Source organism: Pseudomonas sp. MF6767, from assembly GCF_016405475.1.
Taxonomy (GTDB): domain Bacteria; phylum Pseudomonadota; class Gammaproteobacteria; order Pseudomonadales; family Pseudomonadaceae; genus Aquipseudomonas; species Aquipseudomonas paracarnis.
The window spans coordinates 57,672-104,048 of record NZ_JAEKCY010000020.1 but is presented as its reverse complement, the minus strand read 5'-3'; the positions used below and the strand labels follow the sequence as shown (position 1 = coordinate 104,048).

21 protein-coding genes and 2 rRNA genes (1 of these 23 cut by a window edge) are annotated in these 46,377 nt (G+C 59.3%); 16 read left to right on the top strand and 7 right to left on the bottom strand.

The window, feature by feature from the left end; genetic code table 11:
- From rrf (JFT58_RS24775) to JFT58_RS24765, 3 genes are all read left to right on the top strand, one after another.
- Positions 1-110, top strand: a 5S ribosomal RNA gene (gene rrf / locus JFT58_RS24775); the annotation flags it as partial.
- A 109-nt stretch (positions 111-219) separates the two neighbouring features.
- Positions 220-335: ribosomal RNA gene (gene rrf, locus JFT58_RS24770) — 5S ribosomal RNA — on the top strand.
- Positions 336-609: 274 nt separating this feature from the next.
- Positions 610-2,490, top strand: coding sequence for a methyl-accepting chemotaxis protein (locus JFT58_RS24765; protein ID WP_034125396.1), 1,881 nt, complete (start codon positions 610-612; stop codon positions 2,488-2,490).
- Positions 2,491-2,553: 63 nt separating this feature from the next.
- Here the strand turns inward: JFT58_RS24765 and JFT58_RS24760 are convergent, their stop codons facing one another.
- The 4 genes from JFT58_RS24760 to JFT58_RS24745 form a co-directional block, all read right to left on the bottom strand.
- A complete protein-coding gene (locus JFT58_RS24760) occupies positions 2,554-5,931 on the bottom strand; it encodes an amino acid adenylation domain-containing protein (RefSeq protein ID WP_054899076.1) in 3,378 nt (1,125 codons plus the stop codon).
- The gene (locus JFT58_RS24755) at positions 5,928-6,875 is read right to left on the bottom strand and encodes a diiron oxygenase (protein WP_034125398.1); all 948 of its coding nucleotides are present in this window, start codon (positions 6,873-6,875) and stop codon (positions 5,928-5,930) included. The genes JFT58_RS24760 and JFT58_RS24755 overlap by 4 nt, the downstream gene beginning before the upstream one ends.
- Complete coding sequence (locus JFT58_RS24750) at positions 6,872-7,630, bottom strand: DUF3050 domain-containing protein (protein WP_054899075.1); 759 nt, start codon at positions 7,628-7,630, stop codon at positions 6,872-6,874. The genes JFT58_RS24755 and JFT58_RS24750 overlap by 4 nt, the downstream gene beginning before the upstream one ends.
- Before the next feature lie 373 nt (positions 7,631-8,003).
- Complete coding sequence (locus JFT58_RS24745) at positions 8,004-8,714, bottom strand: GntR family transcriptional regulator (RefSeq protein WP_096143747.1); 711 nt, start codon at positions 8,712-8,714, stop codon at positions 8,004-8,006.
- A gap of 318 nt (positions 8,715-9,032) precedes the next feature.
- Between JFT58_RS24745 and lapG the strand changes: the two genes are divergently transcribed.
- Positions 9,033-9,656, top strand: coding sequence for a cysteine protease LapG (lapG, locus tag JFT58_RS24740; protein ID WP_371264164.1), 624 nt, complete (start codon positions 9,033-9,035; stop codon positions 9,654-9,656).
- A 14-nt stretch (positions 9,657-9,670) separates the two neighbouring features.
- The gene (gene lapD / locus JFT58_RS24735) at positions 9,671-11,617 is read left to right on the top strand and encodes a cyclic di-GMP receptor LapD (protein WP_034125402.1); all 1,947 of its coding nucleotides are present in this window, start codon (positions 9,671-9,673) and stop codon (positions 11,615-11,617) included.
- A gap of 123 nt (positions 11,618-11,740) precedes the next feature.
- Here lapD and JFT58_RS24730 read toward each other — a convergent pair whose 3' ends face one another.
- Together JFT58_RS24730 and JFT58_RS24725 are read right to left on the bottom strand one after the other, a co-directional pair.
- Positions 11,741-12,079, bottom strand: coding sequence for a hypothetical protein (locus JFT58_RS24730; protein WP_054896857.1), 339 nt, complete (start codon positions 12,077-12,079; stop codon positions 11,741-11,743).
- A gap of 150 nt (positions 12,080-12,229) precedes the next feature.
- Positions 12,230-30,547: a retention module-containing protein gene (locus tag JFT58_RS24725; RefSeq protein WP_054896856.1), complete on the bottom strand. Its 18,318-nt coding sequence runs from the start codon at positions 30,545-30,547 to the stop codon at positions 12,230-12,232.
- 339 nt (positions 30,548-30,886) lie between these two features.
- Between JFT58_RS24725 and JFT58_RS24720 the strand changes: the two genes are divergently transcribed.
- The 11 genes from JFT58_RS24720 to JFT58_RS24670 all read left to right on the top strand — a co-directional run bounded on the left by JFT58_RS24720 (position 30,887) and on the right by JFT58_RS24670 (position 46,217).
- Positions 30,887-32,242 (top strand): TolC family outer membrane protein, encoded by a 1,356-nt coding sequence (locus JFT58_RS24720; protein WP_034125411.1) that lies wholly within the window; start codon positions 30,887-30,889, stop codon positions 32,240-32,242.
- A 41-nt stretch (positions 32,243-32,283) separates the two neighbouring features.
- Positions 32,284-34,440: a type I secretion system permease/ATPase gene (locus JFT58_RS24715; RefSeq protein ID WP_034125412.1), complete on the top strand. Its 2,157-nt coding sequence runs from the start codon at positions 32,284-32,286 to the stop codon at positions 34,438-34,440.
- Positions 34,430-35,794: an HlyD family type I secretion periplasmic adaptor subunit gene (locus tag JFT58_RS24710; protein WP_014716369.1), complete on the top strand. Its 1,365-nt coding sequence runs from the start codon at positions 34,430-34,432 to the stop codon at positions 35,792-35,794. Before JFT58_RS24715 ends, JFT58_RS24710 begins: the two co-directional genes overlap by 11 nt.
- Before the next feature lie 213 nt (positions 35,795-36,007).
- Positions 36,008-36,880 (top strand): TauD/TfdA dioxygenase family protein, encoded by an 873-nt coding sequence (locus JFT58_RS24705; RefSeq protein ID WP_103299353.1) that lies wholly within the window; start codon positions 36,008-36,010, stop codon positions 36,878-36,880.
- Positions 36,881-36,940: 60 nt separating this feature from the next.
- On the top strand, positions 36,941-37,861 hold the full coding sequence (locus JFT58_RS24700; protein ID WP_003187445.1) for a LysR family transcriptional regulator: 921 nt from the start codon (positions 36,941-36,943) through the stop codon (positions 37,859-37,861).
- 227 nt (positions 37,862-38,088) lie between these two features.
- The gene (locus JFT58_RS24695) at positions 38,089-39,624 is read left to right on the top strand and encodes an MFS transporter (protein WP_054896854.1); all 1,536 of its coding nucleotides are present in this window, start codon (positions 38,089-38,091) and stop codon (positions 39,622-39,624) included.
- A gap of 15 nt (positions 39,625-39,639) precedes the next feature.
- Positions 39,640-40,698 (top strand): HlyD family secretion protein, encoded by a 1,059-nt coding sequence (locus tag JFT58_RS24690; protein ID WP_032878511.1) that lies wholly within the window; start codon positions 39,640-39,642, stop codon positions 40,696-40,698.
- Positions 40,695-42,140: an efflux transporter outer membrane subunit gene (locus JFT58_RS24685; RefSeq protein ID WP_054896853.1), complete on the top strand. Its 1,446-nt coding sequence runs from the start codon at positions 40,695-40,697 to the stop codon at positions 42,138-42,140. The genes JFT58_RS24690 and JFT58_RS24685 overlap by 4 nt, the downstream gene beginning before the upstream one ends.
- Before the next feature lie 74 nt (positions 42,141-42,214).
- The gene (locus JFT58_RS24680; RefSeq protein ID WP_019819531.1) at positions 42,215-42,724 is read left to right on the top strand and encodes a sigma-70 family RNA polymerase sigma factor; all 510 of its coding nucleotides are present in this window, start codon (positions 42,215-42,217) and stop codon (positions 42,722-42,724) included.
- A complete protein-coding gene (locus tag JFT58_RS24675) occupies positions 42,721-43,671 on the top strand; it encodes a FecR domain-containing protein (protein ID WP_054896852.1) in 951 nt (316 codons plus the stop codon). The genes JFT58_RS24680 and JFT58_RS24675 overlap by 4 nt, the downstream gene beginning before the upstream one ends.
- Before the next feature lie 92 nt (positions 43,672-43,763).
- The gene (locus tag JFT58_RS24670) at positions 43,764-46,217 is read left to right on the top strand and encodes a TonB-dependent siderophore receptor (protein WP_054896851.1); all 2,454 of its coding nucleotides are present in this window, start codon (positions 43,764-43,766) and stop codon (positions 46,215-46,217) included.
- A gap of 62 nt (positions 46,218-46,279) precedes the next feature.
- Here JFT58_RS24670 and JFT58_RS24665 read toward each other — a convergent pair whose 3' ends face one another.
- On the bottom strand, positions 46,280-46,377 hold the 3' end of the coding sequence (locus tag JFT58_RS24665; RefSeq protein ID WP_332875136.1) for a type II toxin-antitoxin system HipA family toxin. Its footprint extends 1,159 nt past the window's final position; 98 of the gene's 1,257 nt are visible here — the last part of the coding sequence; the start codon falls outside the window, past its right edge; it ends in the stop codon at positions 46,280-46,282.

Sequence of the window (46,377 nt, the reverse complement as noted above, 5' to 3'; positions counted from 1 at the left end):
GACCATAGAGCATTGGAACCACCTGATCCCATCCCGAACTCAGCAGTGAAACGATGCATCGCCGATGGTAGTGTGGGGTTTCCCCATGTGAGAGTAGGTCATCGTCAAGATTAAATTCCAAAACCCCTGTCTGCTAACGCAGACAGGGGTTTTGTTTATGTAGAAGCTCATGAATTTCACCGGCACGTTGCCAACGCAACGGTCTGGTACACAGAATTTCTTGACGACCATAGAGCATTGGAACCACCTGATCCCATCCCGAACTCAGCAGTGAAACGATGCATCGCCGATGGTAGTGTGGGGTTTCCCCATGTGAGAGTAGGTCATCGTCAAGATTGAATTCCGAAACCCCTGTCTGCTAACGCAGACAGGGGTTTTGTCGTTTAGGGCGGCCCACCGCAGCAAATCTGCCTTACGGCTACCGCCTGTCGGTTTCCTACGTTAAAAGAAGATGCTTCTCACAAATTCCTAAGATTTGTCGAAGTTTGGCCGAAAGCCTGACGAGCCATGCGTGCACCGAAATAGAGCGACCGCAGAGTCCGCCTATCCCGATACATGGAATGTTCCACTCGGCACGCTCACCCCCCTTTGGCAAAAGAAGTCGATGAAATGAATCTCAAGTTCAGTCATAAAATTCTGTTGGCCGCGTCAGGCGTCGTGGTTTTAGCCTTCGCGTTATTTACCCTCTACAACGACTACCTGCAGCGCAGCACCATCAGGCAAAACCTTACGTCGTCCATCCAGCAATCCGGCGAGCTCACCGCCAGCAGTGTGCAGAACTGGCTCAGTGGTCGCATCCTGGTCCTCGAGAACCTGGCGCAGAACGTTGCCCACCAGGGCAGCGCCGCCGACCTCCCAGGTTTGGTCGATCAGCCAGCATTCACCACCAATTTCCAGTTCACCTATGTAGGTCAAACCAATGGGGTATTCACACAGCGCCCTGACGCGAAGATGCCTGACGACTACGACCCCCGTCAGCGCCCTTGGTACAAGCAAGCAGTAGTGGCGGACAAAACCATGCTTACTCCGCCTTATATGGCGGCTGTGGGCGGTCAGATCGTGACAATTGCCATGCCGGTGAAAAAGAATGGCGAGTTGTTGGGTGTTGTCGGTGGTGACCTGAGCCTGCAGACACTGGTGAAGATCATCAACTCGGTAGACTTCGGTGGTATCGGCCATGCGTTCCTGGTCAGCGGTGATGGCCAGGTCATCGTCAGTCCGGACCAGGACCAAGTGATGAAGAATCTCAAGGACATCTATCCCGGCACCAACGTGCGCATTGAGAAGCTCAATCAGGACGTTGTCCTCAACGGTCAGGATCGCATCCTTTCCTTCACGCCTATCAGCGGCTTGCCTGGCGCTGACTGGTACATCGGCCTTTCGATCGACAAAGAAAAAGCCTATGCCCCGCTGGGCAAATTCCGTACTTCGGCCTTGATTGCGATGTTGATTGCCGTTGTGGCTATTGCGGTGCTCCTGAGCCTGTTGATTCAAGTACTGTTGCGCCCGTTGACCACCATGGGCGTGGCCATGCAGGACATTGCCCAAGGCGAAGGTGATTTGACCCGACGTCTCGACGTGACCAGCAAAGACGAGTTCGGCGAGGTCGGCAGCGCATTCAACCAGTTCGTCGAGCGAATTCACGCGTCGATTTCCGAGGTGTCTTCGGCAACGCGCCAGGTGCACGATTTGTCCCAGCGTGTGATGGCTTCATCCAATGCGTCGATCATCGGTTCTGACGAACAGAGCGCGCGTACCAACAGCGTGGCCGCAGCCATCAACGAGCTAGGGGCCGCCACCCAGGAAATCGCGCGCAACGCTGCTGACGCGTCCCAGCATGCCAGTGGTGCCAGCGAACAAGCTGACGATGGTCGTAAAGTGGTGGAGCAAACCATTCAGGCGATGTCGGAGCTTTCGCAAAAGATCAGCCTGTCCTGCACTCAGATCGAAACCCTTAATGCCAGTACCGATAACATCGGACACATCCTGGATGTGATCAAAGGCATTTCCCAGCAAACCAACTTGCTCGCCCTAAACGCGGCGATCGAAGCGGCCCGTGCTGGCGAAGCAGGGCGTGGTTTTGCCGTCGTGGCGGATGAAGTGCGCAATTTGGCGCACCGTACCCAGGAGTCGGCAGAAGAAATCCACAAGATGATCACTTCGCTGCAAGTGGGTTCGCGCGAAGCCGTGACCACCATGAACGCCAGCCAGGCTTCCAGCGAAGAAAGCGTCGAAGTCGCCAACCAGGCAGGTGAGCGTCTGGTCAGCGTGACGCAACGTATCGTTGAGATCGATGGCATGAACCAATCCGTCGCGGCCGCCACTGAAGAGCAGACCGCCGTGGTTGAAACCCTCAACGTCGATATCAACCAGATCAACTTGCTGAACCAGCAGGGTGTGGCCAACCTCAACGAGACGCTCAAGGACTGCGATGCGCTGTCCCAGCAGGCCAGCCGACTGAAGCAATTGGTCGATAGCTTCAAGATCTGATCCTGACCGCATCGGAGCGAGGCCTCTCGCTCCGATCGCTTGGTCTCACGTCCAGGGTGCTATTCAGAGGAAACTGATAGCGCTCAGATAGTCGCAGCCTTTGCGTAACAGCGCCTGGCTCTTGGGTGGATAGCACATGCCCATTTTTTCCACGCCCCACCGGGCATTGTCGTAACGGATCATCGATGTGTCACCGATGTCCTCGCCCAGTCCGTCCAGGTAAAAGCCCAGCACTCCGAACAACGCGTTATTGCGGCTCACTTTGCGCAGCGCCCGTTGCCAGTGTTCAATGCTTACTCGGTCAAAAGCGTGCCCAGCCTCGCTGAAGGCGTCGAGATACTGGTCCCAACTCAAGGGCAGTGGGTTGTGCAGGTTGAACACGTTTCGCCCAGGGTCAAAGCGCACGCTGTGGTAGGCGATGAAACGCGCCAGGAAGTCCACCGGCATCAGATCGAAATTGACGTCCAGTCGCGGGACCATCCCTAATTGCAGAGACCCCTTGAGCATCAACATCAAGCGGTTTTTCTGTGGCTGGCAAACGCCGTTCTGGCTGTTGAAGCTGATATTTCCCGGCCGATGAATATTGACCCAGGCCCCTTGCTCGACTGCCCGTCCTAATAGCCGCTCGGCTACCCACTTGGAGAGGTTGTAGCCATTTTTCACATAGAGCGGCAGTGCGCGTCGGGCAGGCGCTTCAAGCACGGACCCGTCGACGTCCACGCTGCTGCAGGCTGACAGCGTCGAGATGAAATTGAGGACCTTCTTGCAATGGGTCTCGCAAAGGCGCAGGCATTCCAGCACCGGCTCGACGTTGTCCTTGGCGAGTGAGGCGTAATCCATCACATGATTGACCTGCGCGGCGTTATGCACCACCACGCCGTAATGACGGGCGAGGTGCTCGTACACGTCGTCGGCCAAGCCCAGGCGAGGTTTACGAATATCGGCGGCGTATACCTGTACTCGGCTCAGGTCCAGATGTTCCAAGCGGTATTCACGCAATGCCTGGGCGAACCTTGTCGCTGCCGAATGGCCGGGCAACTCGCGCACCAGGCACGCCACGTCCTGCGCCCCGCCAGTCAGCAGTGCCTGGACAATATGAACCCCGACAAAGCTGTTCGCGCCGGTGACGATGGCTTTGCGCGAGTCTCCCGCAAGGGTCTCGGGCAGCATCTCGACCTCCAGTGCTCGCGTCGCATCTTGTTCCATCTGGTTGGATGGTGTATCCGGCAGTGCACTGCCATCCATGAGTGCGGCCAATGTGCGGATGGTCGGCGTCTCAAAAAAGGGGCTCAGGCAGAAGCTGCGGCCAAACTGCTCGCGCAGGCGTAGCAACAGGGTCGACAACAGGATGGAGTGGCCACCGAGGTTGAAAAAACTCTCATCAATCGAGAGTTCGCCTGCGGGTAATCCCAGCAGCTCACCCCACACGTCAGCCAGTTGTGCCTGCAAAGGGTCTTGTATGCGACAGCGATCCATCCCGATGGGTATGGGTATTGGCATGGCCAGCAAGGCCTTGCGATCGATCTTGCCGTTATTCGAACGGGGCATGCATGCCAGTTCGCTCCAAGCGCTGGGCTGCATATGCACCGGCAACCACTGTCGAGCATGTTCCTTCAGGCTTGCCAGCGTAGCGCCAGATTCCGGCTGGGCGGCAAAGCCGATGACTCTGTGTGCCGTATCGATCACCACTGCCACTTGGCGAAACAAGCGACTATCGCGCAAGCACTGTTCAATATCCTGAGGCTGAACTCGAAACCCGCGGATCTTGACTTGCTCATCCCTGCGGCCGCCCAGTTCGATGCCCTCTTGCGTCCATTTTGCCAAGTCGCCGCTGCGATAAGCCTGTAGCACTTGGCCATTTGGCAGTGTCAGCGCCACGAACGGATTGTCGGCCCGCGAGAGTGTATTCGAATAACCCAGGCTTACTCCGGGACCGACAATGTACAAGTCGCCCATTACCTGTTCATCCACGGGCTGCAGGTTCTCGTCGAGAATCAGCACCTGGCTGTTAGCGATGGGGAGGCCGATATTGCGATGGCTGTCACCTCGTTGGAATACCCGATGGGTCGCCAACACAGTGGCCTCGGTCGGCCCATAGAGGTTATGCAACTGGCATTGACCGGCCAGTTGTTCGATCACGCAGGGCTCGCAGAAATCACCTCCGGTCAGTAAATGAGTCATGCCCAACGGCTGATCCAGCGGCAGGATGCTGAGCAGTGCCGGTGGCACAAACCCATGAGTGACGCGTTGCTTGCGAATCAGTTCTACCAGTTGCTGAGGGTCGTGACGCTGGTCTGGGCTGGGCACAATCAACTCGGCGCCGGCGATCAATGCAGGGAAAATATCGATCAGTGAAGAATCGAAGCCCAGTGGCGAAAATTGCAGGACGCGACTGTGTTGATCCAACGCCACGCAACTGACGAGCCAGGCCGTGAAATGCGCCAGGTTGTATTGGCTCAGCAGTACCCCCTTGGGCTGGCCCGTCGTACCCGAGGTGAACAGTGCCACGCACGGCTCGTCGGCACGGGGGTGACGGTGCATCAGCGGTTGCGTCATGTCGGCGCTGTGCGCGGCCACCTGGCTCACATCAAGTGAAACGAAACGCTCTCGCAATGGGTGCTGGCCATTCTCCAGCAGCACACAGGCCTTGAGGCTGGTCAGCATGCAGTGCTGGCGTTGCTCCGGGTGGTCAGGCACCAGCGGCAAATACACGGCGCCACAGCCAAGCACCGCGAGAATACTGGCGTACAACTCGGCAGATTTCTCCAGGCATACGCCGACCACTTGTGGAGCCTCGGCATCCTCCAGCAAGGGAAGCAGGCGTTGTTGAATAGCCATGGCTTGTTGCTGGAGCTGCCGATAAGTCAGCGCATGACCGGCGATGTTCAGCACTGTTCGATGCGCGAAGGTATTGAGGCTGGCCTGCAGCCGTTCGATCATGGGCGTTCGGGCCGCGTGCAGTAAGGCAGGGGCCGCCGTGTGGTTGAACCGGTGCATGAAAGCCAAGGCATCCAGCTCTTGCAGGCCCTGTTCAGGCCAGGCGTTAGCAGCGGCCGTTGCCGAGAAATAAGCGGGGTCTCTTGAAAAACCGCAGACCAACAAAGCAGCCCACTCCACCACTGCATTCGTTGCCTGCTGACGCAACCGCTGCCCATTACCGCTGGGCTCCCGGGCAACGTCGTGCACCGTCAGCAGGCGCCGCTCCCGGTCGTAGCAGCGTAACTGTAATGAGGGCAGCCCGTGTTCGCAGAGCGGGCCGATACCCACGCGCAAGCTTAACCATGGCGCACTGGCGGGCGAGGGCGGCAGCGGCTGACTCCCGTCTTCAATAACCAGATCCACAGACCCCGTTCCTGCCACATGCCCATATTGCTCCAGCTCCTGCCTGAGCGCCGCCAGAGCGTTACCGGTACCACGCCACTCGATCTGCAAGCGCCTCATGCCAACCTCCTCGATACGGGCAGGTAGTCGCGCAGGGCTCGTGCCACGCTGGGGGTTTGCAGTACGCCGCTGTGGTGCAGGAGGCCCATGATATTGGCCAGCAGCGGATGTTGGGGGGTGATGGGAAAGTCCAGCGCCTGGATTTCGTCGCGCAGTGCTCGGCGCGTATCGGCACTGATAGCCAAGTGTTCGATCAGTTGCAGATCGAAGTCTTTCTGTAGGTCGTTGGTCAGGTAGTGCGTCAGGAACACGGGCAGGGCTTGAGCAATGTGGTCGCGATCTTCAGAGCTTGCCGATTGCCAGTAGAGGCGCACCAACTGTGTCCAGAACCGCGCATGCCGCCCTTCATCAAACAGATGATCGGCCATCAGGCCGCGGACAGAGGATTTGACGCTGCCATCTTTGGAAAACGCTGCGACGTCATGGGTGACGGTGTTCTCAGCGATGGCGACGCCGATCAACTCTACGGCATCGTGCAAGTATGCCGGTACCTGTGCCTGGGCTGCCGGCAGCGCGCGGCCCAATTCAATTTGCCCGGGTAGATCGAGCGGTTGGATTCCGGTCATCTGCACGGCTTGCTGCAGGAAATCCAGCGCGACCAGCGCGTGGTAATCCTCGTCGACAACGACCGTCATCGCATCGTAGCGGCAGGCGAGCGGGAAGGGCAGGGAGAAGCGATTTTTAGCGATGCTGCGCGCGGTTTTGTCGACGATCTCGGTTTCGAAAATCACCACGTCATTGATGAATTTATAGAAGCTTTGCACCAGCACGAAGTCGCGCCATTGCGGGCAGTGCTTGAGAAAGGTTGCACTCAGCACCAGAGGCTGACGGCACAGGGGGAAGATGAGTTTGTCGTCGTCTTCCAACATCCGCCGGGGGCGTGTGCGGATGGTTGCGCGACGCTCCCAGTCGTCGGCAAAGGATTGGTAATGAGCGGCGTTCACGGACGTACCTCTTGCATCGAGGCCAGTACGTCGTCCCAGAAGGTAATACGACTCTGCACGGCGCCCAGGGCGGCGTTATCGGCCTGTTGCTGACGGCTGGGGTCTGCGTCGACCAGGCGCTGTAGCAACTGTTGCGCCGCGGGCTCGTGATCATCGCTGTCTATTTCGATATGGCGGCTGAGGTAGTGACATAGCGTAGGGGCCTGCCGACCTATGAAAGCATGGCTATGCAAAAGCCTTTCGAACATTGACGGAATCACACACTCTCGGCCATGCAGGAACGCCGCCGCCACACAGTGGGTCGGAGCGCTCAGGGCAATTTGTAAGGTGCTGTCGACGAAGCGGACTACGCCCTGGGGCGCATCGATCATCTGCAAGGCTGCGCTTACCTCCACTCCCTGGCTTTGCAGGTCGATAAAGCGAGTGATTGCGACCGTGCTGGCGCCCACTTCCGTCATTGCGTCCAAGTACAGCTCGAAGTGGCTGCAATAGCCCCGCGTCGGGTGCTCGTCCGACTCTTCCGCCAGCACGATTTCGTTAATCAGGCGGGCAGCGTGCGGGTCAGTGGAGGGGAGCCAGGGCAACTGCATGCAAGTGAGGTCCTGTTGCAGGCGTTTGGTCAGGCTCATGAAATCCCAGACAGCAAATACATGGTGTTTCATGAAGTGTTGTAACTTGCCGAGGCTGGTTATTTCTATAAATAACGGATGATCAAAAAGTTGTCGTTTTTTTTGCGCGAGTGAATGTGGGTACATGGTTGACGCCTATGAGTTGTTGCGAGTGCTCTAAAAGCAGTGTTGAAATATTATAGTTGTGAGTGCGAGAGTAACTTGAGCGCGCCCACGCGCACGGCGAGGCCCTTGCACTAGGCAGACGCAGTGGATGGAAAGGTGTGTCTTGCTGGGAAAAGATAATAAGCTGGTTGAATGTTTGAACCGGTATACAAATGTATTAGATGTTTTTCCCGATATTTATGTGTGTGGTGATTCCCCAGCTATACGTGGGATTTTGCTGCGCGCTGAGTCGGCTCTAATTATGATTTGGTTCTTTGTTTTTTCTGATGGAGCAACAATCCCTGATAAGAAAGTTGCTACATCACCTAAGGATCAAGGGCAAAAGCGAAAAAACCTACTGAGTGGGGTTTTTTTCGGCGCTCTCAAGGCCGCTGAGGTAGGTCGCGATCACCTCCATGCCTCGCATCAAGTGGTTACGCAGCGTCAGGATGCTCTCCTCGACCTTCCTCTGCGCTACCAGGCTCAGCAGTTCGCGGTGATCCTCCTGGGAAGTCTCCCCCAGCCCCATCGCCTCAAGGTTGAAGCGCAGGAAGCGCTCCTCCTCATTCAATCCGTGCTCGACCAAAGTGAGCAGCCGCTGGTTGGGCGCCTTGCCGTACAACACCATGTGAAACAGGCGATTGAGCCGACCAATCTCGGTGTAGTCTTTCTCGCTTTCCAGTGCGTTGATACAGGCCTCAGCTTGAGCAAGGTCCGCGTCGGTGAGCAACGGAATCGACAGGCGCAGGGCCTCGGACTCCAGCAACATGCGCAGGGCATAGGTCTCGGCCGAATTGTCCTCGATCAAGGGAGCAACGACGGCACCCTTGTGAGTCACCACATGCAACAAGGATTGCGCCTCCAGCTGGCGCAACGCTTCGCGTACCGGCATGCGACTGACGCCGAACAGGCTGGCCAGTTCTTGCTGGCGCATGGCGGTGCCACAGGGCAATCGCCCATCAAGGATGGCATTACGCAACGTTTCTTCGATAACGGAGCGCGCAAGATGGGCGGGAATAGGCCCGCTGATTTTGATGCTGCTTAATGGGTTCGGCTTCTGCGTCACGGTTGCGCTATCCTCCTTTCTTGAATAATAGTCTGGCTAATTGGATCCAAAGAACACTAAAGATGGGCCAGGTGCTTGTCAAATAGCCAAAGTTTCCGTTTGTAAGTGCTTACACAGCATACTTTGTGTCTCTCACAAGGGCGGTTATAAAAACGCCGCCTCCTGCGATGATTGCACTGTGCCATTGTTTTTTGTAGGGCCAGGCTTCACCATCCCTGGAAATTCCGTCTCTTTCACGGACTGAACATTTTGGCGGTAAGTTTTAATCCCTATCGACTGCTTTGCTGGCTTTTATCAGCAACTTTACTGGCCGGCCTGATGCTCGGCGGGCTGCGTGCCGATTGGGATTTCTCGCAAATCAGCCGCAAGGCTACCGCCGTCTACGGGCCTTTGGGTCAAGGCCAGCAGCGTATCGACGCCTGGCAGCGGTTATTGGTGAGCGAAAAACAGGTCAGCGAGCAGGAGCAGCTCAAGGTCGTCAATTTGTTCTTCAACAAGCAAATGACCTACGTGGAAGACATCGATCTCTGGCACGTTGTGGATTACTGGGAGACGCCCGTCGAGGCACTCTGGAAAGGTGCTGGTGACTGTGAAGACTACGCCATCGCAAAATATTTCAGTTTGCGTCACCTGGGCGTGTCCAGCGACAAGTTGCGCATTACCTACGTCAAGGCCCTGCGGCAGAATCGGGCGCACATGGTCCTGACTTATTATTCGAGCCCCGACGCCGTCCCACTGGTGCTCGACAGCCTGATGGATGAGATCCTGCCGGCTACCCGTCGCACCGACCTGGTCCCGGTGTACTCATTCAACGCCGAGGGGTTGTACTTGCCTGGTGCCAAAGGCAACAAAAAAGTCGGTGATACCAAACGCTTGTCGCGCTGGCAGGATGTGTTGAGAAAAATGCGTGCGGAAGGCTTCCCAGCCGAGCCTGCCAACTAGGAGTAACTGATCGGATGTCTCTGTTCAAACAGCTATTGATCGCAATCTGTCTGTTCCTGGTGGTCGCCTTCAGCGGCAGCTTCATGGTCAGCCTGGAAAGCTCGCGCACCCAATACGTCAACCAATTGCGCTCCCACGCCCAGGATGCCGCGACGGCATTGGCGCTGTCGCTCACCCCGAATATCGATGACCCAGCCATGGTGGAGCTGTTGGTCAGCTCGATCTTCGACAGCGGTTACTATGCCAGCATCCGCGTCGTGGACCTGGCCACCGACAAAACCATCGTCGAGCGCAGCGGTATTCCCGACAACAACGGCGTGCCCAACTGGTTCGTCAAGCTGATCGGACTGGAGCCGGCGGGCGGTGATGCCCTGGTCAGCCGTGGCTGGGAACAGGCCGCACGGGTAGAAGTGGTCAGCCATCCGATGTTCGCCCTGGCCAAGCTCTGGCAAAGCGCCCTGGGTAGCCTGGGCTGGTTGCTCTTGTGCGGTGCGGTCAGCGTGGTGCTCGGTGGGCTGCTGCTGCGCCGGCAATTGAAGCCGTTGGACTATATGGTCAAACAGTCCCACGCCATTGCCCGCCGCGAGTTCCTCAGCCTGCCTGACTTGCCCCGCACGCCTGAACTGCGGCGGGTGGTGCAGGCCATGAACCAGATGGTGGAAAAGCTCAAGGCGCTGTTCCAGGAACAGGCCGAGCGTAGCGAAAAACTGCGCACCGAATCCTATCAGGACAACCTCACCGGCCTCGCCAACCGCCGTTATTTCGAGATGCAGCTCAACGCCCGCGTCAGTAACCCGGAAGAGACCAACTCCGGCTACCTTCTGCTGCTGCGGGTCAAGGACCTGGCCGGCCTCAACCAGCGCCTGGGTGGCCAGCGCACCGACCAGTTACTGCAAGCGGTTGGCGAACAACTACTGCGCCAGTGCGCGCCGTACCCGGAAACCCATAACCTCGTCACCCGTATTCGTGGCGGTGAGTTCGCCGTGCTGGCGCCGGGGTTGATGCGTGAAGAAGCGATGCAGCTGGCGCAAAACCTGGAAAGCACTTTGCTCAGCCTGCAAGCGACCGGCGCCAGTGACGTTACGCCGGTCGCCTATATCGGCCTGGCGCCGTTCAGCCATGGCGACGCGCCCCAAGCCCTGCTGACCCTGGCCGACCAGGCCCTGGCCCAGGCCCAAGCGCAGGGCGACACCAGTTGGGTGTGCCTGGACCGCAGCGCCGCCGCCAGCGTGGGAGACGATCACCATGCCTGGCACACCTTGTTGGACCAGGCCCTGACCCAGCAGCGCTTCCAGCTGTACTTCCAGCCGGTTGTCGCCAGCCAGGACCCACAATTGGTCTTGCATTACAAGGTACTGTCGCGCTTGCAGGACGAAGACGGCCACACCATACCGGCCGGGCGCTTCCTGCCGTGGCTTGAGCGCTTTGGTTGGTCCGCCCGCCTGGACCGCCTGATGCTGGAGCAGGTGCTCAAGCAGATGGCCAGCCACACCGAGAACCTGGCGCTGAATCTTTCGGCCGCAACCTTGCAAGATACCCAGGCCCTGAACCGCGTTTATGACCTGCTACGCCAGCACAGCAACCTGGGCCCGCGCCTCACCCTGGAGATTGGTGAGGAGCAACTGCCTGAGCAGCCCGTGCTGGAACAGATGACCCAGCGCCTGCGCGAACTGGGCTTCTCCCTCAGCCTGCAACGTTTCGGTGGGCGGTTCAGCATCATCGGCAACCTGGCGCGCCTGGGCTTGGCGTACCTGAAGATCGACGGCAGCTACATTCGCGCCATCGACCAGGAAAGCGACAAGCGCCTGTTTATCGAGGCCATCCAGCGAGCGGCCCATAGCATCGACCTGCCGTTGATTGCCGAACGTGTAGAGACCGAGGGCGAACTGAAGGTGATTCGTGAGATGGGGATTTTCGGCGTGCAGGGCCAACTGTTTGGCGAGCCCGCGCCCTGGAAATAATTCACCTGTAGGAGCGAGCTTGCTCGCGAAGATCGCCAACAATAACGCGCAAAACCTGATGCCCCGTGGCGATTTCAGTTTTTCGCGAGCAAGCTCGCTCCTACAGGGGTAGGAGCGGTTGGATTAAATCAATCCTTTCTCGTCATCATCGATCAACTGGCTCAACCCACCCAACGCTTCCCTCGCCTGGTTACGGTCCATCAACTTGGCCTGGGCTGCCGGCGGCAGGTCGGTCACGCTGATCACCCCCTTGCGGGTCAGCACCTGGATCAAGTCATCCAGCACCCGGATCATCTCAAAGTCGCTCTGCTTGAGCTGGGCCAGGCTGGTTTCCACCACTTCGTTGGCGTACCAGGCCTGTATCTCATGGTGATCGGCCGGCAGGGTTTCAGTGGATTCGGTAAAGGCAGCGGCCTCTACGCGAACCAGCGCGCCCTGTGCATCACGTTGCACGTAAAACATAACAACCCCTCGAAAATGCGCCACAGGCGTTCAACAGCATAGGTCAACGCTGCGTGTATGGGCGTGAGTATGCGATGCGCCGTCCGCCAGGGCCAGCGACCCGTAGGCCAAAAAATCGGCCGCCTGGAAGGGCGGCCGATCAATCGCGTCTTAGGTGTGATCGATCTTGATGGTCGGGTCGGCACCACTGATCAGCGAGTTGATGCTGGTGTGGGACCAATCGTTGCCTTCCAGTTTGATCGTCACATCAGCATTGGCCAGGCCACCGGCGGCGTTGAGCTTGCCTTCACTGCTCACTTGCAGGGTCGACACACCTTCTACCGTGGTGATCTTGAGGTAATTGTCGATGGTGCTGTCGGTTTCACCTTTCAACAAATCGCGCAGGTCAATGCGGTCGCCTTCGGACGCCTTGAAGTCCTTGATCACATCGTTGCCGATGTCGCCCGCCTTCCACACGAAGGTGTCGGCCCCCGAGCCACCGATCAGGATGTCGTTGCCCTGGCCGCCAATCAACGTGTCGTTACCCGTGCCACCCAGCAGGATGTCATTGCCTTTGCCGCCGTCCAGAAGGTCGTTGCCGCCCTGGCCGAACAGGATGTCATCGCCAGCCCCGCCCAACAGTGTATCGCCGGCATCTTTGGCGCCGGAGACGTCGAAGTCCACATAGTGCTCGGTGACGTACTGGTGAACGTTAGAGGCAGTCACTGCCGAGACAGCCACGCCGGTCTTCTGTGCGACAAAGGCCTGCAGCGCGTTGTAACCCTCGCCATTGATCCCGCTGAAGCTCACCAGGTCGCCGAAGAGGATGTCGTTGCCGTCGCCACCGCTGACGGTGTCCGCGCCCGGCAACGTCGCCTCTGTGTGGCCGAGGATAGCGTTGGCCAGGTCCTTCGGATCGATGTTGGCCTGTGGCTTGCCATCGCTGTCGTACGGTGCCAACTGATTCAGGCTGACCCCACTGTTGAGGCCGATGGCTTCTACGCCACCTGTGGACAGACCTTTAAGCAGTGCGAACGCGCTGTTGGAGTTGAGGGTGGTGGAGTAGTCGGTATCGTAGCCGAGGCCGCCTTGCACCGATATTTCATAGGTGCCATCCCCTTGGGCGTGGATGATTCCCTTGTTGTACCCCCAGCCGTAAGACCAGAGGGTTACCTTGCCGGCAGAGTTGATATCAAGGTAGTTATTCGAATCGATGTTGATCCGGGTGGCGGTACCTATGGTGTAGTTGTTCATGGTGACGACATCATCGAGCCTGACGTTGCCGTACAAGTATGGGTTGGTCTGCTCGGACGCTTGGTAAAACGTCGGCTGACCATCGGTGATGAAGTACGTTGTATTGATAGCGCCAGTGTTGCCAGTCGCCTGGGCACTCTTGAAGAAGTTGGCCGCGGCCTTGAACACGTCTTCGTAGTTGGTCCCGCCGGTAGACACCATGGAATCCAGGACTTTCTGCAGCGAGTCCAATGCACCTGGGTCTTTCAGGTTGACTGTCACCGTGCGATTGACCTGGTCGCTGAAATCCGCCAGGAAGATATTCACAGTGCCAGAAGTGCTGGCGCCGATACTGTTTTTCAGCGAGTTGAACGTGGTGGTCAGCGAGGTTTTTGCCGCTGCTATCGAGTCCGCACCCATACTGCCCGATGTATCGATCATGAACGCGATGTTGTAGTTCTTGCCCTGCACCACGTTCAAGCCGGCGACGTCGGCCACGACAATGTCGTTGCCATCGCTGCCATTGATGGTGTCGCTGCCCGAGGTGCCGGTGACCGAATTGTAGGTCGCTGGGTGCACCGTGACGGGCAATTGCGCGGTGGTGGTCGCTGAACCGCCGATGCTCTCGGTGGACGTCGAAGTGACCGTCAGGTTGAACTGACCGCTGTAGTAGGTCGGCGGCTTGATGGTCAGGGTGTTCAGGTCCCAGCCCGTGACATTCACTTCGCCCACGGTTTTACCCGCAGTAAAGGTGTGCCCAGACGCGTCGGTCAGTACCGAGCCTGCCGGAATGCCGCTGATCTTCACGCTCAGGGTTTCGGAGCCGTCGGTGTCGGTCAGCGCGGTGGTGACCTTGGACAATTTGACCGTGCCGTTTTCCTGGCCTTCGTTGAGCTTGTAGCCCACGTAGTAACCGTCACCGTTGCTGCCATGCAGGTCGGATACGGTGACGCCGGCGTTGGTCAGGTCGGTAAGGCCGGTGTACAGCGGCACGGTGCTGGTGCTCAGGTTCTGCACCGCCCCGCCGTTGACCGACAGGTTGACGTCAAAGCTGCCAGGCCCCGCTTGGTTGGCCTGGTAGATCTCAAGGCTGTAGTAACCAGTGGTCGTTGGCGTGAACGAGCCGCTGAACTTGCCGCTGTTGGTACCCCACAAACCGCTCGCAACGTCTTTACCGCCAACGTTGACCACCACGCTGTCATCCGCGATACCGCTGAAGGTGTAGCTCTTGCCCGCTTCCATGTAGATCAGGCCGGAGATCTTGGAACCAGAGCCAGCGGCCACGTTGTCGACGGACTCGACGTTGGTCACCACAGAGGTGCTGTTGGGTGTGCCCGCGTTATCGATGGCTTTTTTCAGCACGTCCGGTGCAGCACCGTTGCCGTTGTTGCCGAGGCCGGCGATGCTGTTCCAGCCCTGTTTGACCAGGCCGGTCGAGGCAACGTTGTTGTCGGCCACGCTCAGGGTCGGTGCGTCGGCCACTGGGGTGATATCGACTTTCACCGTAGCGCTGGTGCCCAGGTCCTTGCCATCGGTTGGCTGGAACTTGAACTGCGCGTAATCCGCCTGCTTGTTACCCACGCCAGTGCCGCCGTAACCGTCGGCGCCGGACTCGTTGGCGTTCGGCATAAAGCGCAGTTGGCCGCCATCGATCTGGGCCTTGGTAAAGGTCTGGCCGCTGGTCACGTTGGTCCAGGTGCTGCCGTCCGCCGCAAGGTATTGCAGCTTGCCGGCTACTGGCAGGTCGGTGATTTTCACCCCGAGGCTGGCTTGTGGCGAGTCCACATCGCTCACGCCGAAGTTGGCCCAGGTCAGGGCCAGCGCCGTGTCTTCCGTACCGGTCACAGCACCGCCAGTGGCCACTGGTGCATCGTTGACCGCTACCACGTTGACGGTGGTGGTGGCCACGTTGGAGTAGTTGCCGCCATCGGTCACCGTCACGGTGATGGTGCGCGGTGTGGTGCTCGGGTCGTGGCTGTTGTTGGTGAACGTGATGTTCTGGATACGTTGCATGTAGTCAGCCAGCGTTGCGCTGCCGGACAACGTCAGGGTAATAGTGCCCGTCTGGTTGTTGGTGCTGACGCTGATGCCATTCACGCTATTGCCCAGGTTCAGGGCATCACCGGCCTGTGCGTTGGTCAGCGTGACCGTCGCGCCCGTCAGCAGTGTGCTGTCTGGGTCAGTGATCTTGATATCCGTATCGGCGATCGACACGCCCGGCCCGGCGGTACCCTCGGTAAATGTCGTCTTGTAATCGGCACCCGTGGCGCCGCTGGAGTTGTTGGCATCCAGGTCGATCACCGGCGGCGCATCGTTGTCGAGGATGTTGGTGGTGACGGTGCCTTTGTCGATCACCAGGTTCTCGAAGTTGCCTCCGGTGACCTTGTCGATGGTGATAACGATCTGTTCCGTAGGCTCGGTGATCTTGTCGTCGAGCGTGCGGATATCAAACGGCACGCTGCTGGAGCCTGCCGGGATCTTCACGGTGTACACGCCGGTGAAGTCCGAACCGTCAGTGGCGGTGCCGCTGTATTTGAGCGTCACGGTTACGTCGGTTTGCGGCGGGTTGGTCAAGGTCAGGGTGTAGTGGGCTGTGCCACCTTCAGTGACCGAGCCATCGCCCGTTATGCTGATTTTGGTATCCGTCACTACATCCGTGACCTTGGTGACCGCGGGGCTGGCGTCAACAATCAGATGCTCGTACTTGTCGCCACCGCTGACCACGCCGGTGATCTTGGCGCTGACATCATTGGCGCCGACATAGGCATCGTTCGGTGCGGTAGCTGTCGTGAAGCTGGTGGACTTGCCACTGCCGATGGTGATGGTCGAGCCGTTATCCAGCCTTACCACCAAGTCGGAGCCCACGTTGTTCACGGCCGCGCCGTTCTTGTCGACCAGGGACGCGGTGTAGACGATCTGCCCGCCTTCGCTGACCGAACCGGTGGCCTTGAGTACCACGGTCACGTCGTCGATGGTGTCGTTGATGGTGGTCGTGGCGCCCGCAGGTGTGATGGTCACACCCTCGAAATTGCCGCCGGTGGTGCCGGTGATCTTGACGGTCTGGGTGCTCTTGTCGATGAACACGTCATCGGTAGGCGCCGGGACGGTCACCGTGCCCATGGTCTCACCTTGCTTGATGGTGATGCTCGAACCGTTGTCGAGCTGGACCAGCATGTCGCTGCCGGCCTTGTTGCTCAAGGTGGCGGTGTAGGTGATCTGGCCGCCTTCGTTGACCGCGGTCGGGGCAGTCAAGGTGACGGTGGTCAGGTCGGTGGAGCCTGGTGTGTCGGTGACGGTGGTGTTCACCGCCGTCGTGCCCGGCACGAGGTTCTCGAAATGCTCGCCACCGGTCACGCCTTTGATGGCGGTGGTGACGGTTTGGTCGCCTTTGTAGACGTCGTTTGGCGCTACGGTGGTGATGGAACCGCTCGACTGATTCACACCGATGGTGATGGTTTTGCCATTGTCCAAGGTGACGGTCAGCGGATTGGTGATGTTGGTCACCGCTGCGCCGTTTTTATCCACAAGGCTGGCGGTGTAGACGATGTTGCCGCCTTCGCCAACGGTGGTGGTGGCGGTCAGAACTACATCCACCTTGTCGATGGTGTCGTTGATCGTGGTGGTTGCGCCGTTGCCTGCCACTTCCAGTTTTTCGAAGTTGCCGCCGGAAGCGTCGGTGATCTTGACGGTCTGAGTGCTCTTGTCGATGAACACGTCATCGGTAGGCGCAGGCACAGTTACGGTGCCCACGGTCTCGCCAGCCTTGATTGTGATCGACGAGCCGTTGTCCAACTTCAGCGTGACGTCGGTCCCCGCCTTGTTGGACAGCGTGGCGGTGTACGTAATCTGGCCACCTTCGTTAACAGCGTTAGGCGCTGTCAGCGTCACAGTAGTGGTGTTGTCGGTACCCGGAGTGTCCGTAACGGTGGTGTTCACCGCGGTAGTGCCAGGGACCAGATTCTCGAAATGCTCGCCGCCGGTCACGCCTTTGATAGCAGTGGTGACGGTCTGGTCGCCCTTGTACACGTCATCAGGAGCAAGAACCGAAACGCTACCGCTCGATTGGTTTACGCCGATGGTGATGGTTTTGCCGTTATCCAGGGTCACGGTCAGCGGATTGGTGATGTTGGTCACCGGCGCGCCGTTCTTATCCACAAGGCTGGCGGTGTAAACGATGTTGCCGCCTTCGCCAACGGTGGTGGTGGCGGTCAGGACCACATCGACTTTGTCGATGGTGTCGTTGATCGTGGTGGTGGCGCCGTTGCCTGCAACTTCCAGTTTTTCGAAGTTGCCGCCGGAAGCGTCAGTGATTTTGACGGTCTGCGTGCTCTTATCGATAAACACGTCATCGGTCGGCGCAGGCACGGTTACGGTACCAACAGTTTCGCCAGCCTTGATGGTGATGCTTGAACCGTTGTCGAGTTTCAGCGTGACGTCAGTGCCCGCTTTGTTGGACAGCGTGGCGGTGTACGTGATCTGGCCACCTTCGTTAACAGCACTTGGCGCAGTCAAGGTGACAGTCGTGGTGTTATCGGTGCCCGGTGTATCAGTAACGGTGGTGTTAACCGGGGTAGTACCTGGAACCAGATTTTCGAAGTGCTCGCCGCCGGTCACGCCTTTGATAGCAGTGGTGACGGTCTGGTCGCCCTTGTACACGTCATCAGGAGCAACAACCGAAACGCTACCGCTCGATTGGTTTACGCCGATGGTGATGGTTTTGCCGTTATCCAGGGTCACGGTCAGCGGATTGGTGATGTTGGTCACCGGTGCGCCATTTTTATCCACAAGGCTGGCCGTGTAGACGATGTTGCCGCCTTCACCCACGGTAGTGGTGGCGGTCAGAACTACATCCACCTTGTCGATGGTGTCGTTGATCGTGGTGGTTGCGCCGCTGCCTGCAACTTCCAGTTTTTCGAAGTTGCCGCCGGAGGCGTCGGTGATCTTGACGGTCTGCGTGCTCTTATCGATAAACACGTCATCGGTAGGGGCAGGCACGGTTACGGTGCCAACAGTGTCGCCAGCCTTGATCGTGATCGACGAACCGTTATCCAGCTTCAGGGTGACGTCAGTGCCCGCTTTGTTGGACAGCGTGGCGGTGTACGTGATCTGGCCACCTTCGTTAACAGCACTTGGCGCAGTCAAGGTGACAGTCGTGGTGTTGTCGGTACCCGGTGTATCGGTAACGGTCGTGTTAACTGGGGTAGTACCTGGAACCAGATTTTCAAAGTGCTCGCCGCCGGTCACGCCTTTGATGGCGGTAGTGACAGTTTGATCGCCTTTGTACACATCATCCGGCGCGATGGTTGTAATAGAGCCACTCGACTGATTCACACCAATGGTGATGGTCTTGCCGTTGTCCAAGGTAACGGTCAACGGGTTGGTGATGTTGGTCACCGGTGCGCCGTTTTTATCCACAAGACTGGCGGTGTAGACGATATTGCCGCCTTCGCCGACGGTAGTTGTAGCAGTTAGAACTACATCCACCTTGTCGATGGTGTCGTTGATCGTGGTGGTTGCGCCGTTACCTGCGACTTCGAGTTTTTCGAAGTTGCCGCCGGAAGCGTCAGTAATCTTGACGGTCTGGCTGCTCTTGTCGATGAACACGTCATCGCTAGGAGCGGGCACGGTCACAGTGCCAACAGTGTCGCCAGCCTTGATGGTGATCGAAGAACCGTTGTCGAGTTTCAGCGTTACGTCAGTGCCCGCCTTGTTGGACAGCGTGGCGGTGTACGTAATCTGTCCGCCTTCGTTAACAGCGTTAGGCGCTGTCAGCGTCACAGTAGTGGTGTTGTCGGTACCCGGAGTGTCCGTAACGGTGGTGTTCACCGCGGTAGTGCCCGGCACCAGGTTCTCGAAATGCTCGCCGCCGGTCACGCCTTTGATAGCGGTGGTGACAGTTTGGTCGCCCTTGTACACATCATCAGGAGCAAGAACCGAAACGCTACCGCTCGATTGGTTTACGCCGATGGTGATGGTCTTGCCGTTGTCCAAGGTAACGGTGAGCGGGTTGGTGATGTTGGTCACCGGCGCGCCGTTCTTATCCACAAGGCTGGCGGTATAGACGATATTGCCGCCTTCACCCACGGTAGTGGTGGCGGTCAGAACTACATCCACCTTGTCGATGGTGTCGTTGATCGTGGTGGTTGCGCCGTTACCTGCGACTTCGAGTTTTTCGAAGTTGCCGCCGGAAGCGTCGGTGATCTTGACGGTCTGAGTGCTCTTGTCGATGAACACGTCATCGGTAGGCGCAGGGACGGTCACAGTACCAACGGTTTCGCCAGCCTTGATGGTGATCGACGAGCCGTTGTCGAGTTTCAGCGTGACGTCGGTCCCCGCCTTGTTGGACAGCGTGGCGGTGTACGTAATCTGTCCACCTTCGTTAACAGCGTTAGGCGCTGTCAGCGTCACAGTAGTGGTGTTGTCGGTACCCGGAGTGTCCGTAACGGTGGTGTTCACCGCGGTAGTGCCAGGGACCAGATTCTCGAAATGCTCGCCGCCGGTCACGCCTTTGATAGCAGTGGTGACGGTCTGGTCGCCCTTGTACACGTCATCAGGAGCAACAACCGAAACGCTACCGCTTGATTGGTTTACGCCGATGGTGATGGTCTTGCCGTTGTCCAAGGTAACGGTCAACGGGTTGGTGATGTTGGTCACCGGTGCGCCGTTTTTATCCACAAGGCTGGCGGTGTAGACGATATTGCCGCCTTCGCCGACGGTGGTAGTAGCGGTCAGGACCACATCTACCTTGTCGATGGTGTCATTGATGGTGGTGGTTGCGCCGTCGCCTGCCACTTCGAGTTTTTCGAAATTGCCGCCGGTGGTCTCGGCGATCTTAACGGTCTGGGTGCTTTTATCGATAAACACGTCATCGGTAGGCGCAGGGACAGTGACGGTGCCAACAGTGTCGCCAGCCTTAATGGTGATGCTTGAACCATTGTCGAGTTTCAGCGTGACGTCGGTGCCGGCCTTATTGCTCAAGGTCGCGGTGTAGGTGATCTGACCACCTTCGTTAACGGCACTTGGCGCTGTCAGCGTCACAGTAGTGGTGTTGTCGGTACCCGGTGTGTCCGTAACGGTGGTGTTCACCGCGGTAGTGCCCGGCACCAGGTTCTCGAAATGCTCGCCGCCGGTTACGCCTTTGATAGCGGTGGTGACGGTTTGATCGCCTTTATAGACATCATCAGGAGCAAGAACCGAAACGCTACCGCTAGTCTGGTTTACGCCGATGGTGATGGTCTGGCCATTATCCAAGGTGACGGTCAACGGATTGGTGATGTTAATCACCAGCGCGCCGTTTTTATCCACAAGGCTGGCGGTGTAGACGATATTGCCGCCCTCTCCAACGGTGGTAGTGGCGGTCAGAACCACATCGACTTTGTCGATGGTGTCGTTGATGGTGGTGGTTGCGCCGCTGCCTGCAACTTCGAGTTTTTCGAAGTTGCCGCCAGTGGTTTCGGTGATCTGTACGGTCTGGGTGCTCTTGTCGATGAACACGTCATCGCTAGGCGCAGGCACGGTCACAGTGCCAACGGTGTCGCCAGCCTTGATAGTGATCGAAGAGCCGTTATCCAACTTCAGCGTGACGTCAGTACCGGCCTTATTGCTCAAGGTCGCCGTATAGGTGATCTGGCCACCCTCATTCGCTTCGGTCGGTGCTGTCAGCGTTACGGTAGTGGTGTTATCGGTGCCCGGTGTATCAGTAACGGTGGTGTTCACCGCGGTAGTGCCAGGGACCAGATTCTCGAAATGCTCGCCGCCGGTCACACCCTTGATAGCGGTGGTGACGGTTTGATCGCCTTTATAGACATCATCAGGAGCAAGAACCGAAACGCTACCGCTAGTCTGGTTTACGCCAATGGTGATGGTCTGGCCGTTATCCAAGGTGACGGTCAACGGGTTGGTGATGTTAGTCACCGGCGCACCGTTTTTATCCACAAGGCTGGCGGTGTAGACGATGTTGCCGCCTTCACCAACGGAGGTGGTGGCCGTCAGGACCACATCGACTTTGTCGATGGTGTCGTTGATCGTGGTGGTTGCGCCGTTGCCTGCAACTTCCAGTTTTTCGAAGTTGCCGCCGGAAGCGTCGGTGATCTTGACGGTCTGCGTGCTCTTATCGATGAACACGTCATCGCTAGGAGCGGGCACGGTCACGGTGCCAACCGTGTCGCCAGCCTTGATAGTGATCGACGAGCCGTTATCCAGCTTCAAGGTGACATCAGTACCGGCCTTGTTGCTCAAGGTCGCGGTGTAGGTGATCTGGCCGCCTTCGTTAACGGCACTTGGCGCAGTCAGCGTAACCGTGGTGGTGTTATCGGTACCCGGTGTGTCCGTAACGGTGGTGTTCACCGCGGTAGTGCCAGGGACCAGATTTTCGAAATGCTCGCCGCCGGTCACACCCTTGATAGCGGTGGTGACAGTTTGGTCGCCCTTGTACACATCATCAGGAGCAAGAACCGAAACGCTACCGCTCGATTGGTTTACGCCGATGGTGATGGTCTTGCCGTTGTCCAGAGTCACGGTGAGCGGATTGGTGATGTTGGTCACCGGTGCGCCGTTTTTATCCACAAGGCTGGCGGTGTAGACGATATTGCCGCCTTCGCCAACGGTGGTGGTCGCGGTCAGGACTACATCAACCTTGTCGATGGTGTCGTTGATTGTGGTGGTTGCGCCATTCCCTGCGACTTCCAGTTTTTCGAAGTTGCCACCAGTGGTCTCGGTGATCTGAACGGTCTGCGTGCTCTTGTCGATGAACACGTCATCGGTAGGCGCAGGCACGGTTACGGTGCCAACGGTGTCGCCAGCCTTGATGGTGATGCTTGAACCGTTGTCGAGCTTCAGTGTTACGTCAGTGCCCGCTTTGTTGGACAGCGTGGCGGTGTACGTAATCTGCCCACCTTCGTTTGCCTCAGCCGGAGCCGTCAACGTAACGGTGGTGGTGTTATCGGTGCCAGGGTTATCGGTGACAGTAGTGTTCACTGCCGTCGTGCCAGGGACCAGGTTTTCGAAGTGCTCGCCGCCGGTCACGCTTTTGATGGCGGTAGTGACAGTTTGATCGCCTTTGTACACATCATCCGGCGCGATGGTGGTGATAGAGCCACTCGACTGATTCACACCAATGGTGATGGTCTTGCCGTTATCGAGGGTGACGGTCAGCGGATTGATGATGTTAGTCACCGGTGCGCCGTTTTTATCCACAAGGCTGGCGGTGTAGACGATGTTGCCGCCTTCACCAACGGTGGTGGTGGCCGTCAGGACCACATCGACCTTGTCGATGGTGTCGTTGATCGTGGTCGTTGCGCCGCTGCCTGCAACTTCCAGTTTTTCGAAGTTGCCGCCGGAAGCGTCGGTGATCTTGACGGTCTGAGTGCTCTTATCGATGAACACGTCATCGCTAGGAGCGGGCACGGTCACAGTGCCAACCGTGTCGCCAGCCTTGATGGTGATCGAAGAGCCGTTATCCAACTTCAGCGTGACGTCGGTACCGGCCTTATTGCTCAAGGTCGCGGTATAGGTGATCTGGCCACCCTCATTCGCTTCGGTCGGAGCTGTCAGCGTTACGGTAGTGGTGTTATCGGTGCCCGGTGTATCAGTAACGGTGGTGTTAACCGGGGTAGTACCTGGAACCAGATTTTCGAAGTGCTCGCCGCCGGTAACACCCTTGATAGCGGTGGTGACGGTTTGATCGCCTTTATAGACATCATCAGGAGCAAGAACCGAAACGCTACCGCTAGTCTGGTTTACGCCGATGGTGATGGTCTGGCCATTATCCAAGGTGACGGTCAACGGATTGGTGATGTTAGTCACCGGCGCACCGTTTTTATCCACAAGGCTGGCGGTGTAGACGATGTTGCCGCCTTCACCAACGGTGGTGGTGGCCGTCAGGACCACATCAACTTTGTCGATGGTGTCGTTGATCGTGGTGGTCGCGCCGTTACCTGCAACTTCCAGTTTTTCGAAGTTGCCGCCGGTGGTTTCGGTGATCTTGACCGTTTGGGTGCTCTTGTCGATGAACACGTCATCGGTAGGCGCGGGTACGGTTACGGTGCCAACAGTGTCGCCAGCCTTGATCGTGATCGACGAGCCGTTATCCAGCTTCAGGGTGACGTCAGTGCCAGCCTTGTTGCTCAAGGTCGCGGTGTAGGTAATCTGACCACCTTCGTTAACCGCACTTGGCGCAGTCAGGGTGACAGTCGTTGTGTTGTCGGTACCGGGGGTATCGGTGACAGTGGTGTTCACTGCCGTAGTGCCAGGGACCAGGTTTTCGAAGTGCTCGCCGCCAGTCACGCTTTTGATAGCCGTGGTGACGGTTTGGTCGCCCTTATACACATCATCAGGAGCAATAACCGAAACGCTACCGCTCGATTGGTTTACGCCGATGGTGATGGTCTGGCCATTATCCAAGGTGACGGTCAACGGATTGGTGATGTTAGTCACCGGCGCACCGTTTTTATCCACAAGGCTAGCGGTGTAGACGATGTTGCCGCCTTCACCAACGGTGGTGGTGGCCGTCAGGACCACATCAACTTTGTCGATGGTGTCGTTGATCGTGGTGGTCGCGCCGTTACCTGCAACTTCCAGTTTTTCGAAGTTGCCGCCGGAAGCGTCGGTGATCTTGACGGTCTGAGTGCTCTTATCGATGAACACGTCATCGGTCGGCGCGGGCACGGTTACGGTGCCAACCGTGTCGCCAGCCTTGATGGTGATCGAAGAGCCGTTATCCAGCTTCAAGATGACGTCAGTACCGGCCTTGTTGCTCAAGGTCGCGGTGTACGTAATCTGACCACCTTCGTTTGCCTCAGCCGGAGCCGTCAACGTAACGGTGGTGGTGTTATCGGTGCCAGGGTTATCGGTGACAGTAGTGTTCACTGCCGTCGTGCCAGGGACCAGGTTTTCGAAGTGCTCGCCGCCGGTCACGCTTTTGATGGCGGTAGTGACAGTTTGGTCGCCTTTGTACACATCATCCGGCGCGATGGTGGTGATAGAGCCACTCGACTGATTCACACCAATGGTAATGGTCTTGCCGTTATCGAGGGTGACGGTCAGCGGATTGGTGATGTTAGTCACCGGTGCGCCGTTTTTATCCACAAGGCTGGCGGTGTAGACGATGTTGCCGCCTTCACCAACGGTGGCGGTAGCGGTCAGAACCACATCAACTTTGTCGATCGTGTCGTTGATCGTGGTCGTTGCGCCGCTGCCTGCAACTTCCAGTTTTTCGAAGTTGCCGCCGGTGGTTTCGGTGATCTTGACCGTCTGCGTGCTCTTGTCGATGAACACGTCATCGGTAGGCGCAGGGACAGTCACGGTGCCAACCGTGTCGCCAGCCTTGATGGTGATCGAAGAGCCGTTATCCAACTTCAGCGTGACGTCGGTACCGGCCTTATTGCTCAAGGTCGCGGTATAGGTGATCTGGCCACCCTCATTCGCTTCGGTCGGAGCTGTCAGCGTTACGGTAGTGGTGTTATCGGTGCCCGGTGTATCAGTAACGGTGGTGTTAACCGGGGTAGTACCTGGAACCAGATTTTCAAAGTGCTCGCCGCCGGTCACGCCTTTGATGGCGGTAGTGACGGTCTGGTCGCCTTTGTACACGTCATCCGGCGCGATGGTGGTGATAGAACCGCTCGACTGGTTTACGCCAATAGTGATGGTCTTGCCGTTATCCAGGGTCACGGTCAGCGGATTGGTGATGTTGGTCACCGGTGCGCCGTTTTTATCCACAAGGCTGGCGGTGTAGACGATATTGCCGCCTTCGCCGACGGTGGTAGTAGCGGTCAGGACCACATCTACCTTGTCGATGGTGTCATTGATGGTGGTGGTTGCGCCGTCGCCTGCCACTTCGAGTTTTTCGAAATTGCCGCCGGTGGTTTCGGTGATCTTGACCGTCTGCGTGCTCTTGTCGATGAACACGTCATCGGTAGGCGCAGGGACAGTCACGGTGCCAACAGTGTCGCCAGCCTTGATCATGATCGACGAGCCGTTATCCAGCTTCAGGGTGACGTCAGTGCCAGCCTTGTTGCTCAAGGTCGCGGTATAGGTAATCTGACCACCTTCGCTCGCCTCGGTCGGAGCCGTCAGCGTCACGGTAGTGGTGTTGTCGGTACCCGGTGTATCAGTCACAGTTGTAGTGACGTTATCTGTACCTGGGACCAGGTTTTCAAAATGCTCGCCGCCAGTCACGCCTTTGATAGCCGTGGTGACGGTTTGGTCGCCCTTATACACATCATCAGGAGCAATAACCGAAACGCTACCGCTCGATTGGTTTACGCCAATGGTGATGGTCTTGCCGTTATCGAGGGTGACGGTCAGCGGATTGGTGATGTTGGTCACCGGTGCGCCGTTTTTATCCACGAGGCTAGCGGTGTAGACGATATTGCCGCCTTCACCAACAGTGGTAGTGGCGGTCAGAACTACATCAACCTTGTCGATGGTGTCGTTGATCGTAGTGGTCGCGCCGCTGCCTGCCACTTCGAGCTTTTCGAAGTTGCCACCACTGGTTTCGGTGATCTTGACGGTCTGGGTGCTCTTATCGATGAACACGTCATCGGTAGGGGCGGGCACGGTGACGGTCCCAACAGTGTCGCCGGCCTTGATGGTGATGCTTGAACCGTTGTCGAGTTTCAGTGTTACGTCAGTGCCCGCTTTGTTGGAAAGCGTGGCGGTGTACGTAATCTGTCCACCTTCGTTAACAGCGTTAGGCGCTGTCAGCGTCACAGTAGTGATGTTGTCTGTACCTGGTGTATCAGTAACGGTGGTGTTAACCGGGGTAGTACCTGGAGCCAGATTTTCAAAGTGCTCGCCGCCAGTGACGCCTTTGATAGCAGTGGTAACGGTCTGGTCGCCTTTGTACACATCATCAGGAGCTAGAACCGAAACGCTACCGCTCGATTGGTTTACGCCAATAGTGATGGTCTGGCCGTTATCCAAAGTCACCGTCAGCGGATTGTTGATGTTGGTCACCGGCGCGCCGTTTTTATCCACAAGGCTGGCGGTGTAGACGATGTTGCCGCCTTCGCCGACAGTGGTAGTGGCCGTCAGAACTACATCGACCTTGTCGATGGTGTCGTTGATCGTGGTGGTTGCGCCGTTGCCTGCGACTTCTAACTTCTCGAAGTTGCCGCCAGTGGTCTCGGTTATCTTGACGGTCTGCGTGCTCTTGTCGATGAACACGTCATCGGTAGGGGCGGGCACGGTGACGGTCCCAACAGTTTCGCCAGCCTTGATGGTGATCGACGAGCCGTTGTCCAACTTCAGCGTGACGTCAGTGCCCGCTTTGTTGGAAAGCGTGGCGGTATAAGTGATCTGGCCACCCTCATTCGCCTCGGTCGGAGCTGTCAGCGTTACGGTAGTGGTGTTATCGGTGCCCGGTGTATCAGTAACGGTGGTGTTAACCGGGGTAGTACCTGGAACCAGATTTTCGAAGTGCTCGCCGCCGGTCACGCCTTTGATGGCGGTGGTGACGGTTTGGTCGCCCTTGTACACATCATCAGGAGCAACAACCGAAACGCTACCGCTCGATTGGTTTACGCCGATGGTGATGGTTTTACCGTTGTCCAAGGTAACGGTCAGCGGGTTGGTGATGTTGGTCACCGGCGCGCCGTTTTTATCCACAAGGCTGGCTGTGTAGACGATATTGCCGCCTTCACCGACGGTGGTGGTGGCGGTCAGGACTACGTCGACTTTGTCGATGGTGTCGTTGATCGTGGTGGTCGCGCCGTTGCCTGCGACTTCTAACTTCTCGAAGTTGCCGCCAGTGGTCTCGGTGATCTTGACGGTCTGTGTGCTCTTGTCGATGAACACGTCATCGGTAGGCGCAGGGACAGTGACGGTGCCTACGGTTTCGCCAGCCTTGATGGTGATGCTTGAGCCGTTGTCGAGTTTCAGCGTGACGTCGGTGCCGGCCTTGTTGCTCAAGGTTGCGGTGTAGGTGATCTGGCCACCTTCGTTAACTGCATTTGGCGCAGTCAGGATGACAGTCGTTGTGTTGTCGGTATCGGGGGTGTCGGTGACAGTGGTGTTCACTGCCGTCGTGCCAGGGACCAAGTTTTCAAAGTGCTCGCCACCAGTGACGCCTTTGATAGCGGTAGTGACGGTCTGGTCGCCTTTATAAACGTCATCCGGCGCGATAGTGGTGACAGAGCCACTCGACTGGTTCACACCGATGGTGATTGTCTTGCCGTTATCCAAGGTCACGGTCAGCGGGTTAGTGATGTTAGTCACCGGTGCGCCGTTTTTATCCACAAGGCTGGCGGTGTAGACGATGTTGCCGCCTTCGCCGACAGTGGTAGTGGCCGTCAGAACTACATCGACCTTGTCGATGGTGTCGTTGATCGTGGTGGTCGCGCCGTTGCCTGCCACTTCGAGTTTTTCGAAGTTGCCGCCAGTGGCCTCGGTGATCTGAACGGTCTGCGTGCTCTTGTCGATGAACACGTCATCGGTAGGCGCAGGGACGGTCACGGTGCCAACGGTTTCGCCAGCTTTGATGGTGATGCTTGAGCCGTTATCCAACTTCAGCGTGACGTCAGTGCCCGCTTTGTTGGAAAGCGTGGCGGTGTAAGTGATCTCGCCACCCTCATTCGCCTCGGTCGGAGCCGTCAGTGTCACGGTAGTGGTGTTATCGGTGCCCGGTGTATCGGTAACGGTCGTGTTAACTGGGGTAGTACCTGGAACCAGATTTTCAAAATGCTCGCCGCCGGTCACACCCTTGATAGCAGCGGTGACGGTCTGATCGCCTTTATAAATATCGTCTGGCGCCACGGTGGTAACGGTGCCGCTGGATTGGTTAACACCGATAGTAATGGTCTGACCGTTATCCAAAGTGACGGTCAACGGGTTAGTGATGTTAGTCACCGGCGCGCCGTTCTTATCCACAAGGCTAGCGGTGTAGACGATATTGCCGCCTTCGCCAACGGTGGTGGTAGCGGTCAGGACCACATCGACTTTGTCGGTGGTGTCGTTGATCGTGGTGGTTGCGCCGCTGCCTGCAACTTCCAGTTTTTCGAAGTTGCCGCCGGTGGTTTCGGTGATCTTGACCGTTTGGGTGCTCTTGTCGATGAACACGTCATCGGTAGGGGCGGGCACGGTCACGGTGCCAACGGTTTCGCCAGCTTTGATGGTGATGCTTGAGCCGTTGTCCAACTTCAACGTGACATCAGTGCCCGCTTTATTGGAAAGCGTGGCGGTATACGTCACCTGACCACCTTCGTTCGCCTCGGTTGGGGCTGTCAGCGTCACAGTGGTGGTGTCGATCGAATCGGTAATGGTGGTAACCGCTGGCGTGGTGCTCGGCACCAGGCTCTCGAAATTGCCGCCAGTCGCGCCCGTAATCGTCGTACTGACGGTGCTGCCGTTGACGTAGACGTCATTAGCTGGCGTATCAACGACAACGCTGCCTGTCGACTCACCGGCCTTGATGGTGATCACCGAGCCATTGCTCAAGGTGACATTCACAGGCGTCTGCGCCGGGTTGGTCAAGGTGGCGGTGTAGGTGATCTGACCGCCTTCGGTCACGGTCGAACCAGCGGTCAGGGTGACCGTGGTGGTGTCGATCGAATCGGTAATGGTGGTGACCGCTGGCGTGGTATTCGGTACCAGGTTCTCGAAGTTACCGCCCGTTGCGCCCGTGATCGTGGTGCTGACCGTCGAACCATTGTTGTAGACGTCGTTGACCGGTGTATCGACCACAACGGTACCCGTCGACTCACCGGCCTTGATGGTGATCACCGAGCCATTGCTCAAGGTGACGTTCACCGGGGTCTGCGCTGGATTGGTCAGGGTGGCGGTGTAGGTGATCTGGCCGCCTTCGGTTACGGTCGAACCCGCAGTCAGGGTGACCGTGGTGGTGTCGATCGAATCGGTAATGGTGGTGACCGCTGGCGTGGTATTCGGTACCAGGTTCTCGAAGTTACCGCCCGTTGCGCCCGTGATGGTGGTGCTGACGGTAGAGCCATTGTTGTAAACGTCGTTGGCCGGCGTATCGACCACAACGGTACCCGTCGATTCGCCCGCCTTGATGGTGATCACCGAGCCATTGCTCAAGGTGACATTCACAGGCGTCTGCGCCGGGTTGGTCAAGGTGGCGGTGTAGGTGATCTGGCCGCCTTCGGTCACGGTCGAACCCGCGGTCAGGGTGACCGTGGTGGTGTCGATCGAATCGGTAATGGTGGTAACCGCTGGCGTGGTATTCGGTACCAGGTTCTCGAAGTTACCGCCCGTTGCGCCCGTGATCGTGGTGCTGACCGTCGAACCATTGTTGTAGACGTCGTTGACCGGTGTATCGACCACAACGGTACCCGTCGATTCGCCCGCCTTGATCGTGATCACCGAGCCATTGCTCAAGGTGACATTCACCGGCGTCTGCGCCGGGTTGGTCAAGGTGGCGGTGTAGGTGATTTGACCGCCTTCGGTCACGGTCGAACCAGCCGTTAGAGTGACCGTGGTGGTGTCGATGGTGTCGGTGATCTGCGTCACGGCCGGGTTAGGGTCGATGGTCAATACCAGGTTGCCGCCACCGGTGGTGCCCGTAACGCCCACGCTGATCTGGCTCGGGTCGTTGTACGGGGTGTCGTTGGGCGCCAGGGGTACGTTGACCGTACCGGTCAGTTGGCCTGACGGGATAGTAATCACCGCGCCATTGGACAAGGTGACGGTAAGGTCGCTGCTGGATGGTCGCGTCACGGTCGCGGTGTAGGTCAGCACACCACCGGCTTCGGTGATGGTGGGGGTTGCGCTCAGGGACAGGGTCGAAGGCTGCAGCACCAGGTTGCCCGCGTCAGCGGAGCCTGGGGCACCGGTCAGCGCGTTGAGAGCCGAAGTGCCCTGACCAAGCGTACCGGTGGGGAAGCCGATGGTCGGATCGACACGGCCGGCGGTCGCATCCAGCACCACGAAGCTGTGGCCACCCCCGGCTGCGCCGTTACCGGCAGCGTTTGCGCCGGCGGCGGTGGCTTCCAGGTCGGTGGTCGGGTCGGCGCCAGCGGCGATGGCTTGTTGCAGCTCGGCAACCGATGGCGCGGCTTGCTCGCTGGCAGCGGCGAGGTCGAGGCTGGAGTCCGGCAGGTCGGCGCTCCACTGGGTGTCACGGCCCAGGTCCAGCATGCGACCGTCGGCCAGCTCCAGGCTCACGGCGCCCGACATACCGGTGTCGATCTGGTCGCCCGCGAACAAGCGATCACCTTCAACGAGGACGCGCCGAGCACCTTCCGGAGAAATAACGAAAACTTGACCAACAATGCTTTTGACGATGGCAACAACACTGCTCATTAAAATTTTCTCCGGCGATCCGTTTCGACAAATTCCATTTCGCAGCGCGCTATTAGGGCTGCCAATTGGGAGGGCGTAGTCTATATATGCATTGACGTCAAATAATTGGCTAGATTTTTTAGCTATCTAGTTAGTGCCAAACTATTGACCTTAGGGCCGCCATCCTAAACAATCGGCCCCGTAATGTCACATTGATATTTATGCGGCGAACCGTCCTACATGTGTGTGAAGCAGTTCCGCTTTTTGAACTTTCCGACGTACGGTCATTACGGTAGCCATTATCCGACGCAGCGGTGCCAATCGCTGTGATTTGAGACAAGAAGTCCTAGGGAATTTTAAATGCGTCTGCACCTGTTCAAGGCAATACCGTTCGTTCTCGCCGCCAGTTTCGTACAAGCCCAGACACTGCCCCAAGCCATGCAACAGGCATTGGATGTACACCCGGAAATCCAGGCAGGTGTTAACAGCCGCATCGCTGCCGATTACCAATTGCGCGCCGCACAAGGCGGCTACCTGCCGCGTGTCGACCTGAACGCCGGTTACGGCCGCCAAGGAACCGACAACGCCACCACCCGCGCCAACAACCCTGGCGGCAATCACTGGGACACGCTCAACCGCGGTGAATCCAGCCTGCGCCTGCAGCAAATGATTTTTGACGGTTTCGCCACCTCCAGCGAAGTCGGGCGTCAACAAGCCAACGTTAATTCCCGCGCTTACTCTTTGCTCGGGACTTCCGAGCGCACCGCGCTGACCGTTGCCCAGGTTTACCTGGAAGTATTGACCCGTCGTGAGTTCGTACGCCTGGCCGAAGATAACCTGCGCAACCACGAACGCATCTACGACCAGATCAAGTTGCGCACCGAGCGCGGCGTCGGCAACGGTGCCGACCAGGACCAGGCCGAAGCGCGCCTGGCCCAGGCCCGTAACAACTTGATCACCGAGCAGACCAACCTGGCCGATGCGCAGGTCAACTATCTCAGCGCCGTCGGCCAGATGCCCGACGAACTCGAGCGTCCGGCCCCATTCATGGCCATGCTGCCGGCAGACCTGAATGAAGCGCGTCGCCAGATGCTCGACAACAGCCCGATCCTGCGTTCGGCCGAGTCGGATATCTCAGCCGCCGAGAAGCAGTACGACGCCGCCAAGTCCAACTTCTATCCGCGTTTTGACGCTGAATTGGGTACCAACGCCGACAACAACGTCTCCGGTGATCCCAACCACAGCAATGGTTGGGAAGCCATGGTGCGCATGCGCTTCAACCTGTTCGCCGGTGGCAGCAACAAGGCCGACCTGCAATCGAAGTCCTACCAGGCCAACCAGGCGCTGGACATCCGTAACAATGCCTTGCGCCAACTCAATGAAGAACTAGGCTTGGCCTGGAACGCCCTGAACAACGCCAATGCGCAATTGCCGGTCGCCCAGCAGTACGTGGATCACAGCACCCGCGTACGCACGTCCTACCAGCAACAGTTCAGCCTTGGTCAACGTACGCTGTTGGATTTGCTCGACAGCGAGAATGAATTGTTCACCGCTTCCCGCCGCCTGGAAGAAATCAAGAACATTCAGTTATTTACTCAGTACCGAATCAAGGCGACCATGGGCGAATTGCTCAAGAGCCAGGGAGTGGTTGCACCAATGGCCTCCGTCGTGCAGAACGACGTGAAACCTAAAGTCCAACTGCCTGGGATGAATTGAGCCACCCCAATAGCCCCATCTGTTAGTCGAGAGTGCCCCGCGTGGAACCTGAAGTCAGTCGAGTTCATCTCAGTCATGATCCACGCGCACTGCACGACGACCCGTTACTCGACGGGTTGTTGGCGCTCTGCGCCCTGCATCAAAAACCGGCCAGTGCGGCCATGCTCACCACCGGCCTGCCGCTGCCTTCGCAACGCTTGAGTGCCGAACTGCTGCCGCGTGCCGCTGCGCGGGCCGGGTTGCAAGGCCGGCTGCTGCAACGCAAGTTGGAACAGATCCCGACCATTGCACTGCCGGCGCTGCTGCTGCTCAAGGACGGTCGCAGTACCGTGCTGGTGGGCTGGGAGGGCGAAGATGAAGCGCGGATCCTGCTCAGCGAAAGCGACGGCGGTGAAGTGCTGATCAAGCGCGAAGCACTGGCCGACGACTACATCGGCAAAGTCTTCTTTGCACAGCCGCAGCACAAGTTCGACGTCAACCACGGCAGCCTGATTCCGCGGGCGCGCTCGTGGTTCCGTGACACCCTCATGCGTTCACGCTGGCTCTACACCGACGCCATCGCCGCCAGTTTCCTGATCAACATCATCGCCATGGCCGCGCCGCTGTTCGTGATGAACGTGTACGACCGCGTTGTGCCGAACCAGGCCACCGCCACCCTGTGGGTGCTGGCCGTGGGCATCTGCGGTGCCTACCTGTTCGACCTGATCCTCAAAAGCCTGCGCAGCCTGTGCCTGGACCTGGCCGGTAAAAAGACCGACCTGATCATCTCGGCCACGCTGTTCGAGCGCATCGTCGGCATGTCCATGAAATACCGTCCGGCGCGGGTCGGCAGCTTCGCGCAGAACATCCATGAGTTTCAAAGCTTGCGCGACTTCCTCGCGTCGCTGACCCTCACCAGCCTGATCGACCTGCCGTTTACGCTGCTGATCTTCCTGGTCATCGCCATTCTCGGCGGGCACCTGGTGTGGATTCCGGTGCTGGCGTTCCCACTGGCCCTGGGCATCGGCTACGCCTTGCAAAAGCCCCTGGTCGCGACCATGGAACGCACCATGGCGCTGGCCGCCGAGCGCCAGTCGAGCCTGATCGAAACCCTCGCCGGGCTTGATGCGGTCAAGGTCAACAATGCCGAGAGCGAGCGTCAGTACGGCTGGGAACAGACCATCGGTACCCTGAGCCGGCTTGAGCTTCGGGTGAAGTTGCTGTCGGGCCTGTCGATGAACATGACCCTGCTGATCCAGCAACTGGCCGGCGTGATCATGATCGTGTTCGGCGTGTACCAGATCATCGACGGCAACCTCAGCATGGGCGGCCTGATTGCCTGCTACATGCTCAGTGGTCGCGCCTTGAGCCCGCTGGCCTCGCTGTCGGGCCTGCTGACGCGCTATCAGCAAGCCAAGGTCACCATGACCTCGGTGGACCAGATGATGGAGCTGCCCCAGGAGCGCAACTTCGAAGAGCGCCCCATGAGCCGGCGCACCCTGCAAGGCGCCATCGAGTGCCGGGGCCTGAACTTCACTTACCCGAACCAGCAGAACCTGGCGCTGAAAAACATCAACCTGGTGATCAAGCCAGGGGAAAAAATCGGCATCATCGGCCGCAGCGGCTCGGGCAAAAGCTCCCTGGCCAAGCTGATCGTTGGCCTTTACCAACCCGACTCCGGCTCCTTGCTGGTGGACGGCGTGGACGTGCGCCAGATCGACGTGAGCGAACTGCGCCACAACATCGGCTATGTCGCCCAAGACATTCAATTGCTGGCCGGCACCCTGCGCGACAACCTGGTCAGCGGTGCGCGCTACGTCGAGGATGAAATGGTCCTGCAAGCCGCCGAACTGGCTGGCGTGCACGAATTTGCCCGCCTGCATCCCCAAGGCTACGAGCTGCAAGTCGGCGAGCGTGGGCAGAACCTGTCCGGCGGCCAGCGCCAGAACGTTGCCCTGGCCCGTGCGCTGCTGCTCAACCCGCCCATGCTGCTGCTGGACGAACCCACCAGCGCCATGGACAACACCGGTGAAGAACGCTTGAAGCAACGCCTGCAAGCCGTGGTGCAAAACAAGACCGTGGTGCTGGTCACGCACCGAGCCTCACTGCTCTCCCTGGTTGATCGCCTGCTGGTGGTCGACCGTGGGCAGATTCTCGCGGACGGCCCGAAAGCCGTGGTCATGGAAGCGTTGAAGAAGGGGCAGATCAGTGTTGCTTAACTCCATCAAGAGTGCGGTCGGCCGCTACTTCAAAGGCTCCGATTCGCTGCAGGGCCAGCCGCTGCCCGAGGTCAACAAGGCGCTGATCGAAGATGCGCCACGGGTCATCCGCCTGACCATCTGGGCAATCATCGCGTTCTTTGTATTTCTGGTGGTGTGGGCCGGTTTCTCCCAGATCGACGAAGTGACCCGTGGCGACGGCAAGGCGATTCCGTCGTCCAAGCTGCAGAAAATCCAGAACCTTGAAGGCGGCATCGTCGCCGAGCTGTACGTCAAGGAAGGCCAGATCGTAGAGGCTGGCGCGCCGTTGATTCGTCTCGACGACACGCGGTTTGTCTCCAACGCCGGGGAAACCGAAGCCCTGCGCCTGGCCATGCAACTGCGTGTCGAGCGTTTGAGCGCCCAGGTGGATGACCGCCCGCTGAACATCCCTGACGAGGTGCTCAAGGCCGCGCCGAGCCAGGCCGCCAACGAGCGCTCCTTGTATGAAAGCCGCCGCCAGCAGTTGAAAGACGAAGTCGGCGGCTTGCAGGAACAACTCGTGCAACGCCAACAGGAACTGCGCGAGTTCACCTCCAAGCAGGGCCAATACCGCAGCCAGTTGTCCCTGCAACGCCAGGAAATCAACATGTCCGAGCCGCTGGTGGCCCAGGGCGCGGTGTCGCCGGTAGAAGTGCTGCGCCTCAAGCGCGCCGAAATGGAAACCCGCGGACAGTTGGACGCTACCACCCTGGCGATCCCGCGTGCTGAATCGGCGATCAAGGAAGTGCAACGCAAGATCGATGAAACCCGCGGCAAATTCCGCAGCGAAGCCCTGACCCAACTCAACGAAGCCCGTACAGAACTGAACAAGGCCGAGTCCACCGGCCGCGCGCTGGAAGACCGGGTCAGCCGCACCCTGGTCACCTCGCCCGTGCGCGGGATCGTCAAGCAGTTGCTGGTCAACACCGTTGGCGGTGTGATCCAGCCGGGCAGTGACATGGTCGAAATCGTGCCGCTGGACGACACCCTGCTGGTAGAAGCCAAGATCCGCCCGCAAGACATCGCCTTCCTGCACCCAGGGCAGGAAGCGGTGGTCAAGTTCACCGCTTACGACTACACGGTGTACGGTGGCCTGAAGGCCAAGCTCGAACGCATCGGTGCCGACACCATCACTGATGAAGACAAGAAGACCACCTACTACATGATCACTTTGCGCACTGACCGCAGCCACTTGGGTACGGATGAGAAGCCGCTGCTGATCATCCCCGGCATGGTTGCTTCGGTGGATATCATCACCGGCAAGAAAAGCATCCTCAGCTACCTGCTCAAGCCGATCATCAAGGCGCGGGCCGAGGCGTTGCACGAGCGTTGAACTTCAGCGCCTGTCCGACCTTATCGCAGGCAAGCCAGCTCCCACATTGGAATATATTCACCAATCAGAATGTGGGAGGGGGCTCGCCCCGGTGAGGCCGTCAGCATCACGCTACAGCTCAAACCAAACGCCATATCCATATGCGCTAACGGTATTTAAGCTTCCATCCTTATGCCTATAAATTCACTCCCCTGTCCGCCGGGAATGAATCAAATGTCTGCCACCACCGCCCTCCAAACCTTCGACATCCACCCCTTCCCCGGCAGTGTCGGCGCCGAGATCATCGGCCTGGACTTATCCCGCCCAGTCAACGACCAGGACTTCGCCCGCATCCATCGCGCACACTTGGACTACCACGTCATCGTGTTCCGCGACCAACGCATCACCCCCGAACAACAGATCGCCTTCAGCCGCCGTTTCGGCGTGTTGCAGATCCATGTGCTCAAGCAGTTCCTGTTGGCCAACCACCCCGAGATCCTGATCGTTTCCAACATCATCGAGAACGGCCAATCCATCGGCCTGGGGGATGCAGGCAAGTTCTGGCATTCGGACCTGTCATACAAAGAACTGCCCAGCCTGGGTTCGATGCTGCATGCCCAGGAACTGCCATCTGAAGGCGGCGACACTCTGTTCGCCGATATGCACAAAGCCTGGGAGCACTTGCCAGGTCACCTGCGCAACGCGGTCGAAGGCCGCAGCGCCGCGCATTCCTACACGGCGCGCTACAGCGAGACCAAATTCGAAGGCAACTGGCGCCCAACCCTTACCCCCGAACAGCTCGCCCAGGTTGCCGAAGTGGTGCACCCCGTTGTGCGCACCCACCCGGAAAACGGCCGTAAGGCGCTGTTCGTCAGCGAGGGCTTCACCACCCGTATCGTCGGCTTGCCCGATGACGAAAGCCGTGACCTGCTGGCCCAGCTCTATGCCTACAGCGTGCTGCCGGAAAATATCTACCGTCATCAGTGGCAGCCCCACGACCTGGTGTTCTGGGACAACCGCTCGCTGATCCACTTGGCCGCTGGTTGCCCAAGCCACCTGCGCCGCAAGTTGTACCGCACCACGATTCAGGGTGATGCGCCTTTCTAACCCGATAAAGCCTGCTAGGATTGCGCCCAGTTCACTCCCAACGGATCACGAGTGCTTGGCATGCAATTACCGGACATGAACCTGCTGGTCGCCCTCGACGCGTTGCTCGACGAGGGCAGTGTGGTGGGCGCCGCGCGGCGGATGAACCTCAGCCCGGCCGCCATGAGCCGCACCCTCACGCGTATCCGTGAAGCGGTCGGTGACCCGATCCTGGTGCGTGCCGGCCGTGGCCTGGTGCCGACGCCCAAGGCGCTCGAGCTGCAAGGTCAGGTGCGCAATGTGGTGGAGCAGGCTGCGTTGCTGTTCCGTTCGGCGGACCAAGTCGATTTGAGCACCTTGCGCCGCCGCTTCAGCGTGCGCGCCAATGACTTTTTCATCGGCGTGTATGGCGGGCGACTGTTCGACACCATGGAGCGTGTGGCGCCGTTGTGTGAGCTGCGCTTTGTGCCCGAAGGCGACACTGACGATGAAGCCCTGCGGGAAGGGCGGTTGGACTTGCGGGTGAGCAACACCATGCCTGCCAGCCCGGAAGTGAAGGTGCAGAACCTGTTCTCCACCACCTTTGTCGGCCTGGCACGACAAGATCACCCGCTGTTCGACGAAGAAATCACGGCGGCACGCTTTGCCAGCTACTCCCACATCAGCATCTCCCGGCGCGGCATCGCCCGTGGGCCCATCGATACCGCGTTGAATGCCCAAGGCCTGGAGCGCCGTGTGGCCATGATCGCCCCAGGCTTTCACGGTGCGATGTTCATGCTGCCCGATTCCGACCTGCTGTTGCCGGTACCCAAGGAAGCCCTCCTGAGCGCCAAGCGTCTGAACCTGCCACTGCGCGCATTTGCCTTGCCGATTCCACTGCAAACCCTGGTCCTGGCGCAATCCTGGCACCCACGCTTCGACAAAGACCCGGCCCATAAGTGGCTGCGCGAAACCATGCGCGAGAGCTGTCATGCCACCTGGCTAGAAGCCCAGCCGGTATAAAGCGAACGCGGATGAATGTGGGAGCTGGCTTGCCTGCGAAGGCGGGGTGTCAGTCACTGAATCTGTTACTGAACTGGCGCTATCGCAGGCAAGCCAGCTCCCACAGGGTTCAGTGTTGATGTTCAAAGTTGCGTCTGACGCACTTATAACCTGCCAACAAGTAACTTTTTGTCATGAGAGTGCCCGATTAAACTGCTCAGGTATTTCTCATTCCGAGTCACCTGTTCATGACGTCCCTCGCTGCCCCCGTCCTCCAGGCCGCAGCCAAACCTACGGCTCTGAGCCCACCCGTATTCGGCCCGCGCATCATCATCGGCTTGCTCGGCGTATTGCTGGCGGTACTGGTTTCCGGTCTCAACGAGATGGTCACCAAGGTTGCTCTCGCCGATATCCGTGGCGCGCTGTACATCGGCTTTGATGAAGGCACGTGGCTGGTCGCCGCCTACACCGCCACCTCCGTGGCAGCCATGGCCTTCGCGCCGTGGTGTTCGGTGACGTTTTCCCTGCGCCGTTTCACGCTGTGCGCCATCGGTTTGTTCACCGTGCTGGGCATCCTCTGCCCGTTCGCGCCGAACTACGAAAGCCTGTTGCTGCTGCGTACCGTGCAAGGCCTGGCCGGTGGCGCGCTGCCGCCGATGCTGATGACCGTGGCGCTGCGTTTTTTGCCGGCCAACGTCAAGTTGTACGGGTTGGCCGGTTACGCGCTGACCGCCACCTTCGGCCCCAGCCTGGGCACGCCGCTGGCGGCGTTGTGGACCGAATACGTCGGTTGGCAGTGGGCGTTCTGGCAGATCGTCGCGCCGTGCCTGCTGGCCATGGCGGCCGTGGCCTATGGCTTGCCACAAGACCCGCTGCGCCTGGAGCGCTTCAAGCAGTTCAACTGGCGTGGTTTGCTGTTGGGCTTCCCGGCGATTTGCATGCTGGTGATCGGCCTGTTGCAAGGCAATCGCCTGGACTGGTTCGAGTCGGGCCTGATTACCTTCCTGCTGTGTGGCGGCACAGTGTTGCTGGTGCTGTTCATGCTCAACGAATGGTCACAGCCGCTGCCCTTCTTCAACCTGCAGATGCTCGGCCTGCGCAACCTGGCCTTCGCCCTGATCGTGCTGGCCGGCGTGCTGATGGTGCTGACCTCGGTGATCATCATCCCGTCCAGTTTCCTCGCCCAGGTCCAGGGTTACCGGCCGCTGCAAACTGCGCCGGTGATGCTGCTGATGGCGCTGCCACAGTTGATTGCACTGCCGCTGGTGGCGGCGCTGTGCAACCTGCGCTGGGTCGATTGCCGCTGGGTGCTGGGCATTGGCCTGAGCATGTTGGTGCTGTGCTGCATCGGCAGTTCTCACCTGACTTCGGCGTGGATTCGTGACGACTTTTACGGCTGGTACCTGCTGCAGATTTTCGGTCAGCCGATGGCCGTGCTGCCGCTGCTGATGCTGTCCACCGGCAGTATCCAGCCCATCGAAGGGCCGTTTGCCTCGGCCTGGTTCAATACCGTCAAAGGCCTGGCTGCTGTGATCGCCACTGCGGTGCTGGATACATTGACCACCCAGCGCGGGCATTTCCATTCAACCATGTTGGTGGACCGCCTGGGCAATTCGCCCCTGGCCGACGCTGACGCGCCGGGCCTCGCCCATCGCTTGCACGAGCAGACCGTGGTGCTGACCTCTTCGGATCTTTACGTCGTCATGGCCGGTGTCGCGGTGGCGTTGATCCTGCTGATTTTCTGGATGCCCACGCGGATCTATCCGCCTCGCGCTCCGGCCTGACCACAAGGACTCTCCATGAAACGCAAAGACAAAATTGCCGTCTCCGTTATTGCTGTATTTGCCGTCGGTGTGCTGGTTTACCTGGTTGCGCCGGGCGTACTGGGCAGCAAGCACCAGACCACCAACGACGCCTTCGTCGCGGCGGATTTCACCCTGGTCGCTCCCCGCGTTGCCGGCTTCATCAAGGAAGTGCTGGTGGAAGACAACCAGCGTGTCAAAGCCGGGCAACTGCTGGCGTTGATCGACGACCGCGATTTTCGCGCCGCCGCCCAGGCCGCCGATGCCGACACCCTGGTCGCCCAGGCCCAGCTGAAAAACGCCAGCGCGACCCTGGAGCGCCAAAGCTCGGTGATCGCCCAGGCCCAGGCCACCGTGGCAGCAGATCGCGCAGAAGTGGCGTTTGCCGAGCATGAACTGAATCGCTACAACCACCTCGCTGGCGTCGGTGCGGGCACCGTGCAGAACGCCCAGCAAGCCAAGACCCGCATCGATCAGGCTACCGCGCGCCTGGCCAAATCCACCGCCGTGCTGGCCGCCGAACGCAAGCAGGTGGAAATCCTCACCGCCCAGCGCGACGCCGCCGAAGGTGGGCTCAAACGCGCCCAGGCCGCGCTGGAAATGGCCAGTTATCAGCTGTCTTACACGCGCATTGTCGCACCGGTGGATGGCATGGTCGGTGAGCGTGCGGTGCGGGTCGGCGCCTATGTGACACCGGGCAGCAAGATCCTCGCGGTGGTGCCACTGGCCGAAGCCTACGTGGTGGCCAATTTCCAAGAGACCCAACTGTCGCATATGCACGCGGGGCAAGCGGTGCAAGTCAGCGTCGACAGCCTTGACGGCGAACTGCTCAAAGGCCATCTGGAAAGCCTGGCGCCTGCCACCGGGGTGACCTTCGCCTCGGTCAAGCCCGACAACGCCACCGGCAACTTCACCAAGGTGGTGCAGCGTATTCCGGTGAAGATCGTCCTCGAACCGAACCAGCCACTGACCGAGCGTTTGCGCGTCGGCATGTCGGTGGAAGCCAGCGTCGACACCCGGCCGGTCGCGCAACAGCGTGAGGTGGCCCAGCAATGAAACATCTCGCCTGGCTCACCTTGAGCCTGATCAGCCTGAGTGCCTGCACGGTCGGTCCCGACTTCCAGCGGCCCGAGAGCCCGCAGATCAATCAATGGAGCGAACCTCAGGGCCGACAAGCTGCCAGCCGTGCCGTCAGCGATCCCTTGCAGGAGCGCTGGTGGGACGTGTTCCACGACGCGCAGCTCTCAGCCCTGACACGCCGCGCCCTCAGCGATAACCTCGACCTGAAGTTGGCCAGCAGCCGCCTGCAACAGAGCCGCGCGGTACGTGAGGTAACCACCGCCGAGCGCTACCCGAATGTCGATGCGGGCGGCGGTTACCAGCGCAAGCGCAACAGCGGCAAAGGTTTGAACGACCCTTCCGGCGAGAATGGCCGCGCAGCCTTCAACCAATGGGACATGGGCTTCTCCGCTTCTTGGGAACTGGACTTCTGGGGCCGGGTCAAGCGCGAAACCGAAGCCGCCGACGCCACCCTGGAAGTCGCCGAAAACGACCGTCGCGCCGTGTTGTTGTCGGTACTGGCCGAGACCGCCCAGGACTACATCCAACTGCGCGGCGTCCAAAACACCCGCGCTGTCACCGAGCAAAACCTCGACGTTGCGCGCCACAGCCTCAAGCTCTCGCAATTGCGGTTGGCCGACGGCGTGGCGACCGACTTGGACGTGGCCGAAGCCGCCGCCCAGGTCGCGGCTATCGAAGCGCGCCTGCCGGATCTGCAGCAGCGTCAGGACCAGTTGATCAACGCCCTGAGCCTGCTGATGGGCGAGCCACCCCAGGCGCTGTACGCGCAGCTGTCCAAAGACGCCCCTGTGCCGCAAACACAGCGCCAGGTCGCGATCGGCCTGCCATCGGAACTCGCCGAGCGCCGCCCAGACATCCGTCAGGCAGAGGCTCGCTTGCACGCCGCCACTGCCAGCATCGGCGTGGCCAAGGGCGACTTTTACCCACGTATCACCCTGTCTGGCAGCCTGGGCTCCCAAGCCATGCAACTCTCGGATTTCGGCTCCTGGGGTTCCCGTGCCTTTGCCTTCGGCCCGCAATTGAGCCTACCGCTGTTCAACGGCGGGCGCCTGCAAGGCATGGTCGATTTGCGTGAAGCCCAGCAACAGGAAGCGGCGCTGGCCTACCAGCAAACCGTGCTACGCGCCTGGCATGAAATCGATGATCAACTGTCCCGCTACAACGCCAGCCAACTGCGTCGCGACAGCCTGGCCGAAGCGGTGCGCCAGAACCAGATCGCACTGACCACTGCGCAACATCAGTACGTCGAAGGCGTGGCGGATTTCGTCAACGTACTCACCGTGCAAAGCGCATTGCTGGCGACGCAGGAGCAGTGGGTGGAAAGCTCCACCGGCGTGTCGTTGGCCATGGTCGGGCTGTACAAAGCGCTGGGAGGAGGGTGGGAGTCGGTGTACCCGTTGCAGACCGCTGTGCGCTGAGCGAGAAAGAGTTTTTGTCAGTCGCCAAATAAGATGTAATGATAATTGCTCTCAATAACACTTCTGAGCTTTTCATGGGCATCGCGACTGACGGCCAGCAACAGCTTCACATCCTGTACCGCGACCATCATGGCTGGCTGCAAGGCTGGTTGCGCAAGCGTCTGGGCGACCGGGAACAGGCCGCCGATGTGGCTCAGGACACCTTCCTGCGCCTGCTGGTGGCCGGGCGCTTCCCGGGTGACAAAGAAAGCCGCAGCTACTTGGCGCAGATCGCCCGCAACCTGGTGATCGACCAATGGCGCCGCCTGCGCATCGAGCGTGCATACCTGGAAAGCATCGCGCATTTGCCCGAGCCCGAGTCGCCGTCCCTGGAAACCCGCGCGCTGATCCTCGAAACCCTGATGCAGATCGACGCCATGCTCGACCGCATGCCCGACAATGTGCGCCGTGCGTTTTTGCTGTCGCAGTTCGAAGGCTTGAGCTATGCGCAAATCGCCGAGCGCCTGGGCGTCACCGTCAGCTCGGTGCAGAAGTACATGACCCGGGCCATCGTCGCCTGCTACCAGGTGGTGTACGAAGAATGAAGCGCGACGCGCCCATCGCCCCTGCGATTGTCGAGCAAGCCAGCGAGTGGTTGATGCTGCAATGGGGCGGCGAGCTCAAGGGCGAGCAGCGCCAGGCGTTCGCCCGCTGGCAGGCCGCTGACCCGGAACACCGCCGCGCCTGGCAGCGCTTGCAGCAGCTGCAACACACCCTTGGCGGCGTACCCGCCGACAGCGCTCGCGCCGTATTGCGCGACACCCCGGATACCCAGCGCCGCGCCGCGCTCAAATTGCTCGGCCTGTTGTTGGTGGCCGGTGGCAGCGGCTATCTGGTGCAACGCAGCGAGCCCTGGCAGGCGGCCTTTGCAGAGCTGCGTACCGCCACGGGCGAAATTCGCCATATGACCTTGAGCGACGGCACGCAACTGGACCTTAACAGTGACAGCGCCGTAGACCTGCGTTTCAGCGCTACCGAGCGGCGTATTCGGCTGATCCGAGGCGAGGTCCTGCTGACCAGCGGCCACGACGCCTCGCGCCCGTTGATCGTCGAAACGCCTGCCGGTGATGTGCAGGCGTTGGGCACGCGCTTTGCGGTGCGGGAACTGCCCGACGGCAGCCGCGTGGATTTGTACGAAGGTCGCCTGCGGGTCACGCCGTTGCAGGGTGCGCCGGTGCATATGCAGGCAGGGGACAGCCTATGGTTCAACGCGCGTCAAAGCACCGCGTTGCCGGCAGTGAGCGCCAATGCCGGCAGTTGGACCGAGCACCGTCTGGTTGCCGAGCGCCAGCCGTTGGGTGAGTTCGTGGCGCAACTGAGCCGCTACCGCCCGGGCCTGTTGCGCTGTGATCAGGCGGTGTCGAAGCTGCTGTTGACCGGCGTGTTCCCGCTGAACGACACCGACGCGATCCTGGCGGCCTTGGAGCGTTCATTGCCCGTGCACGTGCAGGCGGTGACCCGTTACTGGGTAACGATCAAGGCGCGGGTCTGAAAATACTTTGTACAGGGCTTGTCGGTTTCTGCGGCCCGTTCGGGATACCTCTTGAAAGCCAATCAAGAAGCGTTCTCACGGGGAGTCCTGCCATGTCGCACCACCCAATCCAACCTTTGGCCCGCGCGCTGCGTCGTGGCCTGTTTGCCGGCCTGCTGGCAACGGCTCCGGTACTGCCGAGCATGGTTCAAGCCGAAGAAAGCACCGAAGCGCTGCGCAGCTATGACATTCCGGCGGGCAGCCTCGACCAGGCGTTGAACCGTTTCGCCAGTGCCTCAGGCATCTTGCTGTCGGTTGACGCATCGCTCACCGACGGCAAGCGCAGCGCCGGCTTGAAAGGGCGTTACGGTGTAGGTTCGGGATTGCAGCGCTTGCTGGCGGGCAGTGGTTTGGCGGCGGTGCAATCCCAGGGCGGTTGGTCGTTGCAGGCCCTTTCCGGCGACGGAGCCTTGCAGTTGGGCGCGACCCAGATAAGTGGCCGGCAGGAGCAGGAAAGCGCCTGGGGCCCGGTGGACGGTATTGTCGCCAAGCGCAGCGCCTCGGGCAGCAAGACCGACTCGGCGCTGGTAGAAATCCCCCAGACCATCAACGTGATCACCGCCGCCGAGATCAAGGCGCGTGGCGCCCAGAGTGTCACCCAGGCGTTGCTCTACACCCCAGGTATGAGCGCTGGTGGTTTTGCCGACCGAGTCAAATTGTTCGATGAGCCGACGTCACGCGGCTTCTCGCCCACGCCGCTGTACCTGGACGGGCTGCACCTGCCTTATGGCGGCGGCAGCACAGGTGGCGCGTTGCAGATCGAGCCGTATTCCCTGGAGCGCATCGAGGTGCTGAAGGGCCCGGCGTCCGTACTTTACGGCCAGAACCAGCCGGGCGGTATCGTCAATATGGTCAGCAAGCGCCCCAGCGAAACGCCGATACACCAAGTGGTACTGGAAGCCGGCACCTACGAACACAAAAGCGCGGCCATCGACCTGGGCGGCCCGCTGGACGAGGAGGGGCAGTTTCTCTACCGCCTGACCGGCCTGGCGAATGACGCGCAAGACGAAATCAACTACGTCGAAAACAAGCGCCAGTTCATCGCCCCCAGCCTCACCTGGCGCCCCAACGACGACACCAGCCTGACCCTGTTCGCCCAGTACCAGAAAGACAAAGGCGTGCCCGAAGCCCAAGGCCTGCCGGCGTCCGGCACGCTGTGGGACAACCCCAACGGCAAGATCAAGCGCGATGTGTTTATCGGCGAGCCGGGCGTCAACCAGTACAACCGCGAGCAATACGTGCTGGGTTACGAAGTTTCCCATCGCCTCAACGACATCTGGACCCTTAAGCAAAACGCCCGTTACGCCGAGGTCGACGACCGCTACACCGCGCCCTTGCACGGCTACCGCTTTGTCGCCAACCCCAACACCGGCGTGCAGGACCAACGCTACCTGCAACGCTTCGGCGTGGACTGGTCGCAGACCAACAAAGTGTTCGGCGTGGACAGCATCGCCCAGGCTGAATTCGACACGGGCGCACTGTCCCACACCTTCATCGTTGGCCTGGACTACTACCATTCCAACTCGCAGTTCCATGGCCTGTATGACCGCAACCCGCCGATCATCGACCTGTTCAAACCGGTGTACGGCCAGCCCTTGAACTTCGGCCAACCGTACCGCTGGGACCGCACCATTACCCAGACCGGCCTGTATCTGCAGGACCAGATCAAGCTGGATAAATGGGTGCTGGTACTCGGTGGCCGCTATGACTGGGCGAATGTGGTGAACAAGGAGCCGATACAGGACACCCGCTTTGCCAGCAAAGACCAGGCATTCACCGGCCGTGCGGGCCTGGTGTACCTGTTCGATAACGGCGTGTCGCCCTTCGTCAGCTATTCGGAATCCTTCCTGCCGCTGGCCGGCACTGATGCGAACCGAAAACCCTTCGAACCCTCCACCGGCAAACAGTACGAAGTCGGCGTGAAGTTCCAGCCGCCGGGCCAGAAGAGCTTCATCCAGGCCTCTGTTTATCAACTGGATCAGGAAAACGTGCTGACCACCAACCCGGTGGACACCACCTTCAGCACCCAAAGCGGCGCCCTGCGCTCGCGAGGTGTTGAACTGGAAGCCAAGGCCGTCTTGAGTGATGCCTGGGACGTGGTCGCCTCGGCTGCGCGCAATGACGTCAAATACACCAAGGACAACGATGGCCGCCAAGGTCGCCACCCGGCCGGCATCTCCCCACTCACCGCCTCGATGTGGGTCAACTACACCGTGCTCGGCGACACGCCCTTGGCGGGGCTGGGTGCAGGGCTTGGCGTGCGTTACGCCCGTCAAAGCCTGGGCGACTACTACGAAGGCGCCTTCAACGTGCCGTCCTACAGTGTCTACGATGCAAGCCTAAGCTACGACCTGGGCGCCTCGCCGCTCAAGCTCAAGGGCGTGAAGCTGGCGATGAACGTGCAGAACCTCAGCAACAAGACCTACGTCTCGCAGTGCACCAGTGATCTGGATTGCTACTACGGGGAAGGACGCACGGTGGTGTCGAGCCTGACCTACGATTGGTAACTTAGCGTTTAGGTGATATTTGCTGCGGCGCGCACCCTTCAAGGGTGCGCTCTGTTGCCGCCCTACACCAGGTCCGCTGCAAATCGTGTACACACATTGGAAAGCATGCGCACCTCGGCACCGCTGCAGCCTGCTGCTTCGAAAAAACCGGAGGCTTCTC

What these genes read in the sequence shown, in the direction of transcription:
- JFT58_RS24730 (WP_054896857.1), bottom strand. Translation starts at nt 12,079, where the DNA reads ATGTTTTACGTGCAACGTGATGCACAGGGCGCGCTGGTTCGCGTAGAG.
- JFT58_RS24720 (WP_034125411.1), top strand. Translation starts at nt 30,887, where the DNA reads ATGCGTCTGCACCTGTTCAAGGCAATACCGTTCGTTCTCGCCGCCAGT.
- lapG (WP_371264164.1), top strand. Translation starts at nt 9,033, where the DNA reads ATGCTCGGCGGGCTGCGTGCCGATTGGGATTTCTCGCAAATCAGCCGC.
- JFT58_RS24670 (WP_054896851.1), top strand. Translation starts at nt 43,764, where the DNA reads ATGTCGCACCACCCAATCCAACCTTTGGCCCGCGCGCTGCGTCGTGGC.
- JFT58_RS24725 (WP_054896856.1), bottom strand. Translation starts at nt 30,547, where the DNA reads ATGAGCAGTGTTGTTGCCATCGTCAAAAGCATTGTTGGTCAAGTTTTC.
- JFT58_RS24695 (WP_054896854.1), top strand. Translation starts at nt 38,089, where the DNA reads ATGACGTCCCTCGCTGCCCCCGTCCTCCAGGCCGCAGCCAAACCTACG.
- JFT58_RS24705 (WP_103299353.1), top strand. Translation starts at nt 36,008, where the DNA reads ATGTCTGCCACCACCGCCCTCCAAACCTTCGACATCCACCCCTTCCCC.
- JFT58_RS24690 (WP_032878511.1), top strand. Translation starts at nt 39,640, where the DNA reads ATGAAACGCAAAGACAAAATTGCCGTCTCCGTTATTGCTGTATTTGCC.
- JFT58_RS24750 (WP_054899075.1), bottom strand. Translation starts at nt 7,630, where the DNA reads ATGTACCCACATTCACTCGCGCAAAAAAAACGACAACTTTTTGATCAT.
- JFT58_RS24685 (WP_054896853.1), top strand. Translation starts at nt 40,695, where the DNA reads ATGAAACATCTCGCCTGGCTCACCTTGAGCCTGATCAGCCTGAGTGCC.
- JFT58_RS24760 (WP_054899076.1), bottom strand. Translation starts at nt 5,931, where the DNA reads ATGAGGCGCTTGCAGATCGAGTGGCGTGGTACCGGTAACGCTCTGGCG.
- JFT58_RS24675 (WP_054896852.1), top strand. Translation starts at nt 42,721, where the DNA reads ATGAAGCGCGACGCGCCCATCGCCCCTGCGATTGTCGAGCAAGCCAGC.
- lapD (WP_034125402.1), top strand. Translation starts at nt 9,671, where the DNA reads ATGTCTCTGTTCAAACAGCTATTGATCGCAATCTGTCTGTTCCTGGTG.
- JFT58_RS24700 (WP_003187445.1), top strand. Translation starts at nt 36,941, where the DNA reads ATGCAATTACCGGACATGAACCTGCTGGTCGCCCTCGACGCGTTGCTC.
- JFT58_RS24680 (WP_019819531.1), top strand. Translation starts at nt 42,215, where the DNA reads ATGGGCATCGCGACTGACGGCCAGCAACAGCTTCACATCCTGTACCGC.
- JFT58_RS24765 (WP_034125396.1), top strand. Translation starts at nt 610, where the DNA reads ATGAATCTCAAGTTCAGTCATAAAATTCTGTTGGCCGCGTCAGGCGTC.